At 43.1% G+C, this 57,671-nt stretch carries 29 protein-coding genes (2 of these 29 cut by a window edge); 3 read left to right on the top strand and 26 right to left on the bottom strand.

The features are described 5' to 3' along the window. The 13 genes from AAA970_RS23180 to AAA970_RS23120 all read right to left on the bottom strand — a co-directional run. Positions 1 to 1,090: the start of a PKD domain-containing protein gene (locus AAA970_RS23180; protein ID WP_338239270.1), read on the bottom strand. The gene continues 2,822 nt to the left of window position 1, outside the view; 1,090 of the gene's 3,912 nt are visible here — the first part of the coding sequence; the start codon lies at positions 1,088 to 1,090; its stop codon lies off the left edge, out of view. Positions 1,091 to 1,234: 144 nt separating this feature from the next. Then, positions 1,235 to 3,298, bottom strand: coding sequence for a beta-galactosidase (locus tag AAA970_RS23175; RefSeq protein ID WP_338239269.1), 2,064 nt, complete (start codon positions 3,296 to 3,298; stop codon positions 1,235 to 1,237). A gap of 527 nt (positions 3,299 to 3,825) precedes the next feature. Beyond that, complete coding sequence (locus AAA970_RS23170; RefSeq protein ID WP_338239268.1) at positions 3,826 to 6,117, bottom strand: glycoside hydrolase family 3 N-terminal domain-containing protein; 2,292 nt, start codon at positions 6,115 to 6,117, stop codon at positions 3,826 to 3,828. Between the two features lie 598 nt (positions 6,118 to 6,715). Continuing rightward, the gene (locus tag AAA970_RS23165; protein WP_338239267.1) at positions 6,716 to 8,260 is read right to left on the bottom strand and encodes a family 43 glycosylhydrolase; all 1,545 of its coding nucleotides are present in this window, start codon (positions 8,258 to 8,260) and stop codon (positions 6,716 to 6,718) included. Positions 8,261 to 8,556: 296 nt separating this feature from the next. Then, entirely contained in the window at positions 8,557 to 11,346 is a 2,790-nt protein-coding gene (galA, locus tag AAA970_RS23160; protein WP_338239266.1) for a beta-galactosidase GalA, read from the bottom strand. Next, positions 11,346 to 15,431, bottom strand: a complete 4,086-nt coding sequence (locus tag AAA970_RS23155) for a two-component regulator propeller domain-containing protein (RefSeq protein ID WP_338239265.1) — start codon at positions 15,429 to 15,431, stop codon at positions 11,346 to 11,348. Before AAA970_RS23155 ends, galA begins: the two co-directional genes overlap by 1 nt. Before the next feature lie 475 nt (positions 15,432 to 15,906). Then, positions 15,907 to 18,090: a beta-glucosidase family protein gene (locus AAA970_RS23150; protein WP_338239264.1), complete on the bottom strand. Its 2,184-nt coding sequence runs from the start codon at positions 18,088 to 18,090 to the stop codon at positions 15,907 to 15,909. 11 nt (positions 18,091 to 18,101) lie between these two features. After that, a complete protein-coding gene (locus AAA970_RS23145) occupies positions 18,102 to 20,519 on the bottom strand; it encodes a glycosyl hydrolase family 95 catalytic domain-containing protein (protein ID WP_338239263.1) in 2,418 nt (805 codons plus the stop codon). Between the two features lie 150 nt (positions 20,520 to 20,669). After that, the gene (locus AAA970_RS23140; RefSeq protein WP_338239262.1) at positions 20,670 to 23,195 is read right to left on the bottom strand and encodes a T9SS type A sorting domain-containing protein; all 2,526 of its coding nucleotides are present in this window, start codon (positions 23,193 to 23,195) and stop codon (positions 20,670 to 20,672) included. An 11-nt stretch (positions 23,196 to 23,206) separates the two neighbouring features. After that, the gene (locus AAA970_RS23135) at positions 23,207 to 26,035 is read right to left on the bottom strand and encodes a TIM-barrel domain-containing protein (protein ID WP_338239261.1); all 2,829 of its coding nucleotides are present in this window, start codon (positions 26,033 to 26,035) and stop codon (positions 23,207 to 23,209) included. Between the two features lie 126 nt (positions 26,036 to 26,161). Beyond that, complete coding sequence (locus AAA970_RS23130) at positions 26,162 to 27,544, bottom strand: hypothetical protein (protein ID WP_338239260.1); 1,383 nt, start codon at positions 27,542 to 27,544, stop codon at positions 26,162 to 26,164. A gap of 23 nt (positions 27,545 to 27,567) precedes the next feature. Continuing rightward, positions 27,568 to 29,166, bottom strand: coding sequence for a RagB/SusD family nutrient uptake outer membrane protein (locus AAA970_RS23125; RefSeq protein ID WP_338239259.1), 1,599 nt, complete (start codon positions 29,164 to 29,166; stop codon positions 27,568 to 27,570). Between the two features lie 12 nt (positions 29,167 to 29,178). Continuing rightward, a complete protein-coding gene (locus AAA970_RS23120) occupies positions 29,179 to 32,337 on the bottom strand; it encodes a SusC/RagA family TonB-linked outer membrane protein (RefSeq protein WP_338239258.1) in 3,159 nt (1,052 codons plus the stop codon). 675 nt (positions 32,338 to 33,012) lie between these two features. Here AAA970_RS23120 and AAA970_RS23115 point away from each other — a divergent pair. Further along, positions 33,013 to 33,144, top strand: coding sequence for a hypothetical protein (locus AAA970_RS23115; RefSeq protein ID WP_338239257.1), 132 nt, complete (start codon positions 33,013 to 33,015; stop codon positions 33,142 to 33,144). 2 nt (positions 33,145 to 33,146) lie between these two features. Here AAA970_RS23115 and AAA970_RS27865 read toward each other — a convergent pair whose 3' ends face one another. After that, positions 33,147 to 33,485, bottom strand: coding sequence for an IS30 family transposase (locus AAA970_RS27865; protein ID WP_420916749.1), 339 nt, complete (start codon positions 33,483 to 33,485; stop codon positions 33,147 to 33,149). A gap of 463 nt (positions 33,486 to 33,948) precedes the next feature. Here AAA970_RS27865 and AAA970_RS23110 point away from each other — a divergent pair, with 463 nt between their 5' ends. Both AAA970_RS23110 and AAA970_RS23105 read left to right on the top strand, forming a co-directional pair. Then, positions 33,949 to 34,788 carry an ISL3 family transposase gene (locus AAA970_RS23110; protein WP_338239256.1) on the top strand — a complete coding sequence of 280 codons (840 nt, stop codon included), beginning with the start codon at positions 33,949 to 33,951 and terminating at the stop codon, positions 34,786 to 34,788. A gap of 39 nt (positions 34,789 to 34,827) precedes the next feature. Continuing rightward, complete coding sequence (locus AAA970_RS23105; protein ID WP_338239255.1) at positions 34,828 to 35,502, top strand: hypothetical protein; 675 nt, start codon at positions 34,828 to 34,830, stop codon at positions 35,500 to 35,502. 225 nt (positions 35,503 to 35,727) lie between these two features. On the opposite strand, the gene AAA970_RS23100 is transcribed toward AAA970_RS23105, so the two are convergent. From AAA970_RS23100 to AAA970_RS23045, 12 genes are all read right to left on the bottom strand, one after another. Beyond that, the gene (locus AAA970_RS23100; RefSeq protein WP_338239254.1) at positions 35,728 to 38,319 is read right to left on the bottom strand and encodes an outer membrane protein assembly factor BamB family protein; all 2,592 of its coding nucleotides are present in this window, start codon (positions 38,317 to 38,319) and stop codon (positions 35,728 to 35,730) included. Continuing rightward, positions 38,303 to 39,547 carry an alpha-galactosidase gene (locus tag AAA970_RS23095; RefSeq protein ID WP_338239253.1) on the bottom strand — a complete coding sequence of 415 codons (1,245 nt, stop codon included), beginning with the start codon at positions 39,545 to 39,547 and terminating at the stop codon, positions 38,303 to 38,305. Before AAA970_RS23095 ends, AAA970_RS23100 begins: the two co-directional genes overlap by 17 nt. Continuing rightward, positions 39,534 to 41,075, bottom strand: coding sequence for a RagB/SusD family nutrient uptake outer membrane protein (locus AAA970_RS23090; RefSeq protein WP_338239252.1), 1,542 nt, complete (start codon positions 41,073 to 41,075; stop codon positions 39,534 to 39,536). The genes AAA970_RS23095 and AAA970_RS23090 overlap by 14 nt, the downstream gene beginning before the upstream one ends. 225 nt (positions 41,076 to 41,300) lie before the next feature. After that, the gene (locus AAA970_RS23085; RefSeq protein ID WP_338239250.1) at positions 41,301 to 43,112 is read right to left on the bottom strand and encodes a heparinase II/III domain-containing protein; all 1,812 of its coding nucleotides are present in this window, start codon (positions 43,110 to 43,112) and stop codon (positions 41,301 to 41,303) included. After that, positions 43,109 to 44,272: a glycoside hydrolase family 88 protein gene (locus tag AAA970_RS23080; RefSeq protein ID WP_338239249.1), complete on the bottom strand. Its 1,164-nt coding sequence runs from the start codon at positions 44,270 to 44,272 to the stop codon at positions 43,109 to 43,111. The genes AAA970_RS23085 and AAA970_RS23080 overlap by 4 nt, the downstream gene beginning before the upstream one ends. Positions 44,273 to 44,480: 208 nt before the next feature. Further along, on the bottom strand, positions 44,481 to 46,361 hold the full coding sequence (locus AAA970_RS23075) for a glycoside hydrolase family 97 protein (RefSeq protein ID WP_338239248.1): 1,881 nt from the start codon (positions 46,359 to 46,361) through the stop codon (positions 44,481 to 44,483). Position 46,362: 1 nt separating this feature from the next. Next, positions 46,363 to 47,790 carry an alpha-amylase family glycosyl hydrolase gene (locus AAA970_RS23070; RefSeq protein ID WP_338239247.1) on the bottom strand — a complete coding sequence of 476 codons (1,428 nt, stop codon included), beginning with the start codon at positions 47,788 to 47,790 and terminating at the stop codon, positions 46,363 to 46,365. Between the two features lie 7 nt (positions 47,791 to 47,797). Next, on the bottom strand, positions 47,798 to 50,236 hold the full coding sequence (locus AAA970_RS23065) for a hypothetical protein (RefSeq protein ID WP_338239246.1): 2,439 nt from the start codon (positions 50,234 to 50,236) through the stop codon (positions 47,798 to 47,800). 46 nt (positions 50,237 to 50,282) lie between these two features. Continuing rightward, entirely contained in the window at positions 50,283 to 51,761 is a 1,479-nt protein-coding gene (locus AAA970_RS23060; RefSeq protein WP_338239245.1) for a sulfatase family protein, read from the bottom strand. A 19-nt stretch (positions 51,762 to 51,780) separates the two neighbouring features. Continuing rightward, a complete protein-coding gene (locus AAA970_RS23055) occupies positions 51,781 to 54,021 on the bottom strand; it encodes a GH92 family glycosyl hydrolase (RefSeq protein ID WP_338239244.1) in 2,241 nt (746 codons plus the stop codon). Between the two features lie 113 nt (positions 54,022 to 54,134). Beyond that, positions 54,135 to 55,217: a sugar-binding protein gene (locus tag AAA970_RS23050; RefSeq protein ID WP_338239243.1), complete on the bottom strand. Its 1,083-nt coding sequence runs from the start codon at positions 55,215 to 55,217 to the stop codon at positions 54,135 to 54,137. A gap of 173 nt (positions 55,218 to 55,390) precedes the next feature. Beyond that, positions 55,391 to 57,671: the 3' portion of a SusC/RagA family TonB-linked outer membrane protein gene (locus AAA970_RS23045; RefSeq protein WP_338239242.1), read on the bottom strand. 842 nt of this gene lie beyond the right edge of the window; the window shows 2,281 of its 3,123 coding nt (coding positions 843–3,123); its start codon lies off the right edge, out of view; its stop codon occupies positions 55,391 to 55,393.

The raw sequence follows: 57,671 nt of genomic DNA, 5'->3' as shown, positions 1-57,671 counted from the left end.
CTCCCCAAACATCTTTCCAGCTGCCCTCAACATTCCAGTATTGGGTTCCCCGCCAGGAATTAATGGAAGTCACCAATATGCGGTCTTCATTTTGAGGATCAATAGAGATCCCGCTATACGCTCCATAATGAATATTTTCGTCTGATAAAGCGTCCAGATCCTGATAAAAGTCCTGGGGGGAAATGTTGGTCCAACTGCTCGTGGCCACCTCACATTTAAAGACAGCGCCCCGATTATAATAATCCGTAACGCCATCCCAAAGCATCGCATGAGGGCCGCCCCCATTTCCATAAGTAATGTAAAGTTTGGATCCATCCGCCGAAATGGCCATGCGCTGCGGCATAATTTCCCCCTCAGTCGGGCGATTGGCCATTAGCGTCCAACTTTCGCCTCCATCCTGACTGACATACAAATTTTCTCCTGCCCGGGAAACCCCGGCATAAATGGTTTGGCTGGAGGTGCCATTGCCGGAGGCCGGATCAAAAAGCACCACACAAACCCCGGCCTGATTAGCCGTAGCAGTGGTAAGCGGGAAGCTGCTAACCTGTTGCCAGGAGCTGCCCCGATCGGTACTTTTCCATAAACCATTGAAGCGAGTACCGCAAAAAATAACATTGCTGTTATTGGGATCAACCGCAATACGCTCCCCATTGGCTCGGCCCATTCCATTCCCATGGGCTTTAAATTGACTGGTCACATCAAAGGTTTCCCAACTTTCTCCATAATCTTCTGAGCGCAGGAACATGGATTTTCCGTCATTCCAATAAGAAGTACCAGCCAACATATACAGTCGACCAGGTACATTGGGATCCACAGCGATTCCATCAATCCCTAACAAACCCCGCTCATTGACCGAGACCCAGTCCATCAGGGAAATCCAGCGCTGGTTAGCTTCATCCCAACGATAAGCCCCGCCCACGTCGGTACGTGCATAAAACACATTCGGGTCATTGGGAGCGGAAATGACGGCAGAAACAAAGCCGCCACCACCGATGGCGACATTGTTCCAGGAATAATTAGTTTGGGCTACTGATTTTTCAATTATGAAAAACAGTGTTAAAAAAAACAGTAAGTTTTTGATCTTTTTCATAAAAAGAGTCCTTTTGGTTAAAAAAATGTTAAGGAAATTAACCTACCTAATTGACTCCTTTATGTTGTAATGATAATAATCAATACCGAATTTGATAAATATTGCCTCATTTGCAGTGCGACCTATTTTTCCAGTATACTTTTTTTATTGACAAACCAAAATTCCCGCAGGTGGAATCGGATTTTGTCCGAAAAGGACTTTTTGCTCCTTATCAATGGCTAAAGTGTAAGCGTTTGAACTATAATTTACCCAAACCTGAACGCCCTGGTGCCAGTAGGAAAAGACTCCTTCCGGAAGAGGCTTTACATCCAGCCCATTACTCGCCAGAAAGTGCTCCAAACATGCTGCCTCTAAGGCCCCATCCGAAGCATAGGCCCCTAAATACCAAACAGCCCCTTTACCCAGTTTATTCTTCACCATGGCTGCTTTTCCTTCATAAAACTGGTCCGCATAACTTCCAATGACCTCGGCCTCTTCCACTTCTAGCAAATCAGCCCAAATATCCCACGAAAGCGATTGGTTTCCGAAATCAATTTTACCCACTTTCCCGAAGGGCAACATATCAAAGGCTTCAATTTTGGCCCCGATTAACGAACTCATGATCCCACTGAAATCATCTTCCCACAGGTGGTTATTTTTATCCTTGGCACCTGTACGTGCCGTAAGGAATAATTGTCCGCCATGCTCGACATATTTTTTCCATTTATCCACTAAAGCCTGATCCACCATTTCATAAGCAGGCACCACCATAAATGGATATTGATTAAAATCTTCCTCCTCATGGATAAACGTTACCGGATTCCCCATCCTATTTAAAAGGGAATGAAAGCGGTGAAGAATTTCCCAGCTATTCCATTTTTGAGTTTGCCCCTGCGTATTTAAATTCCAAAAATTATCATAACTCCAAAGGACAGCCGTCTTCCTTTTAGCCCAGGACTTTGGTAAGTTGGACGTAGGATTTGCCACTTTCTTAAGCTGTTTTAATTCGTCCATAAATTCAACATATTCCTTTCCCCCCATAGATAGCGTTTCGCCATCAGGTAACACAATGCCCGCATGATATTGCTCAGACCCGTACAATACCTGACGATACCGATAGGTACAGGCATAAGCACTCCCACCGGCAAAGCAATGCCACAGCCACATTTTTACGGTTCCGGGAAGTAAAAGGCTATTCACCCCAGCCCAGTTGACCTGCCCGGGTTGCAGCTCCATCACCCCGGTAAGTCCGGCCTGAGAACGGAAATAATCATTGGCATGCAGCAGAACGTTAGGATCGCCAATGCGGAATCCCTGTTCCCCAAGGTTGGCGCTTCCATAGTTTGGGTAGGCTGTAAAGGAAGGAAAATCCAAATCATGCGTGCGGGAAGGATCTGCCCCATAGCTTTTCGCAACATAGTTAGTGGTTATTTGCTGCTCAGGCGCCACATATTTGCGAATGATACGCGCCTGCAGATCCAAAAATTTGGCCTGCTGGTCTGCGGTAAAACGATCAAAATCCAATAGGGCAATCGGGTTAGTTCCCCACCAGCCTACCTGGCTTTGGTTATGAATATTGACCGCCTCAAAACTATCATAATGCTGACTCCAAAAAGCCGTACCCCAGGCGTAATTCAGGCCGGAGATGGTTTTATACTTGGCTTTTAACCATTTTTGGAAAGCTACCTGAGCGGAGGGGCTATAGTCTTTTTTGCCTTCCGGTTCATTATCTATTTGCCAGGCTACAATGGAGGAACGATTGGCATAATGCTTTGCCATGGCCGTCACCATGCCCTCCGTTAGGGCAATGGCTTTGGGGTTAGTCACTGAAATGTTGGCACGGGTCCCATGTTCCTTTCGTTGGTAATGGCTATCCTGCAAGTAAACTTCCGGGTATTTATCCGTCATCCATTTTGGAGGACAGGGCGTTGGCGTCCCCAAAACCACTTTTAGCTCATATTTTTCTGCCAGGCCTACCACCCGATCCAACCAGTCAAAATCATATTGCCCTTCCAGGGGTTCCATTTGAGCCCAGGCAAATTCTGCCATATGGATAAATTCAAATCCCAGGGAAGCAATATTTTTAATATCCCGTTCCCACTGCTCCTCAGGGCACTGTTCCGGATAATAATAAACCCCAACCTTCATTAGCTCCTCTGAGCGGAAATACTGCCCCCAGCTATTGATGGAAGCCAGTAAGCATAAGCAAAACAATAATGATTTCTTCATTTAAATAACTTTAAAAAATAGATTATCCACTGTAAAGTGAAATCTCAACAATCCTTTATGATCCACAAGGAGCCCTGAATTCGATGCTATAGGGAAATATAATTATACTCTATTGCTTAAAAACAACCGGGAAGCTATCCGTCGGCATCATTACTTTACTCCCATAATGATAAACCTCTTTTTCAAAGCGCTAAAAACAATTCTCCCTGTAGAAAAAAGTCACTAATCGCAATATTTAAATTTGTCCAGAATTTTTATACCAGTATATACTTTTTACCTGCCAACCACTGGACTCGTCAGCCTTTAGCATCCTTTTTTATTCCTCCAATTTCGGGAACTTCCATGTTATTTCTTCCACTGTATTGTTGGTAAATAGGACATTTTAATCTTTGATAAAATCACCTCAGCATGAAAAACCCGGCGGATATCAGAGAAACAAGGGAGAGTCCCCCAACCCTCCCTTTTACAAGGCTCCTTCCAAGCATGGACTGCAATTTTTTCAATGCTGGAGAGCAACCCTGTAACCACTATTTAATCGACTCTACTAATTCAAACTGAGTAGATTCTCCTCCAATACATACTTTAAAAGTACCGGTTTCTGCCACCCACTGCTGATCGATTCCTACAAATGCCAGGTCTTTTTCTTCCAGCTTAAACACTACTTTTTCACTCGCCCCTGGCTGAAGGTCAATCTTTTGGAATCTTTTCAGTCTTTTTACGCTTGGTGAAACGGTCGCGACCAGATCAGACAAATACAATTGCACCACCTCTTTTCCGGCACGCTTACCCACGTTTTTCACTTCCACGGTAATCTTTAAGGAACCATTTCTACTCATGGAAGCACTACTGATCTCCAAATTACTATATTCAAACTGAGTGTAACTTAGCCCATAACCAAATTCCCACTGTGGATTAAAGAAGGGCTCGGTGTATTCATTACCATCATTGTGTGCTAAACCTTCTGACACTTTATGATAATAAGGCACCAAATCATTGGTATAGCGTGGATAGGTATAAGGCAATTTCCCACTTGGATTCACCTCACCGGTAAGAATTTCCGACAAGGCATCAGCACCATAATTACCTGGTAAATAAGTATGTAAAACCGCCGGAATATCCGACACAATGTCATGGATGACTCTGGGACGTCCTGCAGTTAACACTAATATGACCGGTTTTCCGGTAGCGGAAGCCACTTTGGCCAGCGCTCTTTGATTAGCGGATATAGAAAGGTCATTTAAGTCCCCCGGCTTCTCCGTATAAGAATTTTCCCCCAGACAAAGTACAATATAGTCCACCGCCTCGGCCGCTTTGGTGATCTCCTCCGGATTTACCCATTGGTCCACATCATAACTCGCAGCCATATCATAACTCACCCCCTCAATCAGATTAATATTCTTTTTACCAAATTTATTAACAAAGGCCTCATAAATGGTGTGATATTCCTGCGCATATTGATCAGTCACATCGCCCTGCCAGCTATATGACCAGCCACCATTTAAAGGACGCATGCTATTCGCATTTGGGCCACATAGTAAAATTTTACTCTTCTTACTAATGGGCAAAAAGCCTGCCTCATTTTTCAATAAGGTGATGGATTCTGCGGCCAAATCAAATGCTACCTGCTGATGCTTTTTACTCGCAAACGCCGGATAGTCGCCCGGTACCACTTTGTAATTTTCGAATAGGCCTAATTCCTGCTTCATCTTCAATATTCTTCGAACGGACAGATCGATCCTTTCCATGGAAATCTCTCCATCTTCCACCAAACTGATCAGGATAGGGCCAAAATCCAAGTCCAATGGCACCATAGACATATCTACTCCGGCATCGATAGCCATTTTTACTGCCTGACGTTTATCTTTAGCCACCGCATGTCGCTCCACCAAATTCCAAATGTCAAACCAATCTGTTACGGCCACCCCTTCAAAACCCATTTCGTCTCGTAAAATATCAGTTAACAACCATTTGGAAGCATGCACCGGCACGCCATTCACCTCTCCGGAATTGATCATGATGGACTTCGCTCCGGCGTCAATAGCCGCCTGAAAAGGAGGTAGAAAATACTCCCGCATCATGCGTTCGGGAATCCAGGCAGGTGAACGATCTTTTCCACTTTTTGGCGCACCATAACCTACAAAATGTTTGAGGCAAGCAGCTATTCTATCCTTTTGTGCCACATCGTCTCCCTGAAATCCTTTGGTCATCGCCACACCCATTTCTGCCATAAGGTGAGGATCTTCCCCAAAAGATTCCCACACGCGAGGCCATTCCGGGTTTACGGCTAAGTCAAGGGTTGGGCTAAAAGTCCAGGGAATACCCGAAGCCCGGGTCTCGTAAGCCGTTAGGGCGGCAGCCTGCTCTACCAGTTCTAAATTCCAACTAGCAGCCAGGCCAATTTCCTGAGGGTATAAAGTTGCTCCAATCGTATAATTAGCACCATGTATAGCATCAATACCATATAGTACCGGAATTTGTAAACGATCCTTCATGGCCACCTCCTGAATTTTATTGATGATTCCCCCCCATTTCTCAATGGTATGCGGCGTACCCGCGCAGTTAAGAATACTACCAATATGATGGCGGAGCAGGACGTCTTCCAACTTGGCCTCATCCAGCTCATGAGGAGATTTCATCTTGTATCCATCTCCTTTGGAGACCATCTCCAGGGTGAGTTGGGTCATTTGTCCTACTTTCTCGGACAGGGTCATTTTCCCAATTAAGGTATCAATATACTTATCTGAATCTTCCTGTGCGAAAGCTTCCGTTAGGACGCCCTGAAAATTCAATAACAAAATCCAAAAAAAAATCTTCTTCATAAAAAAATCAATATCAACTATTACTGGTACAAATATGAATAAAATTCACGCTTACGAGATAGTTGATATGTTTCAAGGGACTGCCCAAATGTTAATGTGAGGGAAAAAGCTTGAAAATCTCCATTTTGTAATTCGAGTAAATGAAAAATGTAACTGAGCGCGCATTTAAAAAGCCAAAATTCCCAGTGAAAAATTGATTATTGCCGAAGGGATACCCGACTATTTTGAGGGAATAGCAGTGCTATTTTTGAGAAATTATCCAAATCGCTTCCAATAATTCAAATTTACAGCCGGGTGGTGTGCTTTTAATCACACGCCTAAGCCGGATAATTCATCCTTAAATCCTCGTTTGGCTACAGAGCGTGAAAAATGAAGGAATAGTTTCCTTTTTCATTTTTCCTAAGGAGGCGGATGAATCAGGTGCCAGCAGGCTTTCCCCAATTTGGGTTATTAATAAATTAGTAAACACAACCTAATTGGGGGCGTAATTTTGAGCCAATTTATGGCGATGTATGAAAACAGGATCCAGCAATAAGCCAGATCCTATAGCAAAGATTTACATAATTTGTGGGATAGTGTCTGGTTAAACCGATTTCAACTAGTTTATCATCACCTTACCGTCAATTGTTAAAGGAGTGTATTTGAAATTATCAAACTTGACTTGCCCATCCCCAATGGAACAAATTCCAATTCGAAGACTCATAAACCCACTTAAAACATTATGATGAAAAGCACTAGTCTCTAGGGAGTTTTCAATTTTCACCCAGTCTTCTCCAGCTATACTATAATACATATCTACCTTATGGTGCATATTTTTTAAACGAAGCCTAACTTTCCTGTTAATGACTCCCTCCTCTGTAACAAATTGCCAACCGCGTAGATTGCCTAAAATATTTGCCTTATCAGCCAATATACCGGAATAGGCTTGCTCATTATAAAATAATACTAAGCCTCCTATTGCATCCTTTTCAATTTCCATTGTCACCTCTGCCATATAGCAATGGTCCTGTGGTGTCACGAGTAATGGGGAACAGTCAGCCACACCATTCCCTTGCCCCTTCAAGACCAGTTTCTCATCGGCAAAATGATACCTAGAAGCATCATGCTGTTTGAAAAATTTCCAATTTGGCTTCAGTGTTTTGGAATTAAAGTCATCACTGATAGATGCTTTTTCAGGAGTCCCCTTTATTAGATTAGGTATGAATAACTCCTGATCTACCCTTACCCCATCAGGAATTTTAAACCAATCGTCCGCCGTCCATTCCACCGTGGTAAGTAAAGTTTGCCTTCCCATATTATAATATCCCTTTTCATAGCCATGAAAAACCATATACCAATTGTCCCTCGAATCATCAAAAATCGTCCCATGCCCAACAGAACACCATTTTTCATCAGATTTTTCCGTTCTAATAATGGGATTATATGGAGAATTCTCCCAAGGCCCCAATGGAGACTTTGATCGTGCTGAAATAACCATATGCCCAGTGGCAGGACCAGCAGTACCGCCCTGAGCCACAGTTAAATAATAATATTCGCCCTTTTTAAATAACTTTGGCCCTTCCATGCAGAAACACTCAATAGACCATTCCCGTGGGATTACCCATCCATCATAACTATGTACCGCTGACCCGGCGATTTTCAACCCATCTTTTGAAAGGGGCACATAGCTTCCACTACTGAAATATAAATATCGATTCCCATCAGCATCCACCACATGTCCCGGATCAATCATGCTAATGTCTAAATGAATTGGAGCACTCCATGGCCCCATAATATCCTCCGCCCAAATAACATAATTGGTGTCATTTGCAGGAAAATAGATATAATATTTATCCTGAACCTTCACCAAATCTGGCGCCCAAACAGAACCAACATATTGTTCCAAGGCATTGGTTAAAGGCCGCCAGTGGATTAAGTCACGGGAATGCCAAATCGGTAAAGCCGGATAATACTCAAAGGAAGAATGCACCATATAAAAATCCTCCCCTTCCCTAAGAATACTTGGGTCAGGATTATCGCCTGCCAAAATAGGATTAACAAATGATATTTTTTCATTTTGTGCATAAGTATTAGTTACAAAAAAAGAGAAAAACAAACAGCATATCACGCTTTTTAAGGCAATAATTATAACACGATAATTCATACAAATTTCCATTATTAAAAAAATTTAATCTTACTAATAGCAGGGTATTAATGCGAAGTATTCAGCCCTATACTGCTATAAAAAGCCTGCATCCTACAGATCATTATGATAAAAAAGTTGATTTTAAAAACGCGTGTTTAAAAGCACACCATCCGGCTGCAAATTCGAATTATTGGAATCGATATTGGATAATTTCTCCACAATAGCGATGCTATTCTCTCGAAATAATTGGGTATCGCCTCTGCAATACAAAAAATTTTTGCTGCGAATTTTAGCTTTTCAACACGATCTAATAACTACTCTTTTAATAATAAGGTATAAGCCTCCAAACCCTCCCCACTAGCCGTAAGCTTTAATTTACCCTTTCCCGGACGGACAATCACCTGTGCCAATCCATTAAATAAAGAACGCTGCCAAATACCTTGATCATATACCAGTTGCAATGTTCCCGGGCTGGTATTTAAGCTTTCCCATACATATTTTTTCTCCAATGGACTGCCAATGGCCAAAAAAGAATTCACACCTGTCTTTAACAGTCCGTCAGGAAATTCGAACACCCCACCATCAGCCTCTGTATCCGGAACAATCATTTTCCCATTAATATAATATCGGGCATCCTGGGCAATTTCCTTTTTAAACCACTGCATTTTGGCCGCAAGCTGTTTGTCCGTTAATTCAAAGGTGGCCGTATAAGCTTTAAGACCAGCTTCCCGGGATAGTTCCTGAAAAAGATGCTCCCCCTCCTGACCGCAATACTTCATCAGTAAAGCGGCCGAAAGCTCCTGTGATTCCACCTCCGGCATTTCGATTAGTCTGTATTCTTTATTGAAAACGTCTCTTTCCAGACAGGTAGGATCTCCATTCCCAACCCCTAAAATTTCTCCTGCTCCTTCCAATTCAAATTGGATCAAATCATCCGCTATCGGCACCATTATTCCATTCTCATCTTTGGCTGATACCTTTACCATTCTAACAGTTTGCCCGCTTTGCGGCTGAGGAAAAACTTCTTCCTCCAGGAAAATACTCTTGGCTTTACCACTAGTTTTAATCACAGTTTCCTGTGCCATTTTTCCTTTCTTATCAAAAGCCACTGCGGACAATTTTCCCGGCTGGTAATTAACCGCCCATTGCAAATGTCCATTTTCCTCCATTTTCTTTTTCCCCAGAGACTTTCCGTCCTGGAATAACTCTACTTCAGGGTAATTACTATACACCCGAACCTCTATCTCCTCTCCTTCCCTGCCAGGCCAATTCCAATGCGGCATAATGTGCAATACCTTTTCGTCCGACTGCCACCATGATTTCAAATAATATACATTATCCTTAGGGAATCCACACAAATCACGCATTCCGAAGTAAGAAGTAATCGAAGGCCAATCGTGGGGAGTAGGTTCTCCACGGTAATCCAGGCCAGTCCAAATAAACATCCCCGAAAGGTAATCACGAGAGGCATAATGCTTCCAGCATTCTTCTATTGAATACCAGTCCGGTAGCGGCTTTTGATCATAAGCGGTCATATAATGCTTCTCAGGCTGATCAACATAAATGCCCCGGGTAGTATAGGTAGAGCCTTCCTCCGTACCTATGGAAGGCTGATCCGGAAATTTGGCATGATGCACATCTGTATCACCATGCACAAGATAATTATAACCCATAATCTCAATGGTGGTGGAAATACCAGCCCCCCAGCCACCACTAATCGCGGCATTGATTGGTCGGCTAGTATCTAAAGTCTTGGCATAAGCCTGCATATTAGCCGCCATTTTGGCTCCAATATCATTTCCTTCAATCGCCCACTCTTCATTACCAATAGACCAAACAATCACGGAAGGATGATTTCGGTCTCGCACCATAAGGCGCTTCAATTCAGAAAGGGCTTCCTGATGCGTCCCCATTAACCTGTTCTCATTGATGACCAAAATTCCCATCTCATCACATAAATCCAGTAAAGCAGGTGTTGGAGGATTATGGGAACTTCGATAAGCATTACTGCCCATATCCTTGAGTAATTGTAAACGGTAGGCAATTAGTCCTTCTGGCATGGCGCATCCTACCCCGGCATGGTCCTGATGATTATTGGTTCCTTTTAGTTTAACCAGTTTATCATTTAGGAAAAACCCTTTTTGTCCATCAAAACGAATAGTTCTTAGACCAAATCGGGTATCATAACTATCCAAAACATTGCCGGATGATATAACGGTGGACTTACAGGTATACAAATGGGGATCTTCCAGCGACCACCTGCGAATGCCCTTCATGTCCAGCTGACTTTTTCCTGAAATGCTTTCAAAACTTTTAATGTACAATTCATCAGAAAGAATCTCGCCCACTTTACGTCGCTCACCGTCAAATATTTCATGTAAAACATTCACTTTTACATCAGTTAAGGATCTGTTTTTTACATCGAAAGCTATTTGAACAGAGGCATTTTTTTTGTTAATATCATAGGTGATGAAGGTTCCATTTTGAGGAATAAAAACAGGACCTAATGCCCGAAGCCAAACATTACGATAGATTCCACCTCCTTCATAATACCAGCCTTCTTCCATGCTAATATCTGCACGAACAGCTATAACATTCTCTCCCTCAAAATTTAAATAGTCAGTAATATTAAAGCTAAAACTCTGATAGCCGCTGGGCTCATTTCCAAGGTAAAAACCATTGACCCAAACCTTAGCATCCCGGCTTACTCCCTCAAAATCGAGAAAATATTGCTTCCCGGGATCCGTGGGCCGGAAGTGCTTCCGATACCAGCCCACACTGTTTTCCGGGAAATTTCGACCAACAGCTTTATAGCCATGGCTATGGCTTCCCTCTGCGCTAAAAGGCATTTCAACCACCCAGTCGTGTGGAAGATCCAGCCTACGCCAAGGGAGATCATCAAATTCTCTGGCAGCGGGCCCATCCCCATAACCTGCTTTTGACAAGTAAGAAAAATAACCAGTGCCGTGATCAAAATCCAGAGAAGTTTCAAAAGGATGCCCAAAGGCAAATAGCCAATCCTGATTAAGATTAATGCGATTCTGATGTTGGGCAAAAGTAAAAAAAGGCCACCAAAATAGTGTAAAAAATAAATATTTTCTCATTATAATTCTATATGAAAGTCGTTATTTTCCTGAATTTTCTTCAAATATTTAGAGGGCAACATGCCATACTCTTTTGCAAAATATTTGCTAAAATATCTTGGGGAGTTAAAGCCCACTTCATAAGCTACTTCAGAAACAGTCATTTGACTTTTTTCCAATAATTTCTTTCCTCGCTTCAGTCGAATAATACGTATAAATTCCACCGGTGATTTCCCGGTAATCGCCGTAAGTTTTTTATAGAGATGAACCCGGCTCATGCCCAATTCCTTACTCATTTCCTCCACAGAAAAATCAGATTTACCAATATTCTCTTCGACTATTTTAAGCGCATTATTAATCAGTTTTTCATCCAATGGTGTAATCTCAACCTCCGCCGGACTCACTTCTAGTTTTTTCTGGAAATTCTTCTGCGCTTTTTCCCTCCTGGCCATATATTGGTCTATTCGCTTCAGTAATAAATCCATCTTAAACGGCTTAGTAATATAATCATCGGCTCCAATTTCATAGCCTTTAATTTTATCCTCATCAGCAGTTCTGGCAGTCAATAGAATCACCGGAATGTGTGATATTTCCGCTTCTGATTTAATGGTTTTACACAACTCCAGGCCATCCATCACGGGCATCATCACATCCGAAATTACCAAATCCGGCAACAATTTACGCGTCAGTTCAAGTCCCTTTGCGCCTTCTTCGGCCTCTACTACCTGATATTTACCCTCAAGCGCCTCTTTCATAAAATGTCGGAAATCAGGATTATCTTCTACCAGCAGGATAGTAGGTTGGTTTCCCTGCTTTTCTTCTGGTAGTAAAGTGTTTTCACCCTCCACTTGCTGCACTTCCATATCCGAGCTTTGATGATAAATCAAAGGTAAATAAACACGAAATTCCGTCCCTGCTCCGGGGGTAGAATCCACTTCAATCTGCCCCTGATGCAGAGTGACCATTTCTTTGACCAAATTTAAACCAATACCAGAACCCCCTTTACCTAAATCCTCCACATTAGAGGACTGATAAAAACGTGTAAAGATGTGTTCCAAATCATCAGCGGCAATTCCCACTCCACTATCACATACGGTCAATTCCAGCCCGTCACCTTTAAGGAAATACCCCAACGCTATATTGATCCTGACCGTCACCCTTCCCCTTGCCGGCGTAAACTTTATGGCATTACCCAATAAATTCATTAAAATTTTACGGACTTTATCCTTATCAAAAAGAAAGGAAACAGCGTCTTTATCCGTATGAAATTCAAAATTAATTTCACTTCTCTGGAAGGAATCATTAAACATTTCGCAAATTTGCCGGACGAAAGGGACAATATCTCCATAGGAAGGGTGAAACTCCAATCCATGCAAATCAAGTTTTCTAAAATCTAATAATTGATTTACCAGATATAATAACTCCTGGGCATTTCGTTCTATAACTTTAAGAGAACCATATTGATTATTTCCTTGATTGAGTTTAATCAACTTTTCTAATGGAGTAAGAATCAGGGTCAAAGGAGTACGAAACTCATGCGAAATATTAGTTAAAAACTTTAACTTTATTTCATCCAGTCTCTGGTTTTGTTCTCGCTCAATTTTGCGCTGCTCTGCTAAAAGTTTGCTACGTTGGCGCCTTACAAAGAAATAGGTAGATGCAAAAATTGATAAAAACAAGAGGAAAAAATAAATTAAAAAAGCAGCAGGGCTTAAATAAAAGGGAGGTTCAACCACAATTTTAATACTGGCAAAACTTTCCGGAAATTCACTACTCCTAGTGGCTTTTACCTTTAGGAGATAAGTCCCAGGATATAAATTAGTATAAGTTACTTTAGAATATTGCTCTGCCGTTTGCGTCCAGTTTTCCTCAAAGCCCTCCAGCTTATAGGCATATTTGGTTGAGCCGGTGGAATAATCCACCGCAGTAAAGTCAATAGAAAAAACATTTACGCTCGGAGGCAGGGTAATCTGATCTGCCACCTCAATAGATTTTTCCAACAAGACTTGGCCACTAATCTGTTCTCCAATTTTCACAGAGCGGTTATTCAATTGTAAGTCATTGAAAATCACCTTTGATTCGAACTGTTTGTACTCAATTTTCTCCGGATTAAAAAGGTTGAAACCATTAAATCCTCCGAAGGCCAATTCACCCGCATTCGTTCTGATTTTCGCATTCACGTTGTATTCCAAACCCTGCAAGCCATCTTCCTGCCCAAAAGACTGGACATCGAATTGCCATTCCCCCTGCTGTCGAATGATTTGCAACTTACTAATACCCGAAGACTTACTCACCCATAAATTCCCCAGATTATCTTCCAATATACAGTTCATAATATCCTGAGGTAAGTCATGCTCTTTATCCAATAAAAAGCTCTTGCCCACCACGGGATCGATCATGGTTAAGCCTTCCCGGCTAGCAATCCAAAGTAATCCCCTGGAATCTTCGTAAACATCATTTACATTATCATTACTAATTTTAAATTTCTCATTACCCTCATGATATAGATTATTAGAATATGACTTCTTGTCAACATCATAAAAAACAATACCTAAGGCAGTTGCTATCAGAAGATTACCATCCTTTAACACATGAATATGATTGACAAAATCATTGGGCAAAGTCATATTTCCTGTATTTTCCGGCTTAGAAAATTGGCCGGTTTTTTTATCTAATACCAAAATCCCGGCCCCCAGCGTTCCGAGCCAAATATAGCGTTCATTTAATTCCGCAAGACACCAAATACTGTTTACGAAGTAGTCGGCCAGCATTTCATCTTTAAGGATATAACGATGAAATTTCTTACCGTCAAAGCGATTAAGCCCACCGGTATAAGTACCCACCCACAGCTGTCCTTCCTGATCCAAAAGCAGATTTACGACCACATTATTGCTAAGGGAGTGGGCATCTTCAGGATCATTTTTATAGATGGTGTACTGCTCTTTTTTCCGATCATAATACAGCAGCCCCCCACCATTGGTACCAATCCATAAATTACCCGCTTTATCCTCCGCAAAGCAGTTGACGTCATTAAAAGGCAAAGGATTTGGAGAGGTGATAATATTTTCAAAATGCTCAAACTTAAAAAACGCATCATGATAATAGCTGATCCCATTTTTATAAGTGGCCAGCCAAATAATCCCTTCATCATCCTTCATCATGGTGGTAATGGAGTTTTGCGAAAGGCTCTTTCTATTTTCAGGCTGGTGGTAAAAAGTCTCTAATTTTTCCAGGTTCTCGGAAAAAATATTGACCCCTCCATGGTCTGTGGATATCCAGATTCTACCTTTATCATCCTGCAAAACACCCGAAACCAAATCAGAGGAGATACTATATGGATTCGCTTCCGCACCCAAGTGTATCCATTGTTTATCTAAAGGATAATAACAATATACACCATTACTATCCCCATAAACATATAACTTCCCTTTTCGATCGACGTAAATGCCGCCTGCGGCGTATTTGCTTTTGATTTTACTTTTAAGATATTCACTACGGTAGAGTAGTCTTAAATCATCTGCGCGAAAAACTTCAATGGTACCGTCCTCATAAAGACAGTAATATTGATTTTCAAATTGAATAAAATCAATGGGAATCGCTTCCTTATAGCTGCTTTCTCCAAACACATCCACCAACTGTTTTTTGTCGGCATCATATCGCTGATAATTATTAGTCTGAGAAGTTTTCACCCACATTTGTTTATGAAGATCAAAATAAATACGATCCACATCCAGCCCAATGCCCATTTCCTGCAATCGATGTGGGGCATAAAAGAACTTTCCCTGATCGAAATCAAAGATGGCATAATTCCATCTGAGTTTGATCCACAGATCCTGATTTTGATCTTCCACGATTTCCTGAATGTAGTTATCCTGAATAGAAAAAGTATCTTTTTCCTGATGGGTATAATTTTTGAAATTCTGGCCGTCATAACGGCTTAAACCGGAGGAGGTTCCAAACCACAAGAAGCCTCTTGAATCTTTATAAATACAAGTCGCCTGATTATTCACTAATCCTTCATTATAGGAAAGGCGTAAAAAAGTATTGCTGAGGTTTTCGGCCAAAGCAAAATAATGGAAGCTAATTAAAGTTAAAAAAGTTAACAAATACCTCATAATTCAGTCTACACTAAGATCATTGATAAATCGACTAAAAATATGCCTATTGCTTCGTAAAAAATAGGAATAAAAGAATAAACTTTAGGGCAGGAAAAGCCTTGAATTTGGATTCTCATTCTTAAAAAAATACTTCAGCAGAATCTAAAAATTTTAGTAGGCATTAATTTTCTCTATGCAGTAACAATTTAACAAAGTTTTTCCTTTCTCGAAGGCTCAGGGGCGAAATAAAGCCAATTTGGGATAAATTAAGCCTGTTTCCTTCCCCCTTAGTTCACTACCTCCATAGGAGGAGGAACCAATAAATTTTCGATTCCTTTTCCTCATTACATTATCCACCTTTCCATTAATGCTTTGGATTTTTATAAACAGATACTTTTTGATTCTCATAAAAAATATAGCGGAAATGGTAATTGAATAATTTTAAAAAAATCAAGACAATACCATTTCCATCTTATCAGCAAAATTACTGAATAGTGATTATTGATTTGAAGGAAATAGCGTTAGAAGCATTTCCCAAATACAAATAATATTTCCCTTTTTCCACTTCCCAATCTTGCTGTTTTTCATTATAATAAGCCAAATCAGACGCATTCACTTTTAGTACAATCTCCTGCTGCTCACCTGCTTTCAATTGCACTTTTTCAAAGCTCTTTAAACCTTTAATTTCTCTTAGGACCGTAGATCCTTTTTTGCCAATGTAGAGCTGTACAACCTCTGCACCACTACAATTTCCGGTATTTTTTACGATACAAGAAAGCTCGATAACCTCTTTCTCAGAAAGTGTTTTAGGAGAAATCAGACGAAAATCTTTCAACTCAAAGGAGGTGTAAGAAAGGCCATGACCAAAAGCAAATTCCGGCTCGATTTTCTTGGTGTCATGCCAACGATAACCCACTAAAATGTCTTCTTTATATACCACATTTACACTATCTCCGGGGTAAGACAGCTCCCCAAAGTAGTGGGCTCCATTATCTTCCAGCTTTTTAGGCCAGGAAAAAGGCATTTTACCGGAAGGATTGACATCCCCTGCTAATACATCAGCGATTGCATAACCAGCTTCAGAGCCCAAATACCAGGCCTGCATAAGGGCGGGAACTTTTTTCAACCAGGGTAATTCCACTGCATTTCCACTTAACAAAATCACTCCGGTATTGGCATTTACGGCCAAAATTTCCTCTAATAATTGGTCCTGATTGAAGGGAAGGCCATAACTCAGGCGATCCTCGCCTTCACAATCCTGATGATGGTTTTTATTTAAACCACCGATGTAAAGTACGACATCCGCCTTTTTGGCCAATTCCACTGCTGCTGTTCTCAAAGAATCCTGATCCAATGGAGAATCAATAACACGACCATAAGCTGAAGGGCCGCTAGCATATCCCAAGCCATATTCTACGGTGGCATTTTTAAAACGCTCCTGAATGCCCTGCAATGGGGAAATTTCATATTTGGCTTTCAATTCAGAGGAACCTCCACCAATGGTCATCATTTTGGTGGCATTTTCTCCAATCACCGCAATTTTAAGGTGGGCCCCGGCATTAATTGGGAAAAAATCGTTTTGATTTTTAAGTAGTACGATCGACTCTTGTGCTACTTTTCTAGCCACCTGCTGATGTGCTTTTGAATTGATATTGCCCAATGGCTTATGAGGATTGAGACTGGTACGGAACATTAATAGCAAAATCCGGCTCACCTTTTCATCCAGCGTTTCCTCATCATAGGTTCCTGCCTTAAGTCCCTCCAAATAAGGATTTGCCAAGAAATATTTATCATAAGCGAAGCTTTCGCTGGCGGTCAAACCATTGGTCCAGGTACCCATTTCAATGTCCAGCCCATTATTCACGGCCTCTTCCGTACTGTGTACAGCGCCCCAATCAGTAATTACGGCGCCATCAAACTGCCATTCTTTCTTCAGAATATCATTCAACAGTTTTTCATTATGGCAACACCACTGCCCATTGTATTGGTTATAAGACCCCATAACCGACCAGATATTACCCTGCTTAACCGCAGCTTCGAAAGCCGGAAGGTAAATTTCTCTCAGGGCACGATCACTCAACTGAACATTGATATGGCCACGCCATTTTTCCTGATTGTTCAGCGCATAATGCTTGATACAAGCCGCAACTCCCTGTTCCTGTACTCCCCGGATATAAGGCACAGACATCACCGAAGCCAACAGCGGATCTTCCCCCATATACTCGAAATTTCTTCCATTCATTGGGGTACGGTAAATGTTTACCCCGGGCCCCAATAAAACATCTTTTTTGCGGTAGCGGGCTTCCTCCCCTATGGCTACGCCGTATTCGTAAGCTACATTGGGATCAAAAGTAGCGGCCAAAGCAGTGAGGGCCGGAAAAGCGGTGATGGAATCGTTGGTCCAGCCGGCATAGCCCCAGTCATCCCAATTAATTTCGCCACGGACACCATGCGGGCCATCGGACATCCAAAGCTCTGGAATCCCCAAACGAGGAACGCCGGCAGAACTAAATTTGGACTGCGCATGTAGCAGCTTCACTTTTTCTTCTACCGTCATCAGGCTGATGATGGAGTCAATCTTATGCTTAATGCGATGATCTCCGGGATGCGCCAAAACGCTCCCGCTTAAATACAAAAATAAACCTAAAATTAAAGTCGTCTTCTTCATCCTATAAAAATTTACTGCCAGTCAATGGTCACCAATTGTCCGGCTCCTACTTTCAACGCAATCTTTTGATCCTTTCTCTCTAAAATTTTGGCACCAGAAATATCAATTCGGGCATTTTCCTTCAGGCTGCTCATGTCCACCGACAATACCTGCGACTGGCCACTGGTAAATTTCAAATTTCCTTTGTCATCCTCCCAACTCATTTCCTGCACTGCAATTTGGTTTCTGGCCTGAATGCCTGATACTTTCCCCTTGTTCCAACTTTGTGGCAAGGTAGGCAGCACCGTTAACTCCCCGGGGGCAGAATTAATCAGCATACGGGTGATCAGGGAAGGGAATCCGCCACTGATGTCCATATTGAAAAGATTTCTGGGATTATGAGTGGTGGCCATTCCCTTGGTCCAGTAAAACTTAGAAAGATAGGTAATAATATCCTCGGTGTTAGGAAGATCCTTTAAACGCACGGCGGCATTCCCCAGCAAACACATTCCGAAGGCCATTTCTCCACCCTCATATTGCTTCCGGATTTTCATACGTTCTTCAATTGTTTTTCGTGCAGCGGCTTCCAGCTTTCCCTCATCTAATAAGTGCTGATCCGGAACTTCATACAAGCCATAAAGGTGACTGGCATGGCGATGAGATTGGTTCTCAGAAAAATCCGGCCACAACCACTCCCGAATAGTACCATCAGTAGCAATCTGATATTCCGGCAAAAGCGTCAACATTTTTTCCTTAGCCCGGATTTCTTTTTTGCTAACCCCTAGTTTTTTTGCCGCTGCTATCCAGTTGTTTAATAGCTCCTTTACCACCACAATATCCATAGTCGCATTAATACAATTTTGCCACTGATGCTCCAATGGATTATTCTCCGGAGAATAGGAAGGGTTAACGAGGTATTTACCATCCTCACCAATAATCAGAAAGTCTTCCCAAAAAGCAAGCGCTTCGGAAATGAATGGGAAGGCACGCTCTTTCAAAAACTTTAGATCTCCGGTATAAAGATAGTAATCATAGAAAAAGGAGGCTGTCCAGCCACCGCCGGCATTCCAATATTCCATACACCAGGTTTCATCATAGTGATTATTTAGTCCATGGGTACTGGTATGAGAAGGAATGTGAATCCCTGAGGCTCCGTAAAATTGCTTGGCATTGATCTTATACTGCTCGATTAAACGCTCGTGATAGTCAAAATAAGACAATAACAATTCCGGCATATTTCCATTAAGATAATGCGATACCGCCACTTCCACATTTCCATCATGGGTGAAATCCGAACACCAGGCCGGGGTCCAGGTACCACTCCAAATGCCCTGCAGGTTTGGAGGATTGGTTCCTGCTGCGCATAAAATATTATATCTGGCCGCTTCGAACTGGCGCTGAATAATACCGGGAGTCGTATTTTTTAGTGCATTCAATACCAAGGTCTCCGAAGTCATTGCTGTTTCATTTTCCGAAGGGAAAAGATCCAGCTGCATGCGGTTATACATTTCCCCGTGAAGGGAGAACTGTCGTTCTTTCAAATGAGTAAAATCAGCCGGCAGTGCGGCCAATTTTTCTGCGATATTGGCTACCTGAGAGGTTTCCCCGGCAAAATAAGGGGCAATATCCGTAAAAATCAGGACCTCCTCAGCATTTTCGATATGCATCACACTGCCTTCCAGACGCTTACTCCCTCCTTTAGTTTCCACCCGCAACAGGGCATCATAACCTGCCGGGGAATATTGGTGCGCCTTGCCGAAAGTACTGTGGTATCGAAGATATTCATTATTATAATCTTCGGAATAATTTTCCTTCAGGGCTTCATTCATAAAGGCCGACTGTTCCCAGGAATGCGGATGCTTTTCTAATCGAAGAGAAAGGCTTACCGGAGCATTTCCTTTAATGCGGGTCACCATCACGCTGTCCGGTCTGGACATGAAAGTAGAACGCTCAAAGCTGCCCCGCTGATCGGTCCAGGCCACAATCGCTTCAGCGGTTTCATAGTTCACGCTCCGCTCATAGTGTTCAATATTAGAAGCGGGCAATTCCATTTTTAAATTGGCCGCCGGCACAAAAGGGTCGGTCCATTTTTTAGGACCATAGCCTTCTTTTTCCCATAAATCCACTCCCAGGCGCGCCACTTTTCCCCATTCGCCATCCAGGGAAAGCTGTCTGATTTCCTCCAGATGTTCTACCATGGAAGGCGGCCTCACCGGGGCTTCATTAGGTAAATATATCAGGGCATGGTTCAGAATAATCGTTTCTTCAAAGGGATCTCCCATCACCAAAGCCCCCATGGTTCCATTACCAGTCAACAAGGCATCTTCCCAACTTGCTGCCGGTTGCCAACTCACAAAACCTTTTTTAATATCCCCAGCCTGCGCTAATGGTGGGGCAATAAACCAATTCACCAGGCACAACAAAGCGCCCCAACTTAAAAAACTCCTCATCTCAAAAAAATTATTGCATTATTTGATCTAATCCATCCAAAAGAAGTAAGAAAAAAGGGAACGATGGAATTCTGCTTTATGGAGAAAATCTCCCTCTTCCATCGTATCCTCAAAGTTCCAATAGGTCATTAAATGGGATCAATTATCCACTTATTGCTTTAAAACCTTATGACTGATTTTTTGACCATCGACCACCACAAACAGCAGGTAAACTCCCGGGGTCCAGCTTTTCCCCAGTGTCATCGACTCCGAACTGCTAGCGGAAAAAACGCGCTTTCCCTGCATATTCCACACCTCCACCTGCATTTCGGAGCGGCTATGATTCTCCAGTACAAACACCTGCTTAAAGGGGTTTGGGCAAGGAAGCAATCGACTCTGAGGGTCCAGATTTAAAGGGGGTTCCTCTGGCCGAATTAAATCCTGATCGATGTTTAAGGTATCTGAAGCGGAATTCCCCATCACAATCCCACGACCGGCGGTAGACATATACACCCGGCCAAAAACATTATTATCGGCCACGACGAAATTGCCATTTCCTAAACCACCAAATTGATGTTCTTCATCATTGATCAGGTACCAGGAAGCTCCTCCATCAGTGGAACGGTACATACCCGTGGTGTCTTTAATGGTTCCCCAGACAAATAAAGTCGGGGAATCAGCTGAGGAATAAGCTTTTCCTACCGCCACGGCATCCGCGGCAATATTTTCCAGATAAGTCACCTGTCCATTTTGAACATGAGCCAGGCCATTCGCTCTAATGGCCACCCAAAATTCCCCTGAATTTTCGGTACTTGCCGCCAAATAAGCATTTCCAAATCCCTCCACGGCAGCGTATTCCGATATTTGGTATTGTCCATCCAACTGCACCTCGATTTTAAAAATCTTCTGTTTTTGTACACTGTACAGGTAAAAAACGGAAGGATCATTTGGGTCTGCCACCGGCTTGGTTCCAGAAAGATTGCCCATGGCCGAAGTCCAGATGTTTTCCCAGTGTGCTCCCTCATCCACCGTCAGCCAAAGTTTGCGGTCATTACTATTTTCAGAAACCCAAAGCACTCGCATCACAGATTGCTCCATAGACACCGCCACTTTACCATTGGAGTTGTCGTCTTCAATATTTGAAAATGCGGTCCACTCAGTGCCCAGATCATGGGAATAATAAAGCATACCATTGGAACTTCCGGCCCGAACAAGGACGTCATGATCCTGATAGGCATAAGCGATGCCACTGGAATTTCCCATATGAGGCGCATGACGGGTGCCTGTTGGAAATTGTTCCGGCTCAGCATGTACCCATCCATCATAATCCAAAACGATGGAAACCAGCGGGCCTTTCTCAATACTGACCATATCCAAAGGAACCGTTTCTTCAATGCCATGCGCAGAGAAATCCATAATCGGACGGTCATCACCATTTAAATTATCACAGCGAAAAACACCATTGCCGGAAGTGGCAAATAAGCGATTGGCATTAAAAGGATCCAGTGCCAGGCTGCCCACCCAGTGTAGCTGATGTCCGGAAATCCAATTGACTCCATTGGTAGAAAGCTGCATGGGCAAGTCTCCGGCAAAAAGATTAGTCCATTGGTTTCCACCATCCCGACTCACAAATAAGGCGTCCGCATAGCAGTCACTACCATTGGTATAAACCTGCTGCTGCCCCCAGTGATTGATCGTGGAAACATAAATTTCATCTTCATTTTTCAGATTAAGGGTAATCCCTCCATAACATCCCCAGGCGTCATCATCCGTCAGCAAATTCATAGGAGAAATATCTGTAAAGGTATTACTGGACGTTTCCAGGGCAAATACCGCACCCCGCCGCATGGGTTCTGAAACACCACCCCACTGCTGAGCATGCGGCCCTGCTCCGTCCGCATAGGTCAGGAACATTTTTTCACCATCGGCAGTCAATACCGCACGGTGAGGCATAATGCCATTAGTGGTCGGGGCGTTTGAGATCGCCGTCCAACTTTCCCCCGCATCATGAGAAACGTAAAGATTTTGTCCGGTTTTAGAGACTCCCGCATAAAGCGTTTGGGAAGCCGTATGGGCATCACCACTAGTTTTATCTACCAAAACGAAAACCACTCCATTTTCATTAGGGGTATTTTGTACCGGGAAGTTGGCTAATTCGGTCCAGTGATATCCTCCATCCGTACTTTTAAGGACTCCATTTTTAGAGGTTCCCATATAAAGGATGTTGGAATCATTCGGGTCAACCACCAGCTTCTCACCGGTTTGTCTTCCCATAGAATTCCCATGAACATAAATATCCAAAGGAATACGATCGAAAGTCTGACCATAATCATGCGAAATCAAAACAGAAGATCCGGTCCAGCTGTAGCCCGACATCCCGGCCAACAGGTAAAGTCTGGCGGAATTGTTAGGATCAAGGGCAAAACTTTCCACGCCCATCAGTGCGCGATCCTCCACGGAGATCCAATCCAAAAGCGGCACCCACTCCTGATTGCTTTCCTCCCACCGATAAGCACCGCCCACATCTGTGCGAGCATAGTGTAGATTTTGCTCAGTTGTAGAAGAAACAATGGAGGAGACAAATCCTCCTCCACCCATTTTTACCGATTGCCATTGGCCGGCAATCTGATGTTGGCCCCGGACTGTCAACCCCCCAAGGCACAACATCATACTAAAGAAATATCCTATCCATTTCATGGATTGATCATTTAAAGCTTGACGATAATTTCATCCCCCTTATACATCACCTCCTTATTAACCTGCCACTTTGGATTCAATAGATTCACCGACTTATTACCGTCAACCAATACGATATTAAACTGGCGTTCCTGAACCATAGTGTCATAAGCACCAGCACGTTTACCAATGGTCAATTGCTTATTCTTTTCCGACCACTGAATGCTGATATTAGTATGTTTACCTTTTTCGTAATCATAGTTGGTACCCTCATCTTCATATAAATCAAAGGAAGCATCCTCACCGGCATAAACCAATAAGGTAATTGGCGCTTCGGGCTTTTCATCTGTGTACTGAATCTCAGGACCTACAGGTAAAATCGAACCTGCTTTCACAAACAGTGGCATCTTCTCATAAGGTGCATCAATGTTTTCCGCCTGACCAGCACCATATTTTTTTCCGGTATAGGCATCGTACCAACCGGCCGCTTGTGGGAAATATACCTCACGTGCACGTGTCTTATATTCATGCACCGGAGCCACCATGATGGAAGGCCCAAACATATACTGATCACCAATATTGTAAACATTCGTATCCTCGGTGAAATCCATTGCCAAACCACGCATGATGGTGTAGTCCTTAGTGTAAGTCCAACCTGCCAAAGAATAGATATAAGGCATAAGGCGGTAACGCAATTTGTTATAATTCAGGATAGTCTTATAAGCTGGATGAGATTCCGGGGCAATGTTATACACCTCACGAAATGGGTACTGCCCATGCACGCGGAACAAAGGCACAAATGTACCAAACTGGAACCAACGTGCGTTTAATTCTCTCCATTCTTTCAAGTCTTCACTGCCTTCTTTGGCCACTTCATAACGCTTCTCTACACAGAATCCACCCACGTCCATCGTCCAATAAGGCAAACCGGACATGGCAAAGTTAATACCTGCAGAAATTTGTGCTTTCATATCTTCCCAGCGGGTACCGATGTCCCCGGACCAGGTCACAGCACCATAATTTTGCAAACCGGCAAAACCGGAACGGGTCAAGATGAACACCCGGTCATCATTATTGACTTCGCGTTGTCCTTCATAAATTCCTTTGGCATTCATCAGTGCGAAGGCGTTGAAATATTGAGTAGATGGCCCCAAGGCGGTAGGATTCATCAAATCCTTACGGTACTGCATACTGGCATTAGATAAAATATCCGGCTCAGAGGCATCCATCCACCAGGCATCAAAACCTTTGGTATATAATTTATCCTGAATTTGCTTCCAGAATAATTTACGGGCGCCTTCTGCATAGGCATCATAGAAAGAACCTACATAACCATGTGCAATCCAGTCTTTCACCTGATCATCGATTGCTCGGCGATACATCCAGCCATTTTGATCAAAGGCTTTAAAATTCTCGGTAGTCTCATAAAACTTAGGCCAAACGGAAATCATCACACGTGCATGATTTTTGTGAATTTCGTCGGTCATGGCACTAATGTCCGGGAAACGATCCAAATCAAAATCGTGAGAACCCCAGGCATCCTGTGGCCAGTAAGACCAGTCCAAAACAATATTATCGATTGGAATCTGACGCTTACGGAATTCGCGAAGTGCCTCCAGCAATTCCTCCTGCGTTTTGTAGCGCTCACGGCTCTGCCAGAAGCCCATCGACCATTTCGGCATCACTTGTGCTTTTCCGGTAACGGTACGGTAATGGCTGATCACCTCATCCATATTGTCGCCCTTCATAAAATAATAGCGAATATCCTGGCCCATTTCCGAATAGAAAGAAAGATCTTGCTGTTCCTGCTGATCTACAGGAGAAAGCGCTTTTAAGCCGATATAGGAAATACCACCATCCGGCAACCACTCCAATTTGATATGGCGACGCTTGCCTTTTTCCATATCTACAGAAAATTTAGCCACGGAGGGGTTCCAGGCCGTACGCCATTTATGGAATTGCAATTCACCGTCGATCCATAATTTAGTATAACCAGCGTAATAACAAAGGAATTTGAACTCCCCACTCTGGTCTGCTTCCAACTCTCCTTCCCAGGTAATGATGGCCTGGTCAAAATTTACACCAGCAGGAAATTTTTCTACCGTCTCTAAATTCTCGTAATCAATAGTTGATTCAGAACGTACCGCATACACGTGATCCTTTTTCTTTAAATCCCCGTAAGTGGCGGTTAGTCCACCTTCTTTTCCTTCTTTATCAAATAATTTAAACTGATCAATTTCTGCATAAGGACGAGGATCTCCGAAACGCGTCAAGGAATAATTATCCCATAACACTCCATACTTTTGTGTAGACATCACGAAAGGAATGGAAACCTTAGTGTTGTATTGAAACAATTCCTCATTTTTGCCTTTATAATTCATTTCATCAGCCTGATGCTGCCCTAAACCATAAAGTGCTTCCTGTTTTGGAGAATTAAATTGCTGACGCAACTCATAGGCGCTGACCCCATCTACCTGCATAGGCTCAAAATTTCTGGCCTTTTCGCTGATAATGGCTGTGCCATCTGCATTAAAATAAGCGACTTCTCCACTTGTGCTTACTTTAACGATTAATGTTTTCGTTTTTACTTCCCAACCATCCGCAGCTTCCTTTACGGAATAATCCGAAAAATCCGCTCCGTGGTTAATTTCTATTAAACTCTCCTGCGCATCAAAATCCGCATTTTTGGTCGCCTCTACTTTGACAATATCCTCAGTGATGAGGGATAGTCTTAACTTATTGACACTGGCAGACTGGATGTCAAAAGTAATCTGGTTTTTCTCCTGCTTAAAAGCAGCCTGCTGCCCGCCACAGGAAAAAACCGTCCATAAAAACCCTAAAATTAAAACCCAATTCTTCATAAAAATCCTCAATTAATAAATTTTTAAATCAGGCGCCATACTAGGCACAGCGCCTGATTACAATCTATGGGTGTGTCTTTGCTCAAAAATATTCACCTAACAAAAACCTAAAAACACACCGGCTTGCTATAATTCCTGTGCTACAAAATGGAATACGGTATATTGTGGTGCTTCAGGATCACGGCTTCCCATCCACATTTCGGTTACCTCTCCATCCACCGTTACCGTTTTCACAATTCGCCACTGATTTTCTTCGGTGGTAGTGGCGACCTGCCAGTCACCGATGGCAAAAGAAGGTCTGGCGCTTTCAAAAGTGATAATATTGGTCGTATTGTCAGTGGAATAGGTTCCGGCGGTAATTGTTCCATCGCCATCGGTAAAGATCACATCTCCGGTGCCGAAGTATTTTATAGTACAATTCCCGACAAAGTCCTGATGTTCTGCACGGTAACCCGCCCAGTCCGGGTAGCTTCCCACATTTTGCCAATCATTCATCAATTCCCCAGTCAGCGTTGCCCAGTCAAAGGGAGATTCAGCATCCAGCGCCCAAACTTTGGTTTTTGTGGTGGCCAGTGCATCATCAGCATTACCTCCTCCAAGGTCCACCTCAATATCCGGATCGCCCGTTTCCTCAGGAATCCACTCATCATAGTATTTTTGAGAAATGAAATTATAAACCAATAAGGCATCCCCTTCATCTGACAAATTACGATGCACCGCTAATTGCATAGCATCCTCAGTGATACTCATAATGCGAATATTACCCCAATTGGAAACTTCGCCATCCCGTCCGGGATCATGTAAAATTCCCGCATCATACATCATTAATTGTTTAGTATCCGAATCCAGGTTATAGCTTCCATTTTCAACCACTCCACCCAATGTCAGGTGCGTCACCTGCACATCGGCGCTACCACGAAGACTAAAGGTCATGGAGCCAAAGTCTGCCTGTTCCATTAGCCAACTATTCCCGGCATAATCAGGGTCCCAGGACCAGCAATCCTCACCATCTTCCTTACATTCATAATCATAAGTCATATCCATACCCGCGAAATATAATGGACCTAAGAAATATCGACTCACTCCCTCGGCATCCAAATCCAGGTACCAGGTTTTCTCATGACCTACTCCTCCGGATAGCAGGACCCACATCGGGTCTTTTATGTAATCAAAATTGGGTTCATCAATTTCAATCGTTAGGGGATCAGCCTTGACGATTCCCCCACCGCACATGGCCGAAAACTGAAACTCATAGCTTCCCGGGAAAGCAATTTTCACCGTATCATTGGGCTTAGTGGATCGGCCCAAAGGAGTCTCCCAAAAAGGGGCCGCACCGGGATTATTACTATTCAGGATAATCATATTCGGTTCCTCCTCATGAGGCGTAACCGTAAAGACCAAATCCTCCTTTTGCAACAGACTTCCTAATTCATACTGATCGGGCTTACAACTTCCAAAAAGCAGGAGGGCAGCCAGGATTATAAAATATCCAAATCTATAATTTTTCATAGCTTTAAATTTTCGGTTGAGCATTAATTCCATCCCGGATTTTGAGTCATCACCCCGGCAGATCTGGTAATCTGGTTTTGGGGGATCATCTGCAAACCTCTCTTACTGAGAATATTTTCTGCCTTTATCTTTTTGGTTTCTTCATTTCCACCACTGATGACGGTCAGCTCCTGATCAATAGCGGTAGCAGCGGTTTCCACCCCCTGGCGTAATAAATCCCAGTAACGAATTCCTTCGAAGGCAAACTCCAGACGGCGTTCACGCTGAATACTTTCCGGGCTGACGCCTACAGCGGCTACTCCGGCACGGCCCCGCACCTGATCCATATAGGTCTGTGCATTTGTACTTCCCAATTCAGCCGCCATCAGTAGCACATCCGAATAGCGCATGGCCACATAGTCCTGAAACTGGTGAATCATAAAGTCAGAACCTCCATGGTCATTAATGACATCCGAGCCATCAGGATTACACATCGGGAGGTATTTTTTGTTGGCATAACCCGTATATTCCCGTTGATCATCAGTATTATACTCCAAACCTTCTTCTTTGAAGGCGATGATGGAAGCTGATTTTCTGCTATCCTCATTAGAGTATAGATTATACAGCTGAGGGTTTACCGTCATCGCTCCCCAGCCGGAACCATAAGGACTGAAATTTTGGCCACGCATCCCCAGCATGACTAACCAATGGTTCCCGTCAGTGTTCCCCTCCCAGTCAGAAGTCACATTGTATTTGATTGCAAAAATGGTTTCTTCATTATCCTTCCCGGCATAGGTGGTCTCTAATTTGGCATTATCCCCTTCACCGCTCACTTCTGTTGCGGCAACTATCCACAGGTCTTTAAAGTCGGCCAACAAATTATAATTCCCACTGCTGATCACCTCTTCCAGTCCATTCAACACCTCCTGCTGACTTACTTTGCCATTTAAAATATCTTCCCCATAATAGCCGGTATAGTAAAGATAAACTCTTGCCAGGAAGGATTTCGCCACCCACTTATTCGCCCGGCCAGCACTAATTTCTTCCATGCCGTTCGCTGCGGTAAACATCAGATCCTCTACCACCGCGGTATAAATCTCCTGATAGGAAGACTGCGGAATATTTCCATTTTGAGGCTCCAGCAATAAAGGTACTCTTTCCCATAGGCGAACCATATCGAAATAACAATAAGCACGAATAAAACGGGCCTGCGCCTCAATGCTTAATCTGGCCAATTCTGCATCCTCCTCTGTACCCCAGTCAATCTGATCCATTTTGGTGAGCAGGGTATTCACCCGATATATGGCTTTATAATAGGCCTTCCAGTTTTCATCAAAAGTGTTCAGATGACCCGGCGAACGCTGAAGGTCAAATTCATCCAGCATTTGATATTCATAATTATCACCATTACCGGTACCTCCAAAGGCATTGTCAGACAAAATTTCGGTAACCAATGGAGTCCCCACGCCTGCATTATAGATCAGCTGCAGGCCATCGTAACAACCCACTAATGCCATTTCGGCATCTTGTCTGGTTCTGTAAAAATTTTCATCCGAAGGCCAGATGGGCTCACTATCCAGAAAGTTACTACAAGCGGAAAGGCACATACTTCCCACAAACAGATAAATTAAAAAATTCTTCATCGGAAAGATCATTTAAAAATTAATATTTGCCCCTAACATATAGGTAGTGGGTCTTGGATAAAAACCTAAATCAACACCGGCAGAGCCGTTTTCGAGACCATAGCCTACTTCAGGATCCATCCCATTATACTTGGTAAAAACAAAAGGATTTTGCACGGTAGCATAGACTCTCAATTTATGGAACATGCCCTCTCGGAGCAGTCTGCTCAAATCATATCCAATGGTGATATTGTTAATGCGCAGGAAGTCGCCATCCTTTACCATAAGATCTGAGAATTGATAATTGACATTGGTTTCGGTGACCCGCGGGATACTGTTCGAAGTCCCCTCCCCATGCCATCGGTCCAAAATTTCAGTGGTATAGTTGGCGTAAGCGTTGGCGTGATTTCGATAAGACTGCACAATCTGATTGCCCGCTACTCCATAAGCCAATACCGACAAATCAAAACCTTTATACTCCACACTAAAGTTAAAACTGAAGGTATAATCCGGGTTTGGATCACCCACCATTACCTTATCGTCATCATCTATGATCCCGTCCCCATTCAAGTCTTTGTAACGAACATCTCCGGGCTGGGCATTGGGCTGAATACGCTTGCCTTCGCTATTCACATGCGCATCAATTTCTGATTGATTCTGAAAGATGCCATCGGTTTCCCACCCCCAGAAGTAACCAATAGGAAAACCGGAACGCGCCCGATGGTAAAACTCTCCGGCATTATCATATAACATATTATTCAAACCATGAACAATACCATCTTCGGTAGGCACCTCTAAGACCACATTCTCATTTTTGGCCACATTGGCGCCTATGGCATATTTCACCTCCCCGATCTGATCCTGCCAATTCACCCCAATTTCAATACCCCGGTTTCTCACCGATCCACCATTGAAGAATGGGGCATCTGCTCCATCGGTAGCATAACCGGGCTTTTCCAACAACCAGTCTTTGGTAACCTTATCATACCAGTCCAGCGTGGTCATTAACTTCCCTCCCCAAAAATGAGCATCAAGCCCGATGTTGGTTTGTTCAGAAATCTCCCATCTCAAATTCTCACTACGTAATCTTTCCGGAAAAGCACCTACTGCATTCCCGGAAGAATTTGCCCAGTCAGATCCGAAATAATAATTACCATTTTTGATATTAATCGGTGACAGGTATTGCCATGCGGTAATGTTCTGGTTACCCACTTGTCCCCAGGAAGCACGAAGCTTGGCGAAATCTAACCAGCTGGAAGTATTAGCCATAAAATTTTCCTGGCTTAAAACCCAACCGGCAGATACTGACGGGAACACGCCCCACTGATTCCCTTTCTCAAAACGAGAGGAACCATCAGCCCGCACAGTGGCATTTAGCATATATTTACCATCATAGTTATAATTCATCCGACCATAGTAGGATAACAGTTTTGCCTCATCCCAAGGGCTTCCGGACAGCTTAAGCATACTGTATTCCTGATTCAGGGCATTATCCAGCCACACCCGGTCCCAATCTTCAAAAAACACATCAGAGTTGGAAGCATACATGGATTTACCGGTGCTGGAATAAGCTGACATACCCGCCATGAAATCGAAATGATGTTTGTTTAAATCAAGCGCATAAGTCGCAAAATTATCCCAGGTATAGGCCAATCCCTGGCTTTGCCCCTGCGAAACCGAATTAACAGCCCGGAAACTATAAATCGACAATTCATATTCAGGACTAAAATGTCTGTTTTGATTAAAGGTGTAATCAAATCCCATGCGGGAAGTGAATTTTAAATTTTGGATGGGGCTGATTTCCAAATATACATTCCCCAATAATTTGGCGTCGGTATTCTCACCGATATTATTGTACATCATGTCGGCATAGGGGTTCGCTTCCCCCACATACCATGGGGTCCATTCCTGCCCCTGATACATGATACCTGCATTTCCTTTGTTAATTAGATAATCTCCATTATCATCATACATCGGCAAAAATGGACTGGTATTAAATGCCCCTCTCAGGGAATTATTATACTGATTTCCTACCGCAACCCCTTTACGGGTGGTATTAGAGAAAGTGATATTCTCTCCAATTCGGGCATAATTATCCAGGATCTTATGATCGGAATTTATACGTAAAGAATATCGTTGGTAATCGGAAACCTCAGGGCCGCCGATAATTCCCTCCTGCCCGGTATAAGATAAAGACATGGAGTAGGTCGACTTTTCCGAACCACCACTAAGGCCCAATGCATAGTTTTGCGTAACGGCATTATTATAGGTCATTTCGTCTATCCAGCTGGTGCCCTCCCCCATTGCATTGACTTCTTGCTGACTGAAATATGGTTTACCTCCAGAATTAACCGCTGCCTCATTCATAATGGTCGCGTACTCCCGGGAGTTTAATAAACCCACACTGCCTGCGGGACGCTGAATGCCATAATAGGTATCAAAGGTGATGTTCATTTTCCCGCTTTTCCCCTGCTTGGTGGATACCAAAATCACCCCATTGGCGGCTTGAGAACCATAAATAGCCGCAGATGCGGCATCTTTCAGCACATCAATAGATTCAATATCCGCCGCATTCAAATAAGAGATATCGGAAGTCTGAACACCATCCACTATATAAAGCGGGTCGGCATTACCAATAGTCCCCACCCCACGAATATTCACTTTCATAGATTCCCCTGGTTGGCCGGAAGAAGCCGAAATTGTAACCCCGGGCGTCTGCCCCTGCATACCATCTAAAACATTGGCGGTACTTAACTGCGCCACTTTATCCCCCTTGACCTGGCCCGTAGCTCCGGTAAGCAATTTCTTTTGCTGTACTCCGTACCCTACTACAACTACCTCCTCCAATTCGGAAACATCCTCCTTTAGGGAAATCGTAAGGGTGGACTCTCCATTATAGGTAAATTCCTTTTGTTGGAATCCAATAAAAGAAACCATAATGACCTTTCCCTTTTCTACTGCAATCTCAAAGTTGCCTTCGAAATCAGTCAGGGTTCCACTTGTAGTGCCCTTAATAAATACATTTGCGCCGGGAAGTGGGCTACTATCCGAGGACATAATAACTTTGCCCTTTAGCACATTTTGGGCCTGCGTTAAACCGGTCTGAAAGAGCAGTAGGATTATCAAAATTAATAATCGAAAATGCTTGCAGTTCATCACCAGGATCCCCACATACTTGTTGAATTTTCTCATGTTAAAAAATAAATTTGAAGTCAAATTATTAATAATTGGGTTGAAAAATGCCAGGGGTCCTGAACCGTATCATTTCAACAGGCCCCCGCCGTAGAATTAATGGTTTATCATTTAGTAAAAAGTTTCTAAAAAAATATTATCAAAAAAATAAAACCGAGGAGGGTAAAACTTCCCCACAGCACTTTATCTGCCCGAAAAATTGTGCATATCAAAAATCACCTAAAACGGTAAAGATAATAAATTCAGCGTCCAGCCTCAAAATTCCTTTACCTCACCTTTTAGCCAATTTTAACAAAAGACTATCCCATTATAAAGGGGAACAGATTTCCGCGACAACAATTCAAAACTAGGGAAAATTGATTTTTTTATCGTGACCATTTGATAAATTGTAGTAGTCTATTTGTTAATAACCCTAAAGGTGAGAGACTTAGCTAATCAATCGTACTTTGGATATTTACACAAGAAATTAGCCTTACAGGGTTACATTTCACCCTTAACAAATCATCACTCGTTAACAAACACCACACATACCTCCCGAATAACAAGTCCTATAAGGCATTACACCATTTACCCCAAGTATGAGCCGCCAGCTTCATTGGAAAAAACTTGAAAAAGGGAAAATTCCGGGTCACTCCGAAATTTGGGGCATTTTGGTAAAAATGTGCAAATTGCCGCATGAGTGAAATGGAGATTAATAAGCCAGAACTTAATATATTTTTACCCGAGGGTATTTTGGAGTTTTTCGATATTGTTAACCTTAGTGAAGAAGGTGGCATCACCAAAATTCATTTGGATCTTGAATTCTAACTTCAAATGCAACATTTTCGGCTCCCAATAATTGGGATTAGTTGATTATGTAGTTTTTCCTCGGTAGAGTAATAATTTAACACCTTCCGAGGCCTTGTATTTAGTAAATTCTCAACGTGATTTACATGTTCAAGGGTCGTTTCATTTAAACACTTTCCCTTTGGAAAAAACTGTCGAATTAACCCATTAGTGTTTTCATTTGTTCCCCTCTGCCAGCTCGCATAAGGGTCAGCAAAGTACACTGGACAGCCCAATGTAGTCTCTAGTTTTTCATGGCATGCGAACTCCTTTCCATTATCACATGTGAGTGTTTTTACTGGGATTATTGACCGGTTAAACATCTCTTGTAATGCAATGAAAACCTACGCCTCGAAATTCAGACTGAGCCAAATAAATTACACTATGGCCATGGAGTATTTGAGTGCTGACGGGAAAACCCAAGCACTGTTTGGGTTTACGAATTTAAAAAGGTTTTACTATCCGCTAATTGGTTTCAGTGGTTTAATAATTGGGATAATTTCCACAATTAGAGAAAAAGAACAAAATAGGAGTTTACCTTCGATATTGCTAGCTGTGGTTTCTATTATCCTTACTTTTCTGGACATTTGGAAAGTATTTATTTAAAAAATGAATCATCTATGAAGATATATTGGCTATTTCGGTCTGACTGGGCTCTTCATCAATTTTGGGGACGGTTTGAGGATGTTGGGATGTTTAACTACACCTAATTTGTATAGAGAACAACAGTTAAGTGGCGTTATTTAGATAGTTTTATGGCCTTTTTTAATTGACGATAAAACATCTATGAATATCAAGCAGATCATTGGTATTTCTGAAATAAATATTTCAAAAATTGAATTAAACGATACCCAATTACAGTTATCGGCATCCGTGAGAGGAAGTCGTTCACAATGCCCTGTTTGTAAGAGATATAGTTTATCAGTTCATGGGCAATATGAAAGAACGATTACTGACTTATCTGTATTTGAATTAAGAACCGCCATTATTTTGAAAACCAGAAAGTTCAAGTGCAAAAATGATAGTTGTTATCGCAAAGTATTTTCAGAGCAAACACCTGCAGTTATGAGATATTCGCGAAAAACAAAGAGGGTACTGGATATATTTGCATCATTGTCTATCGAACTGACAGGTAGACTTGGAAGCTTAATGACAAAGAAGCTGAATATCGGGGTCAGCACTTCAACGATTACCAGAATTGCTCATGCTCAAAAACTCCCTGAAATTAAGCAACCACGCGTTTTTGGAGTTGATGACTGGGCATTTAGAAAAGGTCATTCTTATGGTACTGTTTTGGTCGATATGGAAACATCTCAACCTATTGACCTTCTACCGTCAAGGGATGGTAGTGATTTAAAGGATTGGCTTAACAATCACAAAGATGTTGAGATCGTCATAAGAGATCGAGCAAGTTCCTATTCATCAGCGATTAATGAAATATGTCCTAATGCCAGACAAGTAGCCGATCGTTTCCACTTGTTGATGAATTTAACGGAATCATTGGATAAGTATTTTAAAAGTATCAACTCCAGAATAAACAGCCTGATACAGGGCAAAAACAAAGAACTTACAGTCGTAGAACCAAACGAATCTACTGATATGGGGAAGGAATCAGCCCCAGAGTGAATTGATGATGAAGAAACATTAAACTGTTCAAGCCACAAATTGATTATTTTTAGAAAAGTAAAGGAGTTACAAGAACAAGGCTTCACAATCAGTAAGATAGCACGCGATTTAAAAATATCTCGTCGACGGGTGCGATCATACTTTCAATATGATTCACTACCTCGGAGAAGCAGTCAAAGATCCACGAAGATAGATCCCTTTACCGATCATATTGTCGCAAAACTGAAAGAAAAAGGATATCTAATAAAAGATATAATCACTGAAATTAAAGAATTAGGCTACACAGGGGGGCAGACACAAGCGTATCATAATATAAATATGATAAAGGAAAAATATGATATATCAACATTGGGGCATGTTCAGATACAAAAAGAAAAGATACAATTCAATAAACCTCTGAGCACAAGAGTTTTGTTAAAATTAACGGGATACTCATTACAGTCGATTAATGATGAGTATGATAGGAAGTATATGGAAACTCTATTAGAGAATATGACTGATTTACAGATAGTTCGTAGACTGGTACGTATTTTTAAAAAAATGCTCTCAAGAGGAAAGGGTAATATTGATAGATGGATTGAGTTTGTCAAAAAGTCAAAATACAAACTTGTTGGATTAAGGTCATTTGCGAATGGTTTGTCACAAGATATTGATGCTGTAAAGAATGGTATTAGCATGCATTGGAGTAATGGAGCCGTTGAAAGGACATGTTAATCGAATCAAAACAATTAAGCGTCAAATGTATGGGAGAGCGAGCTTTAATCTCTTGAGAAAGAAGATCATTCTATCACAAGTTGGATGATTTACCGTCCCCAAAATTGATGAAAAACCCAAATCGAAACGGAATAGCCACAATACGCTTAATCGTAAAACCGTTCCAACAAAATCAACCCAATGATTCTATCAAATGAAGATTCGGGGAAGAAAATATTGGTGGGGTTAATCAAAAACATACAAAAAACCATCTGTGCAGGGGATCAACGCATGATTACCGGAGATCGTCAGGCAGGCTTCTTCTGCTCTGCCTCCCATTTTATATTGCCATAAAATTTCGCCATCGGCTTTGTTCCATGCCCGAAGGTAGGGGTCAGTAGTAGACGCACTGAAAACGCGGTCCTGACAGATCACAGGGGCGGTAAGTCCTCCGGCAAAAGGCAATTTGTACCGTTGTTTTCCGCTTTGGGCATCCACACAAAAGGTATGGGAAGGGAAAGGTGCCTGATGCAGCCATGGGCGATAGATGCTGTAAAACAGAAATTTACCATCGGTGGTTGGGGAGGCATTGCACCATTCGCTGCCAATACTGATGCCCCATTTTATCTTTCCGGTTTTCATGTCTATGGCATGAAACTGATCACTGATGAAACCTTGCCCATAGAAAGTTCCATCACAGATCATGGCTGAGCCAGAGTCGGGATGCCCTGAAATATGGTATTCCCACTGCATTTGTCCTGAAGATTTATCAAAACAATAATACTTCCCATTCCAGCTACCGAAGACGATCCGTTGGCCTTCAATGGCTGGCGATGGATAGGCACCGGATTGGCTGTTGTATTCCCAGTGCTTTGCCCCATTTTCTTGGTCGAGACAAATAAAACGACCCTCGACGGAGCTGAGATAAACATTTTTGTCATCTACATTCGGGGAAGCCCAGACCCAACCCGTTCTGGTCTGCCAGAGCACTTTTCCTGTTTGGGCGTCAAGGCAATAAAATTGATCAGTACCCCCCTGCTGACCAAAAAAAAGACGCCCCTGATGATAGGCAGGTGTGCCGCATATCTGCCCTGCTGTTTCATATCTCCATAGAAGCTTTCCCTGTTTCAAATCAAAGGCATATAAAAATTGTGGTCCACCGACGTAGGCAATACGATCAGCCACCACGGCCGAAGACTGAAAGTCGGGACCACCCGCAACCAAGTCGGCGAGGACTTCCTGCCCCTGATATTTCCCTGTCAATAGAAGGGAATGCGCCCATTGGATTTCGCCATCTTTTGGGTTGATGGAAAACAAACGGTGTTGCCCGTCGATGATCATCAAAGCATCTTCACTGTTTTCAAATTCTCCCAAAAACCCATGTGTACTCACCTTATTTTTCCAGCTTTCACGTCCATCTTCTTTATCCAAAGACAGGACATTTCCAGACAGATCTGCCACAAAAACATGAGTTTCCAAAACCATAGGAGCAGTCCTTATCCAGTCATCGGTATGATTGCTCCAGTGAATATCTCCGTTGATCACCGACAGTTTGAAACACGCTTTAAATGAGCTGCCAACATAAACGGACTGTCCCTCAAAAGCGAGATTGGATAAAGGGTAAAATGCCTTGGCATCCATGGGCAATTGTTTGGTCCATTTTACTGCTCCTTTGCAGTCGAGCCCATAAATCCGCCCCTCTGCATCGCTGAAAAAATACTGCTTTTGGTAATATTGTATTTTCGATCGCACGGAAGTCTGTGCTTCAAACTGCCACACCAAACGACCATCATTGAGGGCATAACAACGCACCTGCCCCTTTTCATTACCTACCAAAACACGATTGTCTTGAATTTGTGGCTCGCTGAAAAAAGTGCCGATTTTTTTGGCCCAAAGTCGTTGCTTGTTTTCTATATCAACTGCCACAAGGGAGTCAAAAACCTGTGCACCACCCGCCTCTGTAGCCTCAGATGCCCCAATTTCCTGCTGACTATGCGCAAACACCGCCACCTTTCCTTTTAGATCAAAAGGCGCATTCCCCACCCGATAATCTACATGTCCGGCATAAATTTCTTCCACCAAATGCCCATTGTTTTTATCGATGACCAACAATTCCTTTGCAGGCCCTCCGTTGCCCATACTTCCCGTTTCGCGTATGAATAATTTATTCCCCTGAAGAACAGGACTACTTGAAGCTCGTGCTGTTTTGTACTGATTTTGATTGGAAGAATGGGCACTATTCCAAATTACCTGCCCTGTTTTGGCATCCAGACACAACGCCCTGTTGGTTACTCCTTCAGTGCCCACATAGATGCGTCCATTTTCGTAAATGGCTTTGCTTTTTTGAGCGTGATTCAGTGGAAACTTCCATTTAAGCTGCCCTTTTAATGGCCCTTGCTGAAGGGTAAATCCTGTTTGTCCCTGATCACCTCTGAGATTCCCCCAATTGGTATAGGTTTCGACGGAGCTTATTTCTGGGTTTTGATGAAGTTTGTTTTTCAGTTGGGGTATATGATAATGATAATCGAGGAACAGCCGATCAAGGACTTCAAACTGATGATCCATCGCTTCGGATTCGATCTTTTGAAGATCAGGGGATGACAGATGGTCGGAAAAGTATTGGCGTCCTGGGTTGAGGTCCACGCCCAAATAGCTTAAATACCGCACATAGGCCCTTAAATCCTGCAAGCGCTGTGCTTTATTTTTTTCGTTGGTAGGCTGTTGTTTGTAGGAGGAACGGCTTAAATCAACAGACGCAATCCCAGTGGATTGCGCCCTCAAATTATTCCATAAAAATATACCTACTAATAAAACTATTATCTCAAAAACTTTCTTCATCACTTACTAAAACAACTAAGGTTTCGAAGGGCTTCAGCTGATAGTCCATCGGCTCGTTACAACTGCCCACGGTCTTGTGCAGCCACAAATCCCGAATTTTTGCTGTGGGTTTGATCTTCACCTGATGCCAGCCAAAGGCTTTATCGGCGATGATGTATTTCTGCCAGTCATAGTGAATATCGACCGCCTCAGCCGTGCGGTTCATAAACGCAAAGGCATATTGATGATCAGTCATTGATTTTACCCACAAATCATATTGCTGACTGTGGATCGCTCGAAAGGCCTGCTGATTGTTATCGTCTTTGGTCAAGGCGATCAGCTCCTTATTCAATAAAATCTCCTGCGTCTTTTTATCCATCGAACGCAAATCGTTACCTGCGAACAAAGGCGCATTGAGCATACACCACATGGCAAAGTGCGATTTGTATTGTTCGTGGTTCATCCCTCCGTTGCCTACTTCCAGCATGTCTGGGTCGTTGTAGGCGCCCTCTTGGCTGTAAGCTCGAAGATCAGCCATTTGGTCAATGATGTTTATCACACCAACACCTTCCCATTCAAATTCACAATCCCAACAATCCTGAATGTCATTCGTTACGCGCCAAAGCTGCCCGATTCCCTTTCCCCACTTCCAAGGTTCGCTATAACCCCATTCGCAAATGCTCAAAACCATCGGCCTGCCTGTGGCATCCAATGCATCGCGCATGGTCAGATAGGCCGCCTGAGCGTTTTGCCCCTTATTGGCGCACCAGTCATATTTAAGGAAATCAACTCCCCACTCCGCATATTTTTTGGCATCCTGAAACTGATAGCCTCTTGATCCTGGGCGATTCGCACAGGTTTTGGCACCTGCACAGGAGTAAATCCCAAATTTAAGTCCTTTCGCGTGGATATAATCTCCGAGTGCTTTCATTCCAGAAGGGAAACGTTCGGGATCACAAACGATATTTCCCTGATCATCCCTGCCGATCTGCCAGCAATCATCAATAACAATGTATTCATAACCCGCATCCTGCATACCACTTTCGACCATTGCATCGGCCATTTCCCTGATCATCTGCTCGCTCACATCGCAACCAAATCGATTCCAGCTGTTCCAGCCCATCGGTGGCTGTTTAACATCAATATCCAAGGGAGAAAGAGGTCCTTGCGCCACCCCCCAAGTAGGCGCAAGGAACAAAGTAAAACATAATGCACTAAGATGGTTGAGCAACCTCTTAATATCCAGCATTTTGCTTTAGGTTATGGTTATTTTCAATTTCTTTAGGTGGCAAAGGCCAGTATTTCATATGATCGTAATAAACGAAATCAGAACCTTCAGGCGCCATTTTCTCCAATTCCTGCTTGGTGATTCCCCAACGGTTGATGTCATACCAGCGATTGAATTCATGATAGAACTCACGCCATGAATCTTCACGGATTTCATCTCTCAGCTCATTGCCTGACAAATTCAGGTCAATTGATGGATCTGGGGTGTCAGGATCCTGCCCGTAAGCTCTGCGACGGATTTTATTCAGATACTCCTGTGCCAGCCCATCCTGGCCTTTTGCGTTATAAGCTTCCGCCAACATCATGTAAACATGAGACAGACGTAATGCACAAATATTGACTGTAGAGGATTCCTGCTGAGAATGCTTGAAAGGCTCAGTGGTCGAAACAAATTTACGGGTATGGTTGTCATTGACCACACCTGTTCCTCCTGAAAGCAAAGGCACTTCCTCGCCTGCCTGCAAAACCGAATATGGCATACGTGGGTCATCGCCAAAACGCTCCATCACGGTGTTCGGCACTTTGAAGTTAGCTCTTGCACCATGCGGTGAGATAGACAAAAAGTACAATGGTACCAGACTGTAAGTACTGTTAAAGGCATGCAAACCAAATCCTGTGTCGTTGTATTCCCATTCCATGATGGCTTCTTTTGAATACTCATGGTCACCATCATAGGCCATGCTGATCACAGGGTTCAATTCATAAATACCGCTGTCGACGATCATCTTCAAAGCTTCAATCGCTTCATCATATTTTCCCCAGCCCAAATAAACCTGCGCCAGAAATCCGTAACTCGCATAACGATTCACCATCCCTACCTGATTGCCTGTATTTTTCGGTGAATCAATCATCAGCTCGATTGATTTAAGGAAGTCCTGCTCCATTTGCATATAGCCTTCACTTACTGACGCACGAGCTGCAAAATACTCATCATAGTTCTCAGGTACCTTGGTCAGAATCGGAACACCTCTTGCCTCAGGGTTTCTTGAAGGATAATCCTCAGACCACAAATTCAACAGATGGTAATAACAAAGTGCTCTCATGAAGTGAGCCTGTCCTACCCAGTCATTGATGACCTCCTGAGGAAATTCATCCGTTGGTGTCATTGCGTCGTGGTGATTGATCAAATCATTACAATAACTTACCGTTTTGTATAGATCTTGCCAAAGTCCGACAACTTCCTTATTTGAAGGCAGGTAGGTATGGCTTTCAAACTGAAACCAATGTGGTTGCCCACTTTGATAAACTTCGGCATCATTTACCAAAACAGGGAAGGTAGTAGAGAATCTTCTGCCGTACATTCTCCAACCCACAACATTGGTATATATAGTACTTAAAACCCGCAAACCATTGGAGGTTTTACCTTCAGCCCAGAACTGTTCATCGGTCATATTACTTGGGTCAACTCTGTACTGATCCAAGTCTGATTGACATGCCCCTATTCCGATTAGGGTAACAAAACAACCTATCAGTAATTTTTTGAAGTTCATAAAAAATAAAGTAGATGTGATAAAAAATTTTCTTAAACGAATATGGTGTATATTTTTTAAAATGCTTTTTAAAATGATCTCAACAATTAACAGTATTCACTCAACACCCAAAAAGCTATCAATGGATTATCATCTGTTATTAATAACGTATCAAATATCATCACAACAAGCTGACAATCGGATCTTTTACAAATATCAAAAATAGATCGTCAGTAGTCGTTTAATTTATTGAATACTGTTGATTAACTGTAACATTTCCCCTTCCTTAAGTGCATAAGTCAAGGTGATTTTTTTAAAGCCAACATTCGGTTCATCATAGGGGGCAAGGCCTTCTTTGGATAAATCCGATACCCTGTAAAACAGTTGTTGGTTATTGGTCAGGCGAACGGATTTGCCTGCTTTGGACAAAATCACTTCGGCGCCATTAAAGGAAATTTCTGCGTCGGTAACCATTGCCCATTCGATTTGATGCGCTTGATCGTTGCCACGGAAATCATCAATCACCTGCAAGGCTTTTTGCCCATCTTCAACGATAAAGGAACGCGTTACTTTCACCTGCTGATCAACGAAAAAACCACTCAGGTCGAGGCTTGCCTCAAGGCCCTTTCTATTTTCTTTTACCTTAGAAAAATCAGCACGGCCATCGGCTTTATGTAATTTTCCGTCAATGGTCAGGGTATTGTGGGCAAAGTTATTCAAACGGAAAACCTTCCATCGGTCAGAATCCTGCTTTTTACCCCAAATCTTGAGTCCGTGTTTTTCAAGGCTATGGTATTGTTGTCTGCCCAAATCATGCGCCCAGCGAATACCGTCTTTTTCAAAAATAAAACTGCCCGCATCCATATGTGCATGGGAAACCTTTGGCGAGCCTGCTTTTATGCCCAACCACACACTGTTTTTTTCCTCCCAGCTTGATCGATATACTACAATCGGTGTTTTCCCCTTTCCATGATACATTCTCTGTGAGGGCACAGTTAATACCTTGGACTGTTCCATCCAAAACAAAATGAAAGGCCAAAATCGATCGTCATTCTCTTGCACCAACTCCAGCCCTTTCGCCTGCTTATGTCGGTCAAACCACTCCATTTCCCCATAAAGCAAAGAGGGTTGATTCGTCATCTTGGCCAGATAGAATTGGGAAGGAGCCAAAGTCCTGTTCAGTGGATTGTCCGAATAGTTGAAGGCCATGCCCGAATTGCTGAAAGCATTCAGGTAGAATTCCCCTGTTTTTTTAAAGGCTTTCCTGCCTTCGCAATGATAAGGCTGTCCGTTGATATGCTCAAAAGCATTCAAAAACAAGACATTATAGATCGTTCCGAAATTCCAGTAGTTGGGGCCCTCGGCGTAATTTCCATTGGGCAAATAGGTGGACATGGGTAACTGAATATATTCCTCAGCCCGCTTAATTACTTTCTCACTGATGGTTGGGTAATCGGATTTACAAACCTGTGCACCCAGATAAAGGCTACCATGACAAACCTGATTCCAGTTGTTGTGTGCTTTGACCCAGTGTCGGTCTTTTGGATCTCCCTCAAAAGAGGCGCGGAGTCCTTTCTCAACGATGGCTTTTTTTACCCGATTCGACACATCTGCAGGCAGGTCTTTCTCCAGCCATGCCATCCCAACCGACAGGCCGGTAACCATCTCTGCCACATCCAAAAAATGCGAAGGGTTCCAGCTTTCAAAAGCAATCACCTGCTCCATCTCCTCGATCGCCCGACTCAGATATTGATCTTTGCCAGACAGTCGATAAGCATAAGCCAAAAAAATGATTCGGCGCTCTGCCTTTCTACTGCTGTGCAACATCCGACGGCCGAGGATAATTCTTTCGGTCGGTTTTTCGGTAAGCAGCTGATCGGCTTGATCAAAAATATACTGATTCAGAAATTGTACTAATTCGCTATTGCCCTTGACCCGTTGTTTTACCCCTTGCCAGTCCGACTCACTGAAAAACAGCGTTCGTTGTGGGCGTACGATATCTTTGGCGGCAGCTTGAAAAACCAGCAAAAAACACAGGCTTACTAAAAAATATCTCATGGGTTTTGATTGATGGTCAGGTATCTTTTCAAAGCTTCAGCATAATAATAGTCTCCATAGTTCAGTCCAACTTCTACCTCATCTTCCTTAGGAATATTGCCCGCACATTGGTGAATCAAAAAGTTGCCATAAGTGCCCTCTTCCACAAAGTACTCCTCAGAAGATAAACTCTTGAGCTGTGCTACAGCTTTTTTCAAATATTTGGATTTTCCCGTTTGTTGATAAAGGTCAAAAAGGCCAGAACAAAAGACCGCGGCAGCTGAGGCATCCTTGATATGTACCAAGGATTTCGGACTGTCATAATCCCATACGGGCACCAAGTCTTTGGGCCATTTCTTGAAGTTATATTTCGCCAGATTCTCGGCAAAATCAAGGTATCGCTTATCCTTGGTGTATCGGTACATCATCGTATAGCCATACAATGCCCATGATTGTCCTCGAGACCAAGCACTTTCGTTAGCATAGCCCTGATGCGTTTTTTTGATGCGGATCGACCCATCCTCAGGAAAGTAATCCACCACATGATAACAGCTGAAATCCTTTCGAAAATGATTCTTCATCGTGGTGTTGGCATGTGTAATTGCCATGTTCCAATAGCTGCTGTCACCACTGATCTGCGTGGCGCGCATCAGCAATTCAAGGTTCAGCATGTTGTCAATGATCACAGGAAATTTCCATCCGCCCCAGCTCCAGCTACGAATCGCTCCCACCTTGGGATCAAATCTCGAAGCCAACGCTTTGGAGGCATCCATCACCACCTTTTGGTATTCAGGATTTTCGGTAATCTCAAACCCACGTCCATAGGAGCTGTCAAAGATAAAACCGACATCGTGGGTGGTGGTATTGTCCTTATGGCTTTTGTACAAAGCTTGCATGTTCTCGGCTCCCGTTTTGAAAGTCTCATCGCCTGTCATTTCGTACAACAGCCAAAGTGTTCCAGGGAAAAAACCTTCCGTCCAATCGATATGGTTTTCCCTTGTCCAACGGATGGAATTATCCGCTTCAGCACTGCGAGGAAGCCTTCCTTTTTCTTCAGAAAGGGTCAACAGCTTTTTGTACTTTTCGGCTGATTTATCCAAAGCAGCTGTAGCCCAGGGAGCTTGAGCCTGAACAGCAGAGGTCAAAAAATAAAACGATAATAATAAAAATAAATTTTTCATAGGTTTAATGATATGTTACTCAGAGTTCGCATCCGACTATGCTATAAATAATGATCTACACTGTTCATCAAAGCTGTCTTGTCACAGAAGTTTATTTTTGATGAGCAGCTATAATATATACTCCTCACAAGCCTGAAACCCTATGCATAATTTCTGATTTTCGATCGTCAGATTAAGTACGCTGAGCCTTATATTAAATGAAAAATGATCAGGATAATTTCTTAAAATAGACCGCTACACCACCGCCAGGAGCCATGGAAATATTAAGCGCTTCCCCACCTTTGATTGTTTTCTGATCAATGGTGTAGGCCTCTTTATTGCTTTGGAAATCACTATCTTCAGCATCCAAATACAACTTGGCCTCATAGGTTGTGCCTGCTTCCAAAAAGTCGGTATTTAGTTGAACCTTGCGTCCTTTTTCGGTCGTGATGGCGCCCAAAAACCAGTCTTCGCCCGATCGACGGGCCACGGAAACATATTCATCCAAGGCACCATCCACAAAATGATAATTGTCGAACTGGGCAGGAAACTGCGCAATCAGCTCCCACAATTCTGGCTTTTGCAAATAGGCTTCTGGGGCATCAGGAAGGATCATCCATCCTGTTCGTGTGATGATCAGCTTCGCCAGCTCTGCCGTGATGGTCGATGGGATAGGATCATACACCTTGGGTCTTGACTGTGCATTGTTGAGATCAAACCAGCCGTTGGTCAAATCCAAAGGACCAGACATCTGATTGACCAAAGCCGTATTGACATAAATGCTTGGGCCACCTACCCGATGGGCATCAGCCTGTGCATAACCAAATTCCTTGGACATCAGGTTGGGCCATGTGCGCTCATCCCCATTGTTGGGAATCATCTTGTCATGGAAAATCACCATTAATTTATGCTTGGCACAAAGTTCAATCACCTCTTTGGTTTTCTTTACTTTTTCCGCTTCGGTACCTCTCATGAATCCATATTTGATACCCACCGCTCCCCAGTCGGAGAACTGTTTGAGCACACGCTCCAATCCAAAAAGGCGCGCGCCTTTGTCGTTGAGATAAAGAATTAATCCAACCCCTTTTTCCTTGGCATAGGCCATCTCTTCTTCAATATTGATTTCTGGGCGGGAGGTGGTTGGGTCGGAATCATCACCGAACTCAAAGCCATACCAGTCGGCATCCAACAACAAATACTGCACATTATTCTCAGCCGCAAAATCAATCATTCGCTTATGCGAAGGTGTGTTGAGACCATATTCAAAACCATCAGGAGCGCGGTATCCCCAAACACGCCAATCCCACAGACTTTTGCCTGGCTTGATCCATGAAAGATCCGAAATTTGCGTTTGAGGGTTTACATTCTGCACCACCTGATTGGAAAGCATGCTTTTCAAATCATTTCCTACCTGAATAATTCTCCAGGAAGTATTGGTTGCATTTTTATTCGCAGTTTCCTGTGCCTGAAAAGCCAATTGATTGTTCGTCTTTCCTCGCAATCTAATAGGTGCATGACTGTCAATATTTCCTTCCTGAATAGCGAAATATCCCTGATTTTCGGTTTTGATCAACAAGGGCAGGTATATTTCCTTTGCTTCCTCTTCCGATAATTCAAATGGCCCTTTGGGTGCCTGTTCGAAGTTGTAGGCATAACATTGTGCTCCTTCAGGAAGACCAATAGTAGTCTGTTCGGTAATTTGATTGGTGTTCGCAGGAAGGTCTACAAAGCGGTAAGCGAGCGCATGATTGAACAATCGAAATTGAAGTTGTGCAATTACCTTTTCCCCCTCCATGATTTCCAAAGATGCGGGTTGGTAATCATCGTCGATCTCGTCAGCAAAACCATGAAACGACTGCCATTTATCCTTGACCACTTCTTTGATATCGAGGTTTAGGTTACCAGCCTTGAGCGGTGAGTCTATGCCCAGGTTTGAAAGCTCAATGCTGTTTTTCGATGCCGTGTCGGTAATTTTCAGTTGTAATCTACCCTGATCGTTTTGGGCAACTTCCACCTTGGTGGTTTGGTCTGGTGAAAAAAACTGATTGGCATGTTGTTGCTGACACCCAACAAAAGCTACAAGGCAAATCCACAAAAAATATCTGATCATTTTAATTCCCTTTCTGTTCCGTTAAAAAAATTTGATAACCCATCGGCTCGAAAATTACCCCCGAATAGGAATGACTTTCGCCCGTGAAAATATCCTGCGCTCCGACTTCGATCCCGAGGGCAAAATTTGGCAGACTAACTGCCTCTTGAGCAAGGTTGATACAAACGGTGATCTTATTGCCGTCCAATTCTCTGTCAAAAACCAGCATTTTGGCAAACCCTGCGACTTCCTTCGCCTCAAAACTACCATCCACTAAAATATCATTATTTGCCAACGTATTAAAGAGATCGCTATAAAAAGGTTTAACCTCCCTATATCCATAGGGCACGGGCTCAGGAATGTGCAGGTCATTGTACTCCTGCCCTGCCAAAATCATCGGCTGACTGTTTGGCAAAGTGGCACAAAGCACCATGAAGGCTTCGAGTCCACGGCCAAATTTATCCTTCAGTGGCAATTGGCTGTACCAACTTTTATCAAAAGCGAAACGATCAAAATAACGGTTCATGCTTGGGTAGGCAACCTTCGAATAACGCGTATCATGATTGGTTGCATGTCGCATTCGAAGCGCACCTTCGGGATAATGGGCTTGTTCGTATTCCAAAATCTTGTAGATGGCATCCACATTTCTTTTGCCATGAATTACCGACCAGAAGGCAGGCTGCAAATACCAGTCGTAGGTTGCATCATGACTTGGATAAACTGCTGGGCTGTCGCCTTCGGCCAAGAAATACAACTGAGATGAATTCGTTAATTTAGGCTTCATCCAATTCCAGAAATCTGAAGGAATGCGGTCACCCACATCGGTTCTGAACCCATCAATACCATAGGTCGCTACCATCTTGTCCATCGCTTTGTACATGTATTCCCATACGGCTTTTTGAGAAAAATCAAGCTGAGCAATACCCTTCCATGGGGCGGTAAAGGCATAAGTATCTTTCTTGATCTGGCAGTAATATTGTTCCTTCTGCTTTAACAGCGGATGATCCCAGCTGGTGTGATTGGCTACAAAATCCACGATCACGTACATACCTGCTTTGTGAATGGCATCGACCAGCTTTTGAAAGTCTTTTTCCGTTCCGTAATTTGGATCCAACTCCAAATGGTTTCCTACGGAATAACAGCCATTTCTTCCATAAATTTTGGCTGATTCGGGAATAGGAAATTTTACACCGCCATTTCTTCGAATATATTCATGATCGACCACAAACTCCCCTCGTTTATTGATGGGCTGCAACCAGATAATACCTACACCAAGTGCCTTGATTTGAGGGATCTGCTTACGGAAAGCCTCAAATGTTCCTTCTTTGGTTACTTTGGAAATATCTACCTCATAAATGGGCTTGTTGGCTACCCAGTCAGGTGTTTGACTTTGGGAAAAACCAATAGCCGTTATACAAAAAAAACAGATAAAAAAAACTACTCTTGCCATCGAAACCTTATTCAAAAATGATGTATTTATAATCTTCATAACTCTTTTTACCTCCAAGGCCTTCAGCTAATTGAATATAGCCTTCGCGTTCTCCCTCATCGTTGTCATTAACAATAAAGTTGAAATAAAATCCCTGCTGATCGATTTTCCCCAAACCGAAGGCTTCCTTAGGTAATTTCAATTCATAAGTAGTGGTTGATCCCTGTCGGGCAGTGGTATAAATCATTTTATCCAGCAGTCCTTTCTTTGCAAAGCCTACAGGCTTATCGAAGATCATACAGGTAGGCTTTTCCGATTTTTGATGCGCCAGTCCAATTTCCCAAACGCCATTCATTTCTTTGGTTCTCAGCCCTAACTGAATACCATCTCCTTTATAAATCAGGCGATTATTATAGGGTTGTAAATGTATATCATCCTCAACCACAATTTTCACCAACAGATAATCCTTGTTAATTGCCAAATACGAAACAGCACTCAGGTCTGCTTTGCCTTTCCAGATCAGATGAGCAGTATTGGGATCATTTTCATAGCGATTTTTCACATGTTCATACGTATCAACCACAATGTTTGGACTTGCTGAATACGTTGCTTTATTTTCTACCAATACAGGTCGGATAACAGGGATATTTAGTGTTTCGCTTGCGTCGCCATAATCGACATCGAGCAATAAATGATTGGCCTTGGAAACGGTTGAAAGCAATTCATTTTCAATGGCTATCGTCTCTTTGTCCTGGCTTGATTTGATGCTTTTGATGCTTGCTTCCAGCTTTACAGGCATGGTGATTTTGTCTTTTGCATCCGCGAAGGCTGAACCCTCCAACGCAAAAAATTTCTTGGAATAAGCAGGTGCCATCTCGGCATCCTCAAAAAGCACATAACCACACTTATAGGTTACTGGAACAACCACTTTTCCTTCCCTCACGGGCAGGGATTTCTCATTGCCCATCAGGTCCACGTACTTTACCGACGTGCCTTCACTTACTGAAAATTCATGCAGCTGATCGGCGGTACTTTTTTCCTGTCGCCAGGCATTGAGGATATAGCCCCCAGGTTTTTGATAGAGGAAAGCTTCAATGCCCTGCCCCAGATCGATGTCTTTCAGATAAGTGACCTGATGCATCTGTCGGACAAACTCATTATAGGCTACATAGGCAGATTTTGGCGAATTATTTTCACTGATTAACCCATAATTGCGCTCTGCACCATCACTGTGTCGGATATTATTCTGTGGGCTGAACCAACAAACCCCCAGGGCATTTCTTGCCATGATCAGGTTGATCTTTTTATAGACATTTCTCGCCTGCTCCACTTCTCCCACCTGATGGGCAGTAACCCCTGTTTCATTGAACCAAAGCGGCTGTTGTTTTTTCAACGGCTTACGGATATCCGCTAATTTCCCATCCACATAGGGCTTAAAGCGGTCGTAATCACCATGAATATGCACGGCATGTACATCGAAATAATCCTGCCCAAGACGGATCGCATCTTTGTGCAAATCCCCACGGAACTTCACAAATTTTGGCCGTGGCAACACATGAGCAAATCCACCTGTGAGAACGGTTAGATTGGAGTCCACCTTCTTGATTTCCTCATAAGCTACCTTAAGCGTGTTTACATAATCTTCGGTATTTCCCTGAAAAAAGCCAAAATCAGGCTCATTCCATATCTCATAATACTGAATATCATTCTTATAGCGTTCAGCTACCGTGGCAACATATTTCCTCCAAGGCTCCAAACGGGGTGGTGCGTACTTTTTGATCTTGATATTTTCATAACCGGGCTTCATCGCCCAGTGCGCTGTTCCACTCATCAACAGTTCTCGGTGGATGCCTTTGTCCTGCATGATTTTAAGCGGTTCATCCACAGAAGAAAAATCCCATGTTAAGGAGTCTGGCTGAACTTTTTCCCAATAGATAAATTTTCGATTATACTGCACGCCAATTTGAGCCATGGCATCACCGATCCAATGCAGCTGATCGAGGTTGTTGTAACGAACCCCCGCGACGCCAAATCGGAAATCACTCTGATAGTCATTTCCCATTGGATCCATCAGGGCAAAGGAAAAATGACCGTTTGCCCCATGATGCTCCACCTTGAATGCTTTGAGTCCTTTTCTTTCAAAAACATGATCAGGGAAGTCAAGATAAGTTTCCTGTTGTGGTTCAACAGCAGTAATGGTACGGTATCGAGCGGTATCACTGTCAAACTCCCAAAACTGCCAGTTGAGGTCTATATTCAATGGTTGCCCCGTTTTATTTTTAATACCCACAAAGGCATTTTGCTGCTGATCCAGCGGTACCACATTGGCCACACGTGGGGTGTATAGCACCAACTGGTATTGCTGCTCATCCATTATGGTTACTTCCTGCAGCCCGACGGTTGAGTGTTTTCCACCACAGGAGATTAACAACAGGCTTGCAAAAAAAATGATTGAAAAATATCTCATAATCAGGATCCTATCTTCAAAAAAATATCATTAAAAAACAACGCTATCAGGCACCGCCTTCTCCAGTAATTTTATCCATAAACTCCTGCTGACGTTCCTGTTTTAAATAAGGGTCGTTGGTACGTTGTCGCCATTCCTCAATATAAACATTTAAACTATCCACTACAGGTAAGTACTGCGGCTTGATGTATAAATTGTTCTTCTCATAAGGATCATTCTCCAGGTCATACAATTCAAACTGTGTCATGCTCTTATAATAATTATAATCTGGATGCCCCTTTTGCTTTCTTAGGAAGTCAGCGAAAAGGTGATGTATTAATTTATATTTTGGTGTGGAAATAGCACGTCTCGGATCGATTTCTTTACCCAGGTGGGCTTCCCATTCGGTAAACGCCATTTGTTGGTCAGCTCGGTCTGTAACAAATGAACTGCCAGGCAAATCCATTTTGGGTCCTTTGTTCATCAATTCCAGTATCGTCGGGAAAATATCGGTGGATGAGGTGTAGCCCACATAACGGCTTGGTGCCTTCTGATCAGGGAATTTCACAATCATCGGAACGCGTACCCCTGCTTCATAATTGGACCCTTTGGCACGGTCAAAAGGAGCGCCATGGTCACCAATGAAGATGATCAAGGTGTTGTCATACTGCCCATCGTCTTTCAACTTTTGGACCATTCGGCCCAGCATTTCGTCGGTACGTTGTGTACCATTCAAAAAGGCAGCAATCTCTTTTTTACGCCCTTCTATATTGGTAACTCCTTTCATCCATGGATAAAGTTCCACTTCCCCATGACTGATCATTTGCGCTGGAAAGCCATCCACCTGATTAAAAAACGGACGGTGTGGATCCAGGATATTCATCATCAAAAAGAAAGGTTTTTCCTCAGCAGAGCCAATAAATGAGGCGGCAGAATCTACCATATCCACCACCATACGGCTGAATTTCTCTACCTCAAACTTTTCCTTTCCCGACTGGGTGATCAGCTTTCTTGGGGTCTTGGTGAAATTACTTTCCTCCCCTTTGTATGGGGTATCAAAACCACCACACATAAAGTCAAAATCAAAGGCATCCACAGGCTCAATATGCAGTTTACCAAGGATACCCGTGGCATAGCCTTCGCCTTTGAGGTAAGTTGGGATGGACAAATACTTTTCATTCATCTGAAAACCCAGATGCGACAAGCCTACCTGCCCATTTTGGTGCGGGAACAGGCCAGTCAGGATACTTGAACGCGAAGGGCTGCAGGATGCCTGACTGATGAAAGCATTTTCAAATAAGGTAGCCTCTTGCGCAAAAGCATCGATATTGGGCGTGCGGGCCTGCTGATCGCCATAACATCCCACTTCATAGCCCAGGTCATCAGCGACCACAAGCAAAATATTGGGGCGTTTCACCACTTGCTCTTCTTCGGGATTTTCGCCTGCATCCTCGTCTTCCATTTCGGTAAGATCCCCCGCCTGCGTGCATGAGCAAGCCGTCAGCAGCAAGAATAACAGCCACTTAAATTTAAATACCTTCATCATATCTTAAAAATTGAATAACCTATTGAAACATCGCCATTTCCTTGTAGGCGGATTTTTTGGGCTTTTTGCACATTTTGAATTCAAGCACTCCTCCCTCACTGACTTCCTGATGTGTCAGATAAAGTCTATCCAATACTTTTCCATTCAAACTAACCCGCTTCACATAAAAATCGTCGGCGTCTTTTTTGTCTGAAATGACCTCAAATGTTTTCCCGTTCGGTAATTTTACAGTCGCCTGATTAAAGCGTGGAACCCCCAGATAATACAGTCCCTCAGCTGGGTTTACGGGATAAAATCCCAAAGCGGAGAACACATACCAACTCGACATCTGTCCGCAGTCCTCATTACCTGACAAACCATCGGGCGCATTGCGGTACATGGTGTTGCAAATCTGGTTGAGGTATCTTTGGGTTTTATCATACGCTCCGACCGTATTGTACAGATAGGCAATATGGTGGCTGGGCTCGTTGCCGTGGGCATACTGACCAATAAAACCTGTAACATCGGCTACGCTTCCTGCATCGGTGCGCTCAGTCTGAAAGAGTGCATCAAGCTTGGTCTCCATCTGTGATGCCCCACCGACCATGGATTGCAATCCCTTGACATCATGCGGCACAAACCATGAATACTGATAGGCGTTGCCTTCGGTGAAATCACCAATACGGGTCAGGGCTTCGGGGTCAAAGTTCTCCCGCCATTCCCCTTTTCTGTTTTTTGATCGAACGAAGCCGACTTCGTGATCATAAATATTTTCATAGCTTTTGCTTCGCTTGATAAAGTATTCGTAATCCTGCTGATGCCCCATTGCCTTGGCCATTTGCGCCACACACCAGTCGTTGTAAGCAATTTCGAGGGTAATGGAAACATTTTCCCTGTAATCATTTGGCACATAGCCATACTGATCAATCAGACTGAAAGGACTGTGATAATGATCCATGCTCGAAGAGGCTTTCACGGCTTCATACGCCAGCTTCCAGTCAATGCCTGGAATATCTTTTTGGAATGCTTCGGCAATAACCGAAATCGCATGGTTACCGATCATCACGTGCGTCTCCTGACCCCACAATGACCAAATGGGTAAATAACCCCACTGCTGATAGTGCATCAGCATACTATTGATCATCTCTGAGGAAGCTTTGGGCTCCACAAGATTAAACAAAGGATGCGTTGCGCGGTAGGTATCCCAAAGGGAGAAAGTAGAGAAATAAGGCTGGTCCTTTACCTGCTGTTGCTGATCCTTTGGTCCGATATATTGTCCATTAACATCCGAATTGACATTGGGTGCCAACATGGAATGATAGACCGCTGAGTAAAATATTTTGGCTTCATCTGAGTTTCCTGTAACGGTTAGTTTACTCAGTTGATCCTCCCAAAGTCTTTCCGCACGACCCTTCACCTGATCAAATGTTTTGCCTTTGGCTTCGGCATTCAGATTCTCTATGGCATTGTCAATGCTTACTGGAGAGATGCCGACCTTGACCGTAATCTGCTCGTTCTTTTGGGTTGAAAAGCGGACGGCTCCTTTCACATTTGCTGTTCCCACATGCCCGTTTCTCGGATTATTCACTCCCCAGAAGAAATGATCATCGATGGCGGTGCCGAATTTCTCAAAAGGCTTGCTGAATTCAATCACAAAATAAACACTTTGCAAATCTGCCCAGCCTGTTGATTTACGGTAGCCAACAATCCTGTTGCTTCCCTGCACCTCCAGTGAAGCCTTGGTGGCCTTGTCACGGATGCCGTGCTTGAGGTCGATGATAATGTTGCTTTCATTACTTTGAGGAAAAGTATATCGGTGTACACCAGTCCGCAAAGTAGCTGTTAGTTCAGCATTGATTTGGTAATCGTCCAAAAATACCTGGTAGTACCCTGGATGTGCATTTTCATTATCATGAGAAAAACGGCTTCGGTAGCCTTGATCTGGTTGATCCTTATCGCCTGCCACTACCTTGACTTCTCCGATGGTGGGCATCAACAGTACGTCGCCCAAATCCCCCAGTCCAGTGCCTGAAAGGTGTGTATGACTGAATCCCATGATCGAAGCGTCAGAATAGTGATATCCGCTTGACCAGTCCCAGCCCTCAATTCCTGTATCAGGACTTAGTTGTACCATCCCAAATGGCAGTGTTGCGCCAGGGTAAGTGTGGCCATGCCCTCCCGTTCCGATGAATGGATTCACCTGATGAATCAACTCCAACGGCTGAGCCAGCGCAAAATGGGTACAAAGAAAAAATATAAAAAAGTTACTGACCTTCTTCATTAATAGTTCAATAAAGGTTATTTGATCACCAATAGCGCAAGATCGAAAAATAAGGTATAAAAGCTCTCCACAGGTTGAACAGTGGAAATGCGCGGAGAGCTTCTATTTTCGTCTTAATCTACCAGTACAGTGTGCGCTTCTCGCACCCCATTACTATAAATTATAAATTGATATACCCCTCTGCCCAAATCACTGATATCAATCTGATTTTTCAGGTTAGCCAAAGCCAATTGCTTGACCTGTACCCCTGCCATGTTTACAATCGAAACCTGTGCATTCTCAGCATTCACTACATCAATATTGATATATTCACTTGCTGAATTTGGATAAACAGCCACGGTATATTGCTCATCATTGTTCAATGGTTTGTCGACAATAGTGATCTCTCCCGCCAGGCGCATGGTTCCAAAAGTGAATGGATCTGAATGTGATCGGTGATCACGTGAGTTCCATGCAGCGATATGCTCGCGGTAACGTGGGTTATTTCCTGCCATACGGGTTGAATCGTCCGCATCAGCTGTTTGTGCTTCGAAACGGATTTCAGATCCTTCAAAGACCTCAAATGGGTGCGCTACTACTGATGGATCAGGCACTACGGCAGACCAAGGCATTTTGATTTCCATATCATAACCATCGTCTGTAGCTTTCCAAGCATACTCCAACCCTTCGGTATTGGCATCATCGGTCAAAACAAACCCTTTTGCAGGTGCATCAAAAGTTTCCTCAGGCTCTGTTACTGAGAAGTTAAAACGCAACTGTGAAGAAGTATTATCAGCAAAATCAGTAGATTCAGGATCAACATTGAAATACAATTCCACATGATCCGAGTGCCAGGAGATATTTGGATCGATCAGTCCCAATACCACATCATCAGTGATGTTAAAGAAAAGATACAAGAAGTCATTATCCCAAACCGCCTTGTACTGAGATACAATATCAAAAGGAGATGATGGGTATTCCAAAGCGGAGTTGTTGGGGTTGATCAAGAACGTATCCTGCTGAGCAAAGACCACCTCCTGTGCAGACCATGCCTTATCAGACATCATTCCATCGATCACGATTTCTGCACCTTCAGGAAGCATACCCGCCTGATAGGTACGGTCGTTTCCTCCTTTGGTGTCATCAAAAAACTGTGCATTTGCATGGAAGCCCAAAAGCACGAAGGCCATCATTGAAAGGATTAATTTTGTTTTCATAGTGAGTTGATATTCATTAAAAAATTGGTTTATGATCAAGCAGATGGGTAAGCCGCCGTGGTCATTTTGTTGCCCAACGGCTTACCTATCCCTGTCGCCCATAGCGAATGTTAAAAGCACACCATCAGGCTGTAAACGATTTATTAGAAGCGATTTTGGCTTTTAAACATGCTCTAGAAAGTAACTTGAACCCCTGCCGTAAAGGATCTGAACTGTGGGTAGTTGCTAAAGCTGTCCACCCCTTGAAGGCGGTTGTTTCCGCTTGCAAACTCAGGATCAACACCGGAATATTTGGTGAAAGTCAATAAGTTGGACGCATTCAAATACAATCTCATGCTTTTCAGGTGTAGGGTACTGAGCACGCTTTTGGGCAGGTTGTAACCCAAAACCACGTTCTTCAATCTGAGGAAAGATCCATCCTCCAAGAAATATTGGGAAGGTCTGGAGAAATTACCATTCAAATCGTTGAACGTAAGCGCAGGTACGGTTGCATTCGGGTTATCCTCGCTGAAGGCATCCAATACCTTTGTGGAACCATTGTAATCCCCATTTAGGCGATCGGTGTACACCTTATTGTAATTAAATAAATCCACGCCTGTTTGTGCGGTCCAGAACAAGGTCAGGTCAAATCCTTTATACTCACCATTCATATTGATCCCGTAAGTGAATTTTGGCCATGGATTACCCAGGTATGTCTGGTCTTCATCTGTAACCTTACCATCAGGTACCATCACTATATTTCCATTTTCATCCAAAGAAGCGATATCCAGGAAGAAAATATCTCCTACTTTGGTATTTGGAGAGATATAATATCCTTCTGGCGCATTGTTGTTGAGCATATCCAACTGTTCCTGCGAGGTAATCAATCCTCCGGTTTGGAATCCATAGAAGGAAGCCTGTGGGTGCCCTACAGCAGTCCGAGAAACCACCATTCCATCATTGGAACCTGTCAATTCCGTTCCCGCCAATCTCAAGACCTCATTGGCATTGTGATTGACATTCACACCGAATTTGTATTTGAAATCACTGATGCGGTTGCGGTAATTGATCGAAATATCATAACCGGTATTTCTGGTCTCCGCCAGGTTGGCGGTCAGGCTTCCGAACCCACTTGAAGGTGGCAATTGCTGAGGAATCAGGATATCCGAAGAGATTTTATCATAGTATTCCACCGAACCGAAGATTTTCCCTTCCAGAAAGGAGAAGTCGACTCCAAGGTTGAGTTGTTTGTTTTCCTCCCATTTGATACTTTTATTTGGCGGGTTTTTTACCCGGCTTCCTTCAAACAGCTGACCGTACATCGAGCTGTAGCCGTAATTATCATAGTTAGTGGCAAACAAATACCGAGCAATATTATCTGAACCTAAAATACCCCAACCAGCACGAAGTTTTAACTCATCGATCCAGTCTTTTTGCATGAAAGACTCTTTGTTGATATGCCAACCTGCGGAAAAAGAAGGGAACACTCCACTGCTTTGGTTAGGCCCAAACTTATCAGAATAATCTAAACGAACATTGGCCTGGAACAGGTATTTTTCATCAAAATTATAATTCACGCGACCGAAATATCCGATTTGACCGAAATGTCCTTTGCTATGACCATATTGTCTGGCATCAGGATCAATATCGACCGTACCATTCTTAATATCAGTATCAATCAAATTTGTCGTACGAATACTGATTGACTCATTATTTCCATAAGAATACTCCCCACCCACACGGGCAGAAACATTATGCTTATTTACCTGAAAACTATAGCCCAGGTAACTGATAATATCATATTTATTAGACTGTGACTGGTTCAGATAATATTTATTATTGGGATCAAAATTACTTGGATTATGATAGTATGGATGATAAAGATCTTCTGACCGATCCCAGTTGAAACGCCCCGCTACATTGGTTCTCCAGATCAGGTTTTCGATCGGGCTGATCTCTGCATATCCCAAAGCATACATGAAATTATTGCGATCGTTACCATCGTAAAGATTTAATTTAGCTACAGGGTTCGCTCCTGCCCACTGGGTTTCCCCTGTTGGGTCATAGCCATATCCACCACCGGCGGTATTGGTCTCGTCATATACCGGGATCGTTGGGTTCGCACGGAAAATCATTTTGTAAATCTGATTTCCTCGTTCTCTGCTGTCCAATGGTGTTCTGTCCGTAAAAGCATAAGTAAAGGTTTGCCCCACCTTCAACCACGGTTTCACTTGCGCATCGGTATTGACACGGAAATTATATTTTTTATAATCCGAATTGATCACTACCCCTTTCTGGTCAATGTAGTTACCCGAGATGTAGTAGTTGATGTTATTGGCACTTCCCTGAAAAGACAAGGAATGGTTGTTCGTACTTCCCGGGCGTAACATTTCATTGGCCCAATTGGTGGACTGGTCAAACTCCTGTAAATAATAAGGGTAGCGTTGCTCAATTTGCTTATCGGACAAGCCGTCA

This window comes from Persicobacter diffluens, assembly GCF_036244895.1.
Classification (GTDB): domain Bacteria; phylum Bacteroidota; class Bacteroidia; order Cytophagales; family Cyclobacteriaceae; genus Persicobacter; species Persicobacter diffluens.
The sequence above is the reverse complement of the archived record's forward strand: the minus strand, read 5'-3'. Positions and strand labels throughout refer to the sequence as shown.

What these genes read in the sequence shown, in the direction of transcription:
- AAA970_RS23070 (WP_338239247.1), bottom strand. Translation starts at nt 47,790, where the DNA reads ATGGCAAGAGTAGTTTTTTTTATCTGTTTTTTTTGTATAACGGCTATT.
- AAA970_RS23090 (WP_338239252.1), bottom strand. Translation starts at nt 41,075, where the DNA reads ATGAACTTCAAAAAATTACTGATAGGTTGTTTTGTTACCCTAATCGGA.
- AAA970_RS23135 (WP_338239261.1), bottom strand. Translation starts at nt 26,035, where the DNA reads ATGAAGAATTGGGTTTTAATTTTAGGGTTTTTATGGACGGTTTTTTCC.
- AAA970_RS23100 (WP_338239254.1), bottom strand. Translation starts at nt 38,319, where the DNA reads ATGAAGAAAGTTTTTGAGATAATAGTTTTATTAGTAGGTATATTTTTA.
- AAA970_RS23175 (WP_338239269.1), bottom strand. Translation starts at nt 3,298, where the DNA reads ATGAAGAAATCATTATTGTTTTGCTTATGCTTACTGGCTTCCATCAAT.
- AAA970_RS23140 (WP_338239262.1), bottom strand. Translation starts at nt 23,195, where the DNA reads ATGAAATGGATAGGATATTTCTTTAGTATGATGTTGTGCCTTGGGGGG.
- AAA970_RS23095 (WP_338239253.1), bottom strand. Translation starts at nt 39,547, where the DNA reads ATGCTGGATATTAAGAGGTTGCTCAACCATCTTAGTGCATTATGTTTT.
- AAA970_RS23165 (WP_338239267.1), bottom strand. Translation starts at nt 8,260, where the DNA reads ATGAATTATCGTGTTATAATTATTGCCTTAAAAAGCGTGATATGCTGT.
- AAA970_RS23085 (WP_338239250.1), bottom strand. Translation starts at nt 43,112, where the DNA reads ATGAGATATTTTTTAGTAAGCCTGTGTTTTTTGCTGGTTTTTCAAGCT.
- AAA970_RS23120 (WP_338239258.1), bottom strand. Translation starts at nt 32,337, where the DNA reads ATGAGAAAATTCAACAAGTATGTGGGGATCCTGGTGATGAACTGCAAG.
- AAA970_RS23150 (WP_338239264.1), bottom strand. Translation starts at nt 18,090, where the DNA reads ATGAAGAAGACGACTTTAATTTTAGGTTTATTTTTGTATTTAAGCGGG.
- AAA970_RS23115 (WP_338239257.1), top strand. Translation starts at nt 33,013, where the DNA reads ATGAGTGAAATGGAGATTAATAAGCCAGAACTTAATATATTTTTACCC.
- AAA970_RS23050 (WP_338239243.1), bottom strand. Translation starts at nt 55,217, where the DNA reads ATGAAAACAAAATTAATCCTTTCAATGATGGCCTTCGTGCTTTTGGGC.
- AAA970_RS23170 (WP_338239268.1), bottom strand. Translation starts at nt 6,117, where the DNA reads ATGAAGAAGATTTTTTTTTGGATTTTGTTATTGAATTTTCAGGGCGTC.
- AAA970_RS23145 (WP_338239263.1), bottom strand. Translation starts at nt 20,519, where the DNA reads ATGAGGAGTTTTTTAAGTTGGGGCGCTTTGTTGTGCCTGGTGAATTGG.
- AAA970_RS23065 (WP_338239246.1), bottom strand. Translation starts at nt 50,236, where the DNA reads ATGAGATATTTTTCAATCATTTTTTTTGCAAGCCTGTTGTTAATCTCC.
- AAA970_RS27865 (WP_420916749.1), bottom strand. Translation starts at nt 33,485, where the DNA reads ATGTTTAACCGGTCAATAATCCCAGTAAAAACACTCACATGTGATAAT.
- AAA970_RS23055 (WP_338239244.1), bottom strand. Translation starts at nt 54,021, where the DNA reads ATGAAGAAGGTCAGTAACTTTTTTATATTTTTTCTTTGTACCCATTTT.
- AAA970_RS23130 (WP_338239260.1), bottom strand. Translation starts at nt 27,544, where the DNA reads ATGAAAAATTATAGATTTGGATATTTTATAATCCTGGCTGCCCTCCTG.
- AAA970_RS23075 (WP_338239248.1), bottom strand. Translation starts at nt 46,361, where the DNA reads ATGATCAGATATTTTTTGTGGATTTGCCTTGTAGCTTTTGTTGGGTGT.
- AAA970_RS23125 (WP_338239259.1), bottom strand. Translation starts at nt 29,166, where the DNA reads ATGAAGAATTTTTTAATTTATCTGTTTGTGGGAAGTATGTGCCTTTCC.
- galA (WP_338239266.1), bottom strand. Translation starts at nt 11,346, where the DNA reads ATGAGAAAATATTTATTTTTTACACTATTTTGGTGGCCTTTTTTTACT.
- AAA970_RS23060 (WP_338239245.1), bottom strand. Translation starts at nt 51,761, where the DNA reads ATGATGAAGGTATTTAAATTTAAGTGGCTGTTATTCTTGCTGCTGACG.
- AAA970_RS23080 (WP_338239249.1), bottom strand. Translation starts at nt 44,272, where the DNA reads ATGAAAAATTTATTTTTATTATTATCGTTTTATTTTTTGACCTCTGCT.
- AAA970_RS23110 (WP_338239256.1), top strand. Translation starts at nt 33,949, where the DNA reads ATGAATATCAAGCAGATCATTGGTATTTCTGAAATAAATATTTCAAAA.